Raw genomic sequence first — 57,671 nt, 5'->3', positions numbered from 1 at the left:
TGATTTCCTCCACCGGATGGACGATCTCGCCCTGCTCCACCCAGAATCCGGCCGCGCCACGAGAGTAATCCCCCGTCACGCCGTTGATTCCCTGCCCCATCAGCTCGGTAAGCAGAAGGCCGGTATCCATCTCCCGCAGCATTTCCTCAAAACCGCGGCTGGGCCCGACCAGGGAGAGATTGTGGACGCCGCCGGCATTGCCGGTGCTCTCCAGCCCCAGTTGACGGGCACTGTAGCTGTCCAGCACATAGCGGGACAGGCGCCCGGATTCGACCAGAGGATTATCCTTCAGGGCCACGCCTTCGCCGTCGAAGGGGGAACTGCCGAGAGCCCTCGGCAAATGGGGATACTCCACCAGACCCAGCCACTCCGGCAGGACCTGATTACCCACGGCATCCAGAAGCCAGGAGGCCCGACGATACTGGGAGGGCCCGGAAGCCGCGCCCACCAGAGTGGCGATCAGCCCCCGCGCCAGCGGCGCGGGGAACAGTACCGGCGCCTTGCGGGTGCTGAGTCGACGGGCACCCAGGCGGCGGACGGTTCGCTCCCCGGCCCGGCGTCCCACGGCCTCGGGTGATTCCAGGGCAGAGGAAAGCCGGGCCGAGGAATACCAGAAATCCCGCTGCATGCCCTGCTCGTCCCGAGCGAGAACACTACAGCTGATGCTGTGATTGGTGCCCTCGTAGCTGCCGAGAAAGCCATGACTGTTGCCACAGACCCGGACGCCGTGGTGAGTATCCACGCTGGCACCATCGGAGTTATCGATGCGACGGTCGAAATCCCGGGCGGCCTGCTCACAGCGCTGGGCCAGGTCGATGGCCATTTCCGGGGACAGGGCCCAGGGGTGACAGAGATCCAGATCCGGCCAGTCCCGCGCCAGGCGCTCGGCGGGCGGCAGGCCGGCATGGGGATCGGCCTGGGTAAAACGGGCGATGTCGCAGGCCTTGGCCACCATTTCCCGGATGGCCCGGTCGCTCAGGTCGGAAGTGTTGGCGGCCCCCTTCTGCTGGCCGAAATAGACGGTGATTCCGATCCCCCGGTCCTGACGGTATTCCAGGGTCTCCACCTCACCCAGGCGGACACTCACGCCCAGGCCGGTATCCACACTGGCGCCACTTTCCGCGCCATCGGCACCCCGGCGCCGGGCCTCGGCCAGGGCCTGATCGACGGCGGCCTCGAGGTCCTGGCGACCCAGGGAACTTGTGACCTCGGCGGTCTCGGACATGAATCGACTCCGCTTGCTGGGCTGCAAAGAGTCGGGATTCTAACAGAGCCGGACAGGAATGGATGAATCGGCCCGGGCCTAGGCGGACCGCTCCGCCTCCACGACCTCGTGAATGTAGCGCAGCTTGGCCACCACGCTGTCATTGAGCACATAGGGATAGGCATCCCGCATGCCCATGCTTCGGTTCATGAGGTTAATGTTGATGCTGACCCGACTCCAGACCCGGATCAGCTCATCAAAGTCCCTCGGGAGACTGACCCCCATGTCCAGGGCATGGGCGGTTTCCAGGGCATCGGTGATCTGCAGATAATGCCCCCAGCACTCGGCCCAGTCCTCCCAGGGATGGGCCGCGGCATAGGCACTGATGTAGTGCTGCTGCCAGTTTGCCGGTGGCCCCTGCTGATAATGGCGGCGCAGGGAAGACTGGTAATCCTGACGCTCGTCACCAAAGACCTCGCGAAAACCGGCCAATCGCCCGCCTTCCAGAATCAGTCGATCCCAGAAATAGTGACCGATCTCGTGGCGGAAGTGCCCCAGCAGGGTGCGGGAGGCCTCATTCAATTGCTGACGCAATGCCTCGCGGGCCGCATCATCGGCTTCGATGATATTGATGGTGATCAGGCCCTTTGCATGGCCGGTGAACACCTTGCCGCCGGACCAGGATGAGTCAACGAATTCCTGGGTCGGCTGCTGGTCTTCCATGAAGGCGAAGGCCAGGCCAGTGTGCGGATCATCCCGCTTGGCGAGAAAGGGCAGACCCAGGCGGAGCAGATCGTAAATGACCCGGCGCTTCTCGCGCTCCACATTGAGCCATTTGTCACGGTTACCGGGCCGGTCCAGATTGGGGATGATGCGATTCATGCGGCAGGCCACGCAGTAACGCTCACCATTATCACTGACCACCATCCAGTTGCAGACATTTTGCTCACTGTAGTTGCGGCAGCGGTGATACTCCCCCATCTCGCCCTCGGGAGTGTGGGCCCGCCAGAGATCGTTGCCTCCTGGCAGGGGCTCGAGCGCCGCCTGTGTAAGACGCTCCGGCAGGAAACCCAGGCGCCGGCCACAGGCCAGACATTGGTCATTTTCGAAATAGACCGGGTTGCCGCAAGCGCAACGGTAGATGTTCATGCCGCCCTATCCAGCAGGAAGTAGGTGTTGGCAATCTCAGCATGGAGTCGGCTCAGCTCCACCTGCAAGTCGTCCAGGAATTCATGCAGACCGGACTCCGCCAATTCCGGTACATTGGCTTCCTGGATCCGGCGCTTCATGCGCGTGACGCTGCGCAAGGGTCCATCATTCCGTGGCAGATCATGCAGACAGGCCTCCACCTCGCTCATGCAATGGAGCAGTGCCCGTGGCAATTTCGGGTCCTGAAGCAGATACCGCAAGACGTCCGAACCCCGCACCCTGACCCGTACATTGCGCCGATACATCTGATAGGCGGTCAGGGACTTGAGCACGCTCATCCACTGGATGTTTTCAAAAGGCGTGAGATCCTCCGCCCGGTGGGGCAGGAGATCTTCTGAACGCACGTCCAGGATGCGGGTCCCCATGTCCGCTCGTTCCAGATTACGACCGATGCGGATGAACTCATAGGCTTCGTCATGGCTCATGGTGCCGGCCAACAGGCCGGTGAGTTGCTGGCAGCGCTGAATCACGCCGCGCAGAAAATCGTAGCGCTTGCGCTTGGCAATGCCACCCTTGAGTTCCTGACGGGCATGGAGGTAGAGATCGTTGACCTGCTCCCAGCCTTCCCGGGGGACCAGGTCGCGAGTGGAGCGCAGATTCTCACGGGCCATGAACAAGGCGCTGAGAATGGAGCCCGGGTTACGCCGGTCGGCAATGATGAAGCGAGTGACATTTCGCTCATCCATCTCATCACCGAACAGCTTGGCAAAGGGCGCTTCGCTGCCGGTGATAGCGATCAGGGGCTCCCAGCCCAATTCCACCGACCGGGGCAGGTCCATAATCAAATTGGAATGGACGTTGACCAAACGCGCCAGGTCCTCCGCTCTTTCCATGTAACGGGCAGTCCAGTAAAGGCTTTCGGCCACTCTCGACAACATGACTCAGCCCCCTATCGTCTTCTTGGCGGTATCAACAATCCAGGTATCCTTGCTGCCGCCCCCCTGGGATGAGTTCACCACATAGGAACCTGACTTGAGAGCCACCCGGGTAAGCCCCCCTGTGGTGATATTGGTTTCCTGTCCGCTGAGAATGAAGGGACGCAGATCCACGTGCCGGGGCGCCACCTTGCCATGACCATCGATGGTTGGGGTGGTGGAAAGCTGGATCAAGGGCTGGGCAATGAAGTTGCGAGGGTTGCGGCGGATCTGTTCGGCGAAATCCTCCCGCTCCTTACGACTGGCCTGCGGCCCCATGAGCATGCCGTAGCCACCCGATTCGTTGGCCGGCTTGACCACCAGCTTGTCCAGGTTATCGAGGACATACTCGCACTGCTTTTCATCATGGCAGACATAGGTGGGAACATTGTGCAGGATGGGCTCCTGATCCAGGTAGTAACGGATCATGTCCGGCACATAGGCATAGACCACCTTGTCATCCGCCACACCCGCACCCGGTGCATTGGCCAGGGCCACATTGCCGGCCCGCCAGGCGCGCATCAGCCCGGGCACACCCAATACCGAGTCCGGGTTGAAGACTTCCGGGTCCAGGAAAAGATCATCAATGCGGCGGTAGATCACATCAACCCGGGTCAGCCCCTCCACGGTGCGCATGTAGACACAGTCATCCTCGGTCACCACCAGGTCTCGCCCCTCCACCAGTTCGGCACCCATCTGCTGAGCCAGATAGGCATGCTCGAAATAGGCGGAGTTGTAGATCCCCGGGGTCAGTACGGTAACCACGGGATAGTCCTGGGGACGCGGTGACATGGAAGCCAGCATGTCGAATAGCTGGGCAGGATAATCATCCACCGGGAGAATGTTCTGATGCTCGAAAATCTCGGGGAAGGTGCGTTTCATGACATGCCGGTTCTCCAGCATGTAGGAAACGCCGGAGGGCACTCTCAGATTGTCTTCAAGCACATAGAAACGCCCATCATTGTCCCGGATCAGGTCACTGCCGCAGATGTGGGCCCAGATGCCCAGCGGTGGCTCCACCCCCACGCATTCGGCCCGGAAATTACCGGAGGTCTTGAGGATCTCTTCGGGGAAGACCTTGTCCTTGACGATGCGCTGTTCATGATAAATATCATTGATGAAAAGATTCAGAGCCTGAACGCGCTGGGCCAGGCCGGCCTCGGTCTTTTGCCATTCCCGGGCCGGGATGATGCGCGGGATGATGTCGAAGGGCCAGGCCCGGTCAATGCTGCCACCCTCGGTGTAGACGGTGAAGGTAATCCCCATCACCAGGATGGCCAGCTCCGCGGCATCACGCCGTTCCATCAGCTCTTCATCGCTGAGCTGGCGGAGCCGCTTGCACAGCTCCCGGGCGGCGGCCCGGGGATGACCGGGGGAACTGATCAACTCATCATAGAATTTTCCGGGGTCGTACTGTTTCCAGTCGATTGGCATTGACGGTACTTCCCTTGGCCAGAGACATGAAATGAAAAGCAACGCCTGATATAAGCTACGCCGATTGCCTCCCGGTTGGAACAGCGACTGGTCACCCCATCCCCGCCCAATGCTATGATTCCCCCGTCATCCGTGACGGCCACAGCCTGTCACGGGATCCCCGGACCAGATATTCAGGAGTTCACCATGCGCAAACTGATAGCAAGCATTGCCGTGGTCCTTGCCGCGGGCCTGGCTGCCTGCGAAGCGGAAGAGAGCGGCAATGCCGCACCGGCAGCGGATGCCGAACGCCCCATCGGGCTCGCCGTTCACGGCGGCGCCGGCACCATGGACCGCGACGCCATGAGCGAGGAACAGGAAGCGGAATACCACGCCGCCCTGGAGGCGGCCCTGGAAGCCGGCTACACCATTCTGGACAACGGCGGCGACAGCCTGGATGCAGTCCAGGCGGCCATCCGGGTACTGGAAGACAGCCCCCTGTTCAATGCCGGTCGTGGCTCGGTCTTCACCAGTGACGAGCGCATCGAAATGGATGCTGCCATCATGGACGGTCGCACCCGCAATGCCGGCGCCCTCACCGGCGTACGCACCATCCGCAACCCCATCGACCTGGCACGGGTGATCATGGATGAGTCCCCCCATGTGTTCTTTTCCGGCGAAGGCGCGGAAACCTACGGCCAGGAATTCGGCCTGGCCACCGAGGACCCTGAGTGGTTCGAGACCGAACACCGTCGCGAGGCACTCCATCGGGCCCAGGAACGGGAAGCCGAACAGGGTGAGGAATTCCGCAGTCAGCGCGAGAATGTCGAGTTCAACCTCGGGACCGTGGGTGCGGTCGCCCTGGATCGGCAGGGCAATGTGGCAGCCGGGACTTCGACCGGCGGCATGACCAACAAGCGCTTCGGCCGCATCGGTGACGTGCCCATCATCGGCTCCGGCACCTATGCCAACAACGAGACCGGCGCCTTCTCCGCCACCGGCCATGGCGAATACATCATGCGTGCCGTCACCCTGCATGACATTTCCTCGCTGATGGCCTACCGGGACAAGAGCGTGGAAGAAGCCGCCGATCATGTGGTCAACAGCAAGCTGGTGGAGATGGGCGGCAACGCCGGCGTGATTGCCATTGACGCCAAGGGCAACATCACCATGCCCTTCAACACCAGTGGCATGTACCGGGGCAGCGTGGACAATGAGGGCCGCGTCCACACTGCCATCTTTGCCGACGATGACTGACCCCCGGGGGACGGGCGGTGGCGACCGCCCGTCCCGCTCTCACCGCAAGCGCGAGGCCGAGGAGCGACAGACCCTGGGGATCCGCCTGGCCGAACTTCCGGACAGCACCCTCGACGAGCTGGGCCTGCCGGATGAGCTGCTTGCCGCCATCCGCCGCATCCGCCACATGCGACGTGGCGGTGGACTGCGCCGTGAACGTCAGCGTATCGGTACACTCATGCGCAAGCTGGATCCGGCGTCCATCGAAGCGGCGCTGCGCCAGCGTGAGGCGGATCAGCGAACGGCCGCACGCGCCTTTCATCGCCTGGAACGCCTGCGGGACGGGCTGATGGAGGGCGAGACCGAGGTGGAGGCCGAACTGAAAGGGCTGCTTGAGGCGGACGACTTCGCCGAAGCCAGTCGTCTGGCCCACCATGCCCGCCAGGAGGAGATCCACGGACAGCCGCCGGCGTCGGCTCGCACCCTGTTCCGGCTGCTGCGTGATCGACTCGCTTAAGCCGCATTACTCGCCCTGTTTACCGGATTTGCGTACAATAGACCGTTTTTAGCCCGGCCCGGCCGGCCCCCTTTGCGGGCGCCGCTGCCCGTCGGGCCTTTCGTGGTGATGTCATGGAAACAGGGAAGCAGGCATTGGTCGGGATCATCATGGGCTCCCAGTCGGACTGGGAAACCATGCGGCATGCGGTGGAAACCCTGGAGAAGCTGGGCGTGCCCTGCGAAACCCGGGTGGTCTCCGCCCACCGCACTCCGGATCTGCTGTTCGAATACTGCGCCGAGGCCCGGGATCGCGGCCTGGAAGTCCTGATTGCCGGGGCTGGCGGCGCCGCCCACCTGCCGGGCATGGCCGCCGCCAAGACGCCTCTGCCGGTGCTGGGCGTGCCGGTGCAGTCCAAGGCACTCAATGGCATGGACTCCCTGCTTTCCATAGCCCAGATGCCGGCCGGCGTGCCGGTGGGCACCCTGGCCATCGGCAAAGCGGGCGCCACCAACGCCGCCCTGCTCGCGGCGGCCATGCTGGCCAACCACTACGATGAAGTTCGCGAGGCCCTGGACGATTTCCGCGCCGCCCAGACCCAACGCGTTCTGAGCAATCCCGATCCGCGACCGGAATGACAGCCCGGAGACCACGGCAATCATGAGCATTGGAATCATCGGCGCCGGCCAACTCGGCCGCATGATGGCCCTGGCCGGCTATCCCCTTGGCCTGCGCTTCACTTTTCTCGACAAGAGCGAGGACAGCCCCGGCGCCCAGGTGGGCGACATTGTGCTCGGTGATTTCATGCAGGCCGAGGACATCCGCCGGCTGGCCGGACAGGTGGAACTGCTCACCTACGACGTGGAAAACGTCCCCGTTGAGGCCCTGGAAGCCGCGGCGTCCGGTATCCCCGTCCACCCCGGCCCGGCCATCCTCGGGGCGGCCCAGGATCGGCTGCGGGAAAAGGAATGCTTCGCCCGCCACGGGATTGAAACCGCCCCCTATCGCTCGGTGGACAGCCTGGCGGAACTGGAGTCGGCGGTTAAAGCACTCGGCTTGCCGGCCATGCTCAAGCGTCGACGGATGGGCTATGACGGCCGTGGCCAGCAATTGATCCGAAGCGAGGCGGAGATTGCCAAGGCCTGGGAGGGCCTCTCCGGCGCGCCCCTGATCCTGGAAGGCTTTGTCGACTTCGAACGCGAAGTCTCCCTGATCGGTGTGCGCAACCGCTCCGGCGATACCCGCTTCTACCCCCTGAGCGAGAACCGCCACGAGGACGGCATCCTGCGCCTGTCCATTGCGCCTGCCGCCGACCCGGCGCTGCAGGCCACGGCGGAGAAGCAGCTCGCGGCGCTGATGGAGGCCCATGACTATGCGGGCATCCTGACGGTGGAATATTTCGAGAAGGCCGGCCGCCTGATTGCCAATGAAATGGCCCCGCGGGTGCACAATTCAGGGCACTGGACCATCGAGGGCGCCGCCACCAGCCAGTTCGAGAACCACCTGCGTGGCATCCTCGACCTGCCCCTGGGCTCCACCCGCCCCCGGGGCGTCTCGGCGATGATCAACTGCCTTGGGCGCATGCCGGCCCTGGAAGGGGTGATCCGCCACGAGGACGCTCACTACCACGATTACGGCAAGGCGCCCCGCCCCCGCCGCAAGCTCGGCCACATCACCGTCGTCCGCGACGACCGCGCCAGCCTGGACGCCGTCATCGACGAACTCCTGCCCCTGGTGAAGGCGGCCGAACAGGCATAGCCCGGTACACCCGGGTCAGCGCGGGACTTGTGCACACAGAGGGCGCGGTCAGGCTACCAGCCCCAGGCGGCGACCGGCTTCCACGGAGCTGATGGCCATGACCAGGCGCTGCAGGGCGTCCCAGGGATTGCCGCAGCGAGCACCCTTGGCCATGGCGTCCAATTCCCCGGCTTCGGCCAGCAGGGCCAGCCAGCGGGTCTCGTTGTGACGCTTGAGCGCCTTCTCCACCAGCCCACGGCGACTGGCCCAGACACGACGGGTGACATCGTCCAGGCGCCGGCCCCGGGCCAGGCCCGAGGCCATGTCGGCCATGGCGCGGATCTCGCGGGCCAGGACCCAGACCAGCAGTGGCGGTTCCACGCCTTCACCATGCAGCCCCTCAAGGATCTTGACCGCCCGCGCCGTCTGCCCGGCAAGCGCGGCATCGGCAAGCTGGAAGGGATCGTAGCGAGCGCTATCCACCACCGCGCCACGCACGGTCTCGTCGTCCACCACGCCCTCGCCAAGCAACAGGCGCAACTTCTCGATTTCCTGTGCGGCGGCGAGGAGATTGCCCTCCACCCTTTCAGCAATGAAACGGGCCGCATCCCGGGACACCTGGAGGCCAGCCGCAATCATCCGCTGCTGCACCCACTGGGGCAGCTGATGACGGGGCACCGGCCAGACTTCCACCATCACGCCGGCGGACTCCAGCGCCTTGACCCATTTGGCATTGCGCTGGCTGCGATCCAGCTTGCCGCTGATCACGATCAGGGTATGGTCCTCGGGCGGACGCTCGGCCCAGTCAGTCAGGGCCTTGCTGCCTTCCCGGCCGGGCTTGGCCGACGGCAGGCGGAGTTCCACCAGGCGTTGCTGGGCGAACAGGGAGAGGCTGGCGGCGGAATCACTGAGGGCCTGCCAGTCAAAATCCTTTTCGGCCATGAAGCTCGTGCGTTCCTCCACACCGGCCTCGCGGGCCTTGCGTCGCACGCTGTCAGCAGCTTCATCAACCAGCAAGGGCTCATCACCGGCAATGAGATAGACCGGCGCGAGCTGCTTGTTCAGGTGTTGGCCTAGCTGTTCGGGTCGCAGTTTCATGGTCTTGGGCTACAGGGGATCAGCCACCCATGATAACGCCTATTCACCAGGCGCGCCGGCCACCCGGGCGGCCCGGTGGGCGAACAGCCGGAGCAGGGCCAGGGCGGCCAGACAGAGGGTCAGGGTAGGCCCGAAGGGCTGATCCAGCAACATGGACAGCACGAAGGCGAGCAGATAGCAGCCCACGCCCAGTGCCACGGTCAAGGCCAGGGCCCAGCGCCAGCCCCGGACCAGCACGAAAGCGACCCAGGCTGGAACAAAGAACATGGCAAAGGCGCTCATGGCGCCCATGGCCAGGGTGCCCAGGACGGCAGCCACCACCACCAAGGCCCCGAACAGGAGCCGATGGGGCCAGGCCGGAATGCGATTGGCGGAAAAATGGTCCGGGAAGAAACGCTCGGCCAGCAGCCGTGGCGACAGCCAGCTCAAGGCAAACAGGAGCACCGCCACCAGGGCCAGGGAGCCGATGAGATGCGGCGTGCTGGTGAAATAGAGCTGGCCTCGCAACAAGGCCTCGCCCACCACTTCACCCTGATGGGTGTTGGCCGCCAGTATCATTGCCCCGGCCCAACCCAGCAACAACATGAGTCCGTAATGGCTGTTGCTGGCCTTGGGTAGCAGACCCTTGGCAATCGCCGCCAGGGCGGCTGCCAGCAGTGCCCCGGCGAGGGCTGGGATACCGAGCGGCAAGGCCGCTACCCCGCCGGCTGCCGCCATATGGGACAGACCCATGGCCGCCAGCCATTCCTCCCGCATGCGGAGGTAGGCGCCCAGCAGTGACAGGGCAATGCTCAGCAGCAGGCCAATGACGAAAGGTTGACGAAAAAGAGGGTCAAAAAGAATAAAGTCACTCACGAACCCTGTCCCTCCCCGGGTCGGCCAATCTCAACGATACGGGTGCAGTTTTCTTCCAGGAAGGCCCGCTCATGACTGACCAGCAGGACGGCGCGCGGCGGTCGAGCCGTGCGCAGAATATGGGCAAGGGCTTCGATCGCCTCACCGTCCAGGTTGTTGGTGGGCTCGTCCAGCAGCACCAGCTCCGCGTCACCACCCAGACAGGCCCATGCCTCCAACAACTGGAACTGCCCGCCGCTCATGCGATTGATGGGTCGATACAGGAGCGGCTTGATGATGCCCGGGGCATCGCCGCGATCCGCCCCCATCACCCGCAACAACTCCCGCCCCAGCAAGGGCAATTCCGGTGGCAATTCCGGGCGTTGTTGATGGTGGGTCACGGTCAGGCCATTGCAGCGGACGATCTTACCGGCAAACCGTTTGGCTTCCCCGGTGATGGCCTTGAGCAGGGTGGACTTGCCACAGCCATTGGGCCCCCGCAGGCCAAGCACCTCGCCGGGATAGACGTCAAAAGACACGGGGCCCACGACGGGCCCCGCGTATCCCGCTACCACCTCCTTGACGGCCAGCAGCGCAGTTGTGGCGGTATCAGCGGACACTGGCCAGGGCCTCAACCCAGCGATCAATCATCTCGAAATACTCCTCGGCGTCATCCGCAGTCGTGCTCACCTGGTTGGGCAACTGGCGACTGGGCCAACCCAGTTCACGCTCCAGAAAATCCGCGCCGCGTGAGGGCTGGAAATCCGTATACAGGGTAATCCCGTCCCGGCCATCCAGATCCCGAACCAGGCCTCGCAGATGACGGGCCGTGGGCGGAATCCCCGGCAGGGGTTCCAGATAACCCAGGATGGGGGCATCAATCAGACGCATCAAATAATTGGCGTCCTTATGATACAGCACGGCACCCGGCACATCCTCGGCACGCTCCAACCAGGCCGCGACCCTTTCGTCCGCCATGGCGGCAAATCGTTCCGCATTCTCCAGAAAACGCTCGGCATTGTCCGAATCCAGGCGGCCCAGACGCTCGGCCAGGGCAAAGCCGACCTCGGCCATGCGCTGGGGGTCCATGTAAAAATGCGGGTTGCCGGCCGGGTGCACATCACCACCCGCACGGTCCGCAGCTGCACCAGCCTCGATCAGCTCGATGTGGGCAGCGCCCTCGAAGTAGCCGGTTCGCCCCACCTGCACTCGGGGATTGTTGGCACCCTGGAGGGCGGCCGGCAGCCAGCCTACTTCCAGCTCGGCACCCACGGCCACCACCACATCGGCACGGCGCAGTGCCGCCATCATCGAGGGGCGGGCCTCCAGGTAATGGGCATCCCGATCGGCCGGCGCCATCACCGTCACATCAACGGCATCACCGCCGATCACCCGCGCCAGCATGCCCATGTTGGGCACGGTGGCCGCTACCCGGACTTCGGCACTGGCAGCCACGGCCGCCAGCATCAACAGCATTCCGATAATCACTCGTTTCATGACTCTCTCCTCTACCACCGCCGATCCTGGAACCAGCGGGAGTCTGATTCTTTCTCAATCCATCGGGTAGACAAACCCGGCTTGTTTTCCTCAACAGGCATCAGAATGCGTGGGCACCATGCACACCCAGACTGATGTTGTACTGCAGCATGAACTCCCAGGCCTCATCATCGTGGTGGGCGAAGTCGTTATAGTTGAGCTGCGCTCTGATGCGGGAAAACTCCGTGGGCGCGTAAGTCGTCTGCAGGGCAAAACGCTTGGAGGAACCCAGACTCACCGGCAGGCCACGACCGTCGGGCTGATCTTCATAGGCATCATTGGTCAGACCCAGGGCATCGACCCGCAGGCCCATGTTCCAACGCGGCGCGAAGCCGTAGACCGCCTGGGCATATATACCGTCCTGAACCCATTCCTGATCGACCACGTCGCCATCGGGGTTGCGGGTGGTGGGCTCAAGGGTACCGAAATCAGTGAACTGTCGGCTCTGGTAATGCAGATTCATCTCACGACGAATGTACTCGGTCTGGAACTGAAAGCTCCGATGACCATGGATGCCGCCACCGTCGTACTTGTAGACGAGGTCAAAACCATAGAACTTCGCGTCCCCGTCCCAGGTCTCCAAGCGACCGCTGGAATGGGTCTCTTCCATCTGGTGGGCGTCGCTCACACCGCCGAATACCCCGAGTTGCAAGGCATGGTCATAGCCAAGATTGGGTGCCCACTTGGCGAAGGCGGTGATCAGACGCGGAGAGGAAGTCTGGTGCAGCCCCTTGTCATCACGCCAGCGGTTGCGAACCGGCTCTTCAGCCCCCGGATCATCGGGGCCCACATTGGGATCCACGACGTGCCTTGGCAGGACAGTCACCATTTCATGGCGGCCATCACCCACATAGTTGGCCACACCTTCACTCTCGCCGTGGAGCAATTCCAGACCAAAACGGGTGTAGCTGCGAGTGGCCGGCATCCAGGTGAGCTGGATACCGTTTTCGCGCAAGCCTTCCTCACCAAACAGGTTGTCTATAACCCAGGGGGCATCGACGAACTGCCAGTCATGGATATGCTGCTTGTTGATGTAACCCACATCACTCAGGAAGCGACCGGCCTTGATCTGCAGCCCGGCCGGCAGGGAGCGTGTGGTGACATAGGCCTCTTCCAGCTCCACCCCGTTTTCGAACAGGGCTGCCATCACGAACATGTCGAAGTAAGGGTCCACTGTGCCGGAAAAGGACAGCTCCGCTTCGCGGATCTGGAAACCCGACTCCAGGCCATGGCCATGGCCGCCATGGCCATGGTCATGGCCAAAGTCGAAACCGGGGGCATCTTCAACATGACCGCTGAATTCGTTGTAGTAGACCCCGTCCAGAATGACGGAAATGGCCGGGTTGAAGGCAGTGCCGGAAGTGACCTCCTGATCACCACCACCCACTTGCATGGCCCGCATACGGGCCGGCTGGGGGTCCAGGGGATCACGGGCGGGACCGGCCTGGCGTTGCTGCTCGGCTTCGGGGGTGGTCTCAGCCTGGGCCAGGACCTGATCCATGCGCAAATCGCTGTCGTCGGCCTCGGTTGCATCGCCGGCAAACAGCGGTGAGACGGAAAGGCCGGAGATCAGCATCAGGCCAACAATTGTCTGGCTAAGCTTCATTGCTTGTACTCCTGAATAAGGGATGACTTCACGGGAACTCACCGGCACGGGGACATGCCGATGGTTCCGGGTATAAATTTCGGGGATCGATAGGCAGTCGACAGAGACCCTGAACGACCGCATCGCCGGTTCAGATTCCGGGCGGGGCGCGAACGGCGATAGCGTAGTCCGGTATGGACTGGACACGGCCGGATTCAACGGGGGAATTGAGTCCACTCACCGCCATCTGCGGCATGGCAACTGTGAACTCGGCCACCGGCAAGGGGCCGGACTTGGGGGAAAGCAACTGACAGCTCAGGCAATGCTCAACGGCATGCCCGGGCTCACCCACATGCTCCTGGGCATGAAGGGTTTCAGACAGGGGAAGCAACAGACCGGCGACCAGGGCCAGCAGCCAGGCAGTACGCATCAGACTGTGAGACATCCTGATCGTCATGCGATAAGCCCTCGAAACAGGCTGATTGGGGAAGCGCTTGAACTCAGCAGCGGCTGCCGGGCATTTCCAGTGAAACGACCCGCTTGGCACGGAACAAGTTCCGCAGATTGATCAGGTGTGCCACGGTTAGAATCCCGGCACCCATCAGGGTCAGGGTCTGTTCAAGGCCTGTGCTGTGCCAGGCCATGAACTCGAAGGTGGCCACGACCATCAGCACCAGACCCACGACGCCGATGGCCAGGGGCGCACCGTGGCCAGAACAGCGCCAGGCACGGCCCAGAGCATAGAGACTGACCGGCACCACCACGAACAGCATGGCAATGTGAAACCAGTCATCGACGATAGCCAGATTGGCGATCCAGGGCAGAGCGGCGGCCAAAACCGGCAGTGCCGTGCAGTGAAGCACGCACAGGCCGGACATGCCGATGGCGACATAGTCGAATTGCTTGTCCGCAGCCTGACCTGGCATGGGCTTACCTCGGGTCCGGATAATCGTTATGCAATAATATAACACAAATAACTCGGCCGCAATGGCTTGGCGGCGTCAAAAAACGGCAAAAGGACTCAGCGGGCCAGCAATTCCAGCAGGGTCTCGGAGAAGGCCTCCGGGTGGGTCTCCATGGGATTATGGCCGGCCCCATCGATGATCTCGAGGGGGGCATCCAGGGCGTCCTGCAGGCGCCGCCCGTGGGAAATGGGCACCCATTGATCCCGCTCGCCCCAGATCAGGGCCGTTTGCAGGGAGCCGAGCGAGTCCGGGCTGACCGACTCGCGCGAGGAATGCAGATAACGGATCACCGCTGCCGGCCGGCCACGTGTACGCAGGGGGGCAAGATAGCCGGCCACCGCTGCATCCGAGGGCGGCTTGCCATAGGCCGATTCCAGCGCCCTTGCCATGCCTTCCTCGTTCAGCAGTCGCCGACTGCCGATTACGGTAATCCAGCGCTGAACGGGGGGATAGCGCATGATCACGCCGCCAATCCCCTGCCCCCCCTCACTGCCTGTATCCAGGCTCCCGGACACAAAGGTCACCGTGGCAATGGACCGCTCCAGACGGGTAGCCAGACGAGCGGCGGCAGCCGCCCCCATGGAGTGGCCCACCAGGTGCAGGCGGTCCGTGGCCAAGCCCGCTTCATCCAGCACCGCCTCAAGCAGCGCGGTTTCCCCAAGACCAGCCTGGGCAGGCAGCCGTGGCTCACTGAAGCCGAAGGGTGGCAGGTCCACGCGAATCACACGATAACCGGCACGGGTGAGGGGCTCGACGACCTCGCGCCAGCTGAAACTCGACCCCGCCAGGCCGTGCAGCAATAGCAGATCACCCTGAACGGCACCGGCGTCAGCCGGCTGGGCGGGACTCACGCGATAGTGGACGCGGAATCCATCCAGCTCGGCAAAGCGGCTATCGGCGAAGGGCGCCTCCGGCAAATCCTCTCGGGCACCGTCGGAAATCAGATAGGGCAACAGAGACAGGCCACCGACCACGATCAGGAACATGATCGCACCGGTACGCCAGAAACGGGATCGACTGACTACCATGGTTGTGCTCCCGGGCCCCGGTGTCTAGCCGGTGCCGCCAACAGTCAGCCGGTCCACCTTGAGGGTGGGCTGACCGACACCGACCGGAACGGCCTGCCCGTCCTTGCCGCAGACACCAATGCCGCGATCCAGTTCCAGATCCGTCCCGACCATGCTCACCTGAGTAAGCACATCAGGCCCATTGCCAATCAGGGTCGCACCCTTGACCGGACGGGTGATGCGGCCGTTCTCGATGAGATAGGCCTCGCTGGCCGAAAACACGAACTTGCCGGAGGTGATGTCCACCTGACCGCCGCCGAAGTTGACCGCGTAGAGGCCGCGCTTGACCGAGCGGATGATTTCTTCGGGGTCATGGGGGCCGGGTTGCATGTAGGTATTGGTCATGCGCGGCATGGGAAGATGGGCATAGGATTCCCGGCGACCGTTACCGGTACTGCGCTGCCCCATCAGGCGGGCGTTCATGCGATCCTGCATGTAGGCGGTGAGGATGCCGTCTTCAATCAGGGTGGTGCATTGGGTGGCTTCGCCTTCATCATCGACGTTGAGTGACCCACGGCGCCCGGGCAGGGTGCCGTCATCCACCACGGTGCAATACTCGCTCGCCACCCGCTGGCCAATACGGCCGGCAAAGGCCGAGGTGCCCTTGCGATTGAAATCCCCTTCCAGGCCGTGACCGATGGCCTCGTGCAACAAGACGCCGGGCCAGCCCGGCCCGAGCACCACCGGCATGGTACCGGCAGGCGCCTCCACCGCTTCCAGATTGACCAGGGCGGAACGCGCGGCTTCCCGGGCCAGGCGCAGGGGCTCGTCATCGGCCAGGAAGTCGCGCATGGAAATCCGGCCACCGGCGCCGGCCACACCCTGTTCGTGGCGCCCGTCCTGCTCGGCGATGCAGACCACATTCATGCGAATCAGCGGCCGGACATCGGCCACCAAACGGCCATCATTGCCCGCAACCAGCACGGTTTCATGCACGCCGGCCAGGCCGACGGTGACCTTCTTGATCCGATTGTCCTCGGCGCGGCAGGCGGCATCCACCCGCTGCAGCAGGGCCACCTTCTCGTCCGAGCTCAGGGTTTCGATCGGGTCGATGGGCTGGTAGAGCTGACCCCCCCCACGGGCCTTCCAGGCCTGGAGTCGGCCGGACTGGCCACCGCTGGCGATCGCCCGTGCCATTCCTGAAGCCTTTTCCAGGGCCGGCAGGACAATCTCGTCGGAATAGGCAAAGCCGGATTTTTCACCGGAGACCGCGCGCAATCCCACCCCCTGGTCCACGCCATGTCCGCCTTCCTTGACGATGCCGTCCTCCAGGGACCAGTTCTCACGGCGGGACAACTGAAAGTAGAGGTCCGCCTCATCCACCGAGGCGCTCATCATCTTGCCCAGGATGCGGGACAGGGCGTCCTCGTCCAGGCCGTTGGGTTCCAGCAAGTTGGCTCTGGCAATTTTCAGGGCATCAGTCATGCCTTGTACCTACTCCAAATTGATCAGACAGTCGCCATCTGACGATGGCTCAAGACGGGGAAACGCTTGCGCAGACTGCGCAGCCGTTCCAGCGAGATGGGGGCACTGACCACGCCGGAGCCCTGTTCCTGCTCGGCGAGAATGCCGCCCCAGGGATCGACAATCATGCTGTGGCCCCAGGTCTCGCGGCCACTGACGTGAAAGCCACCCTGGGCGCCGGCCACCACGTAGCAAAGGTTTTCCACCGCCCGCGCCCGCAGCAGCAACTCCCAGTGAGCGCGCCCGGTCTGGGCGGTAAAGGCGGAGGGCACGGCAAAGACCTCGGCCCCCTGATCGGACATTTCCCGGAACAACTCGGGAAAACGCAAATCGTAACAGACTGCGAGCCCCAGGCGGCCGATGGGGGAGTCGAGCACCACCACTTCGCGCCCCGGCCGAGTGGAAGCGGACTCTCGATACTGCTCGCGACCGTCCGGCAGGGTCACATCGAACAGGTGCATCTTGTCGAAGCGGGCACGCCTCTCTCCCGCATGGTCATAAACCAGGCAGGCGGCGCTGATGCGTCCAGCCTCGGCTTCGAGGGGGATGGTGCCACCCACAATCCATATTTCATGACGCCTGGCTTGTTCCTTGAGCCACTGTTGCAGGGGACCATCACCATCGCCCTCGGCATGCTCCACGCGCTCGGCATCATCCTGGCCCAGCATGGCGAAATTCTCGGGCAGGACCGCCAGCGCCGCACCCGAAGCCGCTGCCGCGGCCAGCAGGCGCTCGGCCTCCAGCAGATTGGCGCTGACATGGGGCCCCGAGGCCATCTGGATCGCGGCAGCTCGTGGCGCCTGTTCCTCGCCCGGCCTGTCGTGACTGTCGCTCATTTGCTCAACCCCTTCTGCTCAAAAGTGGAATTACCGGCCTTCACGGCTCAGTTCGCCCGTACCCGCAGCAACAGCTCTTCCTCGCTGGGCGCACCAGGCTGAAGCACAACGGCGGCAGGTTCCATGCCCAGGGCAATCAGCCAGTCGCGCAACTCGGAGGCCCACAGCTCACCCCGCTCACCGCCGGGATAGACCAGCTCAAGGCGAGCCTCGTCCTGCTCATGCCAGTGGCGGACCGCCTGAGCCACTGGCGGCATGGCGATCACCGTCTCGCCGCTGCGCGGTCGACTCCATTCAGCCTGGTCCAGGACCCAGGTCTCGGCGGACAGACTGCCGACCGCCAGAAACAGCAGCAAGCCACTCAGTCGACCCGCCCAAGATCGCCACCGATGTCGGCAATCACTCTTCATCCAACGCCCTCCGCGCTTCTTCATCCAGGGGAATCACCCGCGGGTCCTCCCAGGCGCCCTGCAGACGATATTCGAGATTACCCACTCTGGCCAACGGCCCGCGAAACAGTTCCGAGAGTACCAGCATGGCGGCACCGAGGGTGACACCCCCGGCAATGGCACCCGCCACCGGCAGGGTCGCCCCCACGGGCGAGGAAACGCTGACATGGTGATCATAATCGCGACTGTACAGGCCGGTACGCCCGGCAAGGCGCAGATTCACCGCCGGACCTTCCAGGGCCAGGTCGCCGGTAAACACATCACCGTCGGCGATATGAAAATCCCCGCTGATGCTGTCGAAACGCAGGCCGCGCCCGAAGACATCACGAAAATCCCCGAACAGCCGTCGGGGAAGCGCCTGCAGGCTGAACAGTCCCACGACCCGACCGGCCCCCGGGCTGACCTCGCGAAGCTGACCAGACCCCAGGCGCAGGCGAGTCTCGCCACCCAGTCTGCCCAATACAGTGGCATCCAGCGGGCCGTGCCAGGACAGATTGAGATCGACTTCCGCCTGCCGGGACTCCAGCCCCGGCACAAAATCAAACAAGCGCAGTGCCGCAGCCAGATCACCGCTCTCCATGCGCCCGGTCAAACGCCCCCGCTCACCCAGCAGGGCGTCATCACGCCATTCGCCACCAAGCTCCACCCGCAACAAATCGCCTGCCGTACTGAATTGCTGAAGAATCACCCCATCGGGTGCCGCCTGGAGTTTCAGCGCCAGATCGTTCACTTCCATACCGTTGCGGCTGACACGCTCCACCTGAAAGTCCAGTGAGGGCAGGCTGCGCGGGTCCATGGCCGCCAGCTCGGCAACCTCCGCCTCGGCCAGACGCAATCTCAAATGCTCCAGCCGTCCCTCGACGGTGGAACGCGTTCGGGTCACATCGGCGGGAATCAGCAACTCACCGCTGGCATCATCACCACGCAGCTCGACCCGCCAGCCCAGGGCTTCCCGATCCAGACTGACCCCCTGGGATTCCAGCGACAGCATGCCCAATCGCAACCGATCCACATCCAGGGTCAGGCCTTCCAGCGCCATGCCCCCGTCGGCCTCACCGCGTGTCCAATCCACAGTAAGCCAGGGCAGGAGGGAGAGATAATCAGCGCGACCGGCAACCCGAATGCCGTCCGCCACCGCATCCGGCTCGCGAACCTGGTTGAGATCGGCCCGCAGACCGTGGACGCCGGTCTGGCCGTCGGCATCCTCCCCCACTTGCAGGGTCAGGGCCAGAAAACCGCCGTAATCCAGTTCCACTCGGCTGGCGCCTTGCCCGACCGGGAAACGCACCGACAAAGGCATGCTTTCCTCGGCAGCCTTGGACAAGGGCTCGGGCAGGTCGACTGCCAGGCCCTTCAGCTGGCTGTCAATCGTGACCTGGATGGGCTCACCGTTGGGTCGATTGTCGACGCGCACACGACTTTCCCAATCCACGCCACCATCCAGGCGATCAAGGAAGGCCAGTTCCGGCCGTTCCGCCGCCAGGGCCTCGATACGGGAGTGACCCTGGATGTGGGCGACCGAGTACGGTGGGTCATCCTCATCGGCATGTCGGCCCCGACTGCCGGGGTCCAGCGCCAGCCGGAAGGCGCCACCCAGATGCTGACCGGTAATGGACTCGGCCCAGGCCGCCTGTTCGCTGAAATACAGCTTGCCCTCCAGCGCCGAGATTTCACCCGGCAGCCACTCGGCGCCACCGGACACGGCACTCAGGCTGACCTCTCCATCAAGACGCAGATCCGCCACCTGGCGAACCGGAACACTCAGGCTCAAGTCCAGTTCACTACCGCCTTGCAGACTGACATCGGCCAATGGGCGCCCAAACCACTCTGCCAGGGGGCCATCGCGGAGAAAGCGAAGACCATCGGCCAACTCACCGTGTGCCTGGCCCTCAATCTCCACCTCCGGATTCTGCAGATCGTCGATATGGGCCTGGGCCGAATCCACCTGATAGCCGGCAATCCGCCCCTGCCGAGCCTCGACCGTCATCCCCGGGCCGCGGAAACTGACCCGGGCATCCACATCCCGCATCACCGGCCAATCCTCATCGAAGCGCAGGCCACCATCGACCACGTCGAAATCGATCTCGAAACGGCCTTCGCCGTTGTGATAGGGAAAGGGCCGGGTCGGGCCGTCTACCAGGACCCGCCCATTGCGTGCCTGGCCGGACAGGATGGCGTGATCGAGCCAGTCGACGGCCGTTTCCGGCATGCGCCCCACCGGCAGATAGCGGGACAGATTGTCACTTCGGGCAGTGGGCACTTCGGCCTCAAGGGTGACCCAATGGGGGCCGCCCGGACGGAAGTCCACGCCCAGCTCCGCGGCTACCCGGGCATCCTCGTTGCGCACCTGAATATCGCTGGCCTGAATATCCCAGCCCGCATCCACCCGCTGCCAGTCCACGCGGGACGTGACCCGCTCGGCATGCAGGGGATCACGGAACAGGGTGGGATAGTCGAAGACAACCGGACCGGCATCCAGCTCAAAGTGCCCGCCGGCTTCATCGGCCCGCAACCAGCCGGTGACACCGGCAAAGCCCGGGATATCCTCCCAGCTTTCCATGCCCAGCCCCGTGACCCGGGCTCGGGCCCCGTACTCGGCCGGCTCACCCTCCCGTAGCTGCACTTCGCCAATCACATCACGCAGTTCGCCTTCCGGCTGCAGGCGATCCAGCCACAGCCGGGGTGCCTCCCCGGGGGAAAGAATCTGTCGGGCCACGGCAACCGCATCGCCCAGATCCAGGTAACGCAGATTGGCGGTCACCCGAGCGTTATCCCGGTCGCCCTGCCATTGCAGATCAATACGGGAGTCCGGCCAGCCCAAGCCGCCCAGGGCCAGATCAGCCACGCTGAACCGCCAACCGCGACGCTGGGCCTGCCAGTCAATACCGTGCAGGCGGAGCTCACCCCGAGGCGGTTGTTCCGGCCCCCGCAGTACGGGACCTTCATCAAGGGGGCGCAGCGCGGACACATCCACGTCAGCCTGAACCGATTCCAGCGTCAAACCCTGCCCGGCCAGACGACCGCTCAGGTCCATCTCACCCTCCAGCGGGCGCAACCAGGGTCCGGGGAGGCGTTCCACGGGCCAATTCAATGCCAGTGCCACCACGTCCAGCTCGCCCTGCCACTGCCAATCCCGCAGCGCCCCGACCGGCCCCTCGGCCTCGAGACTCAATTGCAGATCACCGCCCAGGGCCTCGGGCAACTGCAATTGCCCCTGCAGGCGATGGCGACGACCCTCGGAATACAGCGACAGCCTGTCCACACCGATGTCCCAGGGCCCGATGTCCTGCTGTCGATCCGTGTAGGTAAAACGGCTCGCCTCGATCCGGTAATCCGCCCGGGCCAGAATCCGCTCCACCACCGGCTCCACCGCCTCAATACCACCGCCATTGGGCTCGAACCGGGCAATCCCGGGCACAAGGACCGTGCCATCGGCTTCCCGCACGAGACTGAAGTCCCCGCCGCGCAGTACCACCCGCCCGGGGCGCACGGGACCGGGACGCAGGAGATCAAGCAGGGAGGCCTGAACGGCAATTTCCTCGGCGGCAATCGGCTCGACCGCCTCATCGGCGGCGCGCAGCCTCACGTCGCGGAACAGGATTTCCGGCACCAATCCGCGCCAGCGGACATCGATCTCGGCAATCTCCATTTCCGCGCCGATGGCCTCGCCGGCCCAGGCGGCGATGGCCTCGCGATATTCGGCCACCTGCGGCACCAGGAGGCGGAACGCGCCCACCAGCACCGCCATGAGGATGAGCACGGCGGCAAGGCTGCCGGCCAGCCAGCGCAACAGCCGTGTTCGCCATCCAATATCGCTCATCGCATCCACATGATTCAGGTCGGGACCACGTCAAACTGTTCCTGGGAGTACTGGCTTTCCACCTGCAGGCGAATGGGCTTGCCCACCATCTCCTCCACCTCGGCAAGGCTGGCGGATTCCTCGTCCAGCAATATATCCACCACCGCCTGGGAGGCGATCACCAGCAACTCCTGGACTTCATACTGGCCGGCTTCCCTGAGAATCTCGCGAAAAACGTCGAAGCAGACAGTTTCGGCGGTCTTGACCGAAGCCCGACCTTCACAGGTTGGACAAGGCTCGCAGAGCACATGCTCAAGGCTTTCCCGCGTGCGTTTCCGGGTCATCTCCACCAGGCCCAGCGCCGAGACCTCGCAAACCTGATTCTTGGCCGGGTCCTGGGCCAGGGCCCGCTCCAGTGCCTTGAGCACCAGGCCACGGTGCTCCTCATCCTCCATGTCGATGAAGTCGATGATGATGATCCCGCCGAGATTGCGCAATCGCAATTGGCGGGCAATGGCCCGGGCCGCCTCGAGATTGGTCTTGAGGGCGGTTTCCTCCAGATTGCGGCTGCCCACGAAGCCACCGGTATTGACGTCGATGGTGGTCATGGCCTCGGTCTGATCGATAATCAGATAGCCACCCGACTTCAGGTTGACCCGGCGATCCAGGGCGCGATCGATTTCATCATCCACCCCGTAGAGATCAAAGATGGGTCGGCGGCCGGTGTAATGCTGGACACGGGGGCTCAGTTCGGGGGTGAAACGGTCGGCGAAATGTTTCATGCGCTTGTAGGTGGATTCCGAATCCACTCGCACCTGCTCCACCCCCTCGCCCATCATGTCCCGCAGGATTCGCACCGGCAGCGGCAGATCCTCGTGGACCAGATCACCGGGCTGGGCATTCGCGGAACCCTCGCGGACGGACTCCCAGAGACGACTCAGGAAGAGCATGTCGGCGCGCAAGGCATCCACCGGTGCGTCCTCGCCGGCGGTCCGGACGATGTAACCACCCTGGCTGACCTCATCCATGAATTGCCCCACCGCCCCCTGCAGCCGGGACCGCTCGTGCTCGTTCTCGATGCGAGTGGACAGGCCCACGCCCTTGCCGCCGGGTAGATAGACCAGATAGCGGGAGGGGATGCTGATATGGGTGGTAAGCCGCGCCCCTTTCGTGCCCAGGGGGTCCTTGAGCACCTGGACCAGGATTTCCTTACCCTCGTGAACCAGGTCGCGGATGTTGGCGGGCCCGGCCGAGGGGGTTTCGCTCTCGGTGTGGGCGGAGCGGACGATGTCCGAGGCGTGCAGAAAGGCGGTGCGGGCCAGGCCGATGTCGATAAAGGCGGCCTGCATGCCGGGCAGTACCCGCGAGACCCGGCCCTTGTAGAGATTGCCCACCAGGCCCCGGCTGTTGGAGCGCTCGATCATTACTTCCTGGAGCGCGCCGTTTTCCAGCAGGGCCACCCGGGTTTCACGGGGCGTGACGTTGACCAGTATTTCCTCGCTCATGGGCCTGGTTTTTTCCTGGGGCTGTGCCGAATTGCCAGTGTTTGGGCCAAGCCCTGCATTTTGCCACAGCGAGGGACGTCAGAACTGAAAGTCGGAGAGCTAGAACGCGGCAAGTTCGGGTCACCACTCTGGAACCACTGGTCCAGTCCTCGGGTTGGGGGGCTTCGTTCCGGTGGCTCCCGCAGGGGCCTGGCGCACTACTCGACTGAGAGCTAGTGGGCATCTCACAGCAAGAGGAGGGGGGGCACGGCAAGTTCAGCGCTAAATCTGCGGCGTGAGAATCGGCAGGTTGGAAGCCTGCAGCAGCGCTGCCGTTTCAAACAGGGGCAAGCCCATGACGCCGGAATAGCTGCCGGCCAGGTGCTCGACGAAGATCGCGCCCAGACCCTGGATGGCATAGCCGCCGGCCTTGTCGGATGGCTCGCCGGTGTTCCAGTAGGCCTCGGCCTCGGCCGGAGTGATGGGGCGAAAGCGGACTTCATTGATATTGAGCCGGTCTTCGACGCCATTCGGCCCGGCCAGGGCGACGGCGGAGAAGACCTGATGGCTGCGCCCCGACAGCCGCGCCAGCATGGCGGCGCCATCCGCCTGGTCGCGGGGCTTGCCCATGATGTGGTCGTCGAGCACCACGGCCGTGTCGGAACCCAGCACCAGGGCCCCGGGCTCGCGGGCGAGGATGGCGGCGGCCTTTTGCCTCGCCATGCGGCGCACGAACTCGCCAGGCCCCTCGCCCGGGGTCACGGTTTCATCGATATCCGCCGGCATGACCTGAAAGTCGAGGCCGAGCTGCTCAAGCAGTGCCTTGCGGCGGGGTGACTGGGACGCGAGGATGAGTCTGGGCATGGGATCAGGCGCGATGATAGGGATGACCACTGCGCACGGACCAGGCGCGGTAGAGTTGCTCGGCCACGATCACCCGGACCAGACCATGGGGCAGGGTCAATGGTGACAGACTCCAGCGGCGATCAGCCCGTTCCAGCACGCTGGCATCCAGGCCGTCGGCGCCGCCGATGACCAAGGACAGGTCGCGGCCATCCATCAACCAGTCGCCGAGCCAACCCGACAGTTTCAGGGTGTCCACCGACTTGCCTCGCTCGTCCAGGGCGACGAGGCGATCGTCGCCGACGGTCTTGAGGATGCGCTCGGCCTCCTCGGCCCTGGCGCCGTCAGCGGTGCGGCCGCTGCCACGGCGGCCCGGGGTGATTTCCTTGAGCTGCAGGCGGCATTCATGGGGCAGGCGGCGAGCATATTCCCGGAAGCCGTCATTGATCCACGCCGGCTGGCGCTGGCCCACGGCGAGCAAGCGGATGCGCATATTCGGGCCTCAACCGCCGGACATGGAGGGCGGCCGGCCACCGCCGGCAACCCGGGCACGGGCATCGCGGCCGGCCTCGTCCTGGTCATCCAGGCTCCACAGCTTTTCAAGGTTGTAGAAGGCCCGGGATTCCGGGTGCATGACATGCACGACGGCTTCGCCGAGATCCACCAGCACCCAGTCCGAGCCGGGTTCGCCTTCCACCCCCGCGGGTTTCATGCCGGCTTTTTTCACCGCCCGCACCAGGTGCTCGGCCACCGAGGCCACATGGCGGCTGGAGGTACCCGAAGCGATGATGATGGTATCCAGGATGGGGGTGATCTGTCGGACATCCAGCACCGTGATGTCACGGGCCTTGATGTCTTCCAGGGCGTCCACGATCCAGCGATTCAATGCCTCGCCGGTGAGCTTTTCCTGCTTTTCTGCAGTCACGATCTTACATGCCTCCTTCCCGCGTCACGCGGGCAACGGACCGAGCCGGGGTACTGAAGTAATGCGGGCTGCCCTCAACCATTCTCACCACCGGGTCCGGCGTCAGATAACGCACCGATCCCCCCCGGTCCAGGATTTCCCGAATGGTGGTGGAGGAAATCTCCAGTTGGGTGACCTGCTGGCGATAGATCCGCCCGGCCGGCAGGCGATGCAGGTCTTCCGCATTGTCGGTTTCCCGGCGCGCCATGACATCGCCGAGCACCGCGCCGGGCTTCAGGGCCCAGCCCGGCCGATGGGCCACCACGATATGAGCCAGCTCCAGTAGTCCTTCCCAGCGATGCCACTTGGGCAACCCCAGGAAGGCATCGCTGCCGAGAATCAGCAGCAGGGAGCGATGTTCACCAAACTCGGCCCGGAAGGATTCCAGCGTGTCCCGGGTATAGGACGGCCCCGGCCGGCGCATTTCCCGGTCATCCACCACCAGCCCCGGCTGGTCGTGCACCGCCGCCTGGGCCATTTCCAGGCGAAAGGGGGCGGGTGCCAGAGGACGGCCCCGGTGGGGTGGATCGGCGCAGGGCAGCAGGCGCACCTCGGCCAGCCCCAGGATCTCGTAGAGTTCCAGGGCCGGGCGCAAATGACCGTGATGGATGGGATCGAAGGTCCCACCGAACAATCCGATGGGCGCGAGTTCTGAGTGGCCCAGGCTCAAGCAGCCGCTCCCGCACCCGATAAAGTGAAATGACGCTTCATGGCCATATTTTCTCGCAATAAGCCACGGTGGATCAATCGATTTCCCCTCGCCACCTTCGAGACAGACTGTAAAATGGCGCGGTCGGATCAAGGAGACCGCTCATGCAGGATAAGGCAATCGTTCTGGCCAACCGGGAATATCGGACGGCCAATGGCAAGGTAGCCCATGGCCTCATTCGTGGCAGCGACCGATTCCAGGTAACTGCCGTGGTGGACCCGCTGGCGGCGGGTCACGACGCCGGGGAACTGCTTGACGGCCGGCACCGGAACATCCCGGTGGTGGCCTCGGTGGAGGAGGCGCTGTCTGCCGGCAACGACCGCCCCAAGTGGTGCGTACTCGGTGTCGCCCCCCACGGTGGCCGTTTCAACGAGGAATTGCATGCCGCCGCGCTGCGCGCCCTGGAGGCCGGTCTCAATCTGGTCAGCGGCCTGCATGACTGGGCCGGCAGCGACCCGGTGCTGTCGCGGGCTGCGCGGGAGAACCATGTACGCATCATTGACCTGCGCCGCCCACCCCCCACCGAGGAACTGCACTTCTGGAGCGGCGAAGTCGGCAATGTGGCCATTCCCCGCATTGCCGTGCTCGGCATGGACTGCGCCATTGGCAAGCGAACCACCAGCCGGATCCTGGTGCAGGGCCTGCGTGACCGTGGCTATCGGGCCGAGATGATCTACACCGGCCAGACCGGCTGGCTGCAGGGGGGACGCTATGGTTTCATTTTTGATGCCACGCCCAATGACTATGTCAGCGGTGAACTGGAACACGCCATCCTGCGCTGCGCCCATGAACTGGGCCCCGATGTGATGCTGCTGGAAGGTCAATCGTCCCTGCGCAATCCCAGCGGACCCTGCGGGGCGGAGTTCCTGCTGTCGGGGGCTGCCGATGCCGTGGTCCTGCAGCATGACCCGGCCAGAAGCCATTTTGATGGCCTGGAGTCTCGCGGCTATCGCCTGCCGACAGTGGAAGACGAAATCGCCCTGATTCGTCATTACGGTGTGGAAACCATTGCCGTGACCCTGCATGGCTCGCCCGAGAATGCGGTCGTGGCCAATGAGCGCACTCGGCTGCGCGAGACACTGGATATCCCGGTTGTCAGCCCCCTTGATGAGCCTGTCGATCCGGTCCTTGTGGCCATTGAAACCCGGATGGCGAACAAGACCAGCGCATGAAGCAGAGGTGGTCAGCATGAAAATCGCTCGTGTGGAAACCTGGCGGCGGGAGATCGCCCTCACCCGCCCCTATGAAATCGCCTTCCGACGCACCGACAGTGTTGGCAACTGCTTCGTCCGCCTGATCCCGGATCGTGGTCAACCCGGCCTGGGCTGTGCCGCCCCCGAACACCATGTCACCGGCGAAACCCTGGATGATTGCGAAGCCGCCCTGGATCCGGCCGGACTGGACTGGCTGGTGGGACAGCCGGTCGCCGACCTGCCGCGACTGTTGCGGGAACTGCAGGGACATTTCCCGGATACGCCCGCACAGCGGGCGGCGCTGGACATGGCCTTGCATGATCTGCTCGCTCAACAACTGGAGCGACCATTAGTGGATGTCCTTGGCCGGGCCCAGCACTCCCTGCCAACCTCCATCACCATCGGCATCATGGGCGTGGACGAGACGCTCGACGAGGCCCGGGAATACATCGATCGAGGCTTTCGCCACCTCAAGGTCAAGACGGGCCAGGATCTGGAAGAGGACATCGAGCGCATCCGCGCCCTGCGAACCCAGCTCGGTGATGACATTCAGATTCGGGTGGACCCCAATCAGGGCTATACCGCCAAGGCCCTGTGGGAATTCGTTCGAGACACGAAGGACTATGGCCTGGAGTTCGTGGAACAGCCCCTGCCGGTAAGCGAGAACATGCGCTCCCTTTCCAGAACCTTGCGCCAGCGAGTGGCGGCGGATGAGAGCCTGCTGTCGCCGGACGATGCCCTGAATCTGGCGGCTGCTCCACCCGCCTGCGGGGTGTTCAATATCAAGCTGATGAAGTGCGGTGGCCTGGGGCCGGCCCGGCGGATTGCCGATATCGCCGAGCTGGCGGGAGTGGAACTCATGTGGGGCTGCATGGACGAGTCACGGATCAGCATCGCCGCCGCCCTGCATGCCGCCCTGGCCTGTCCGGCAACCCGCTACCTTGACCTGGACGGCCACCTGGACCTGGCCGAGGACCCGGCCGAAGGCGGCTTTGAACTCAAGGATGGCTGGCTTACACCCCTGAGTCTGCCGGGGCTCGGTGTTCAATTGCGCTAGATTTCGGGGGACGGAGCATTCCGGGTCAAGCTGCTAGCTGCTAGCTGCTAGCTGCTCCCAGGCAACCCCGGACACCAGGGACTTTTCAAGGGCCGAGACCGCCAGATTGCTCATGCGCTCCATGGAAGCCGCGCCGACTCCGGCCCACAGACAACCACCCAGGCGCAGGGTCAAGGGCACAGCCTGACCACGCCAATCCGGGTGAAGGGCAGCGGTACCATCCACCAGCTCCCGCGCCCAATCCTCACAGGCCGCCGGCTCGCGGTGCAACAGGGCAATGAAACGGGAGCCGCTGCAACGCCCCAGCAACTCCTCTTCCCGCAGACTCTCGCTGGCCGCGCTGACCACGGTGCCCAGCATGGCATCCGCCGCCATTTCACCGAAGCGGTCCTTGATCTCGGAATAATTCTCAAGCTCGAAGATCACCAATGCCCGGCTGCAACCACCGTTGCGGCATCGCAGCAGTTCCCGTTCCGCCAGTTCGGTGAAGATATCCCGGGAATAAACACCGGTGACCTCATCGCGGATGGCATTACGCCCCAGGGCTTCACGCAGGCCGGTCAGTTCCTCGCGCTTGCGCTCCAGCTCGAAGGCCAGCTCGAAATTGTTCTGGCGCAAGGCCTGTTCTGCGCGGCGCAGACGGGTGATGGCGCGGCTGACACCCAACAGGTGGGTAATCTGGCCTTGCTCGTCTTCGATGGGAGTCAAACTGGTTTCGAATATCTCGCCACCACCAACGGGAGAGCGGCTGCTTTCCTCGTAGCGAAGAATGCTCCGCCGGCGCAGACATTCCCGATAATTGGCGGCGATTTCCCGGGCCACCTCTTCACCATGAATATCTTCCAGCGTACGGCCTTCCAGGGCTTCGGGGTCAAGACCAAAGCGCTCGGACAGTGCTGGATTGACGGCCTCAATCAGAAAACCGCCGGCCGGCACCACACGAATCAGGAAAAGGTTATCGGGGTAATGCTGCCACAGGGCCTGCAGCAGGTAAGACGGATACTGGCTGACGAAAGATCCAGCCCCATGACTGGCCAGGGGCGGTTCAATCTCGCCCGGGCCCGCTTTGCCCCGTCCCTTGAAGCTTTGCGTCGACATTACCATTCCTCGAGTTGCAATCCCTGGCCAGTGGGTTGCCCCACCATCCCTTCAATCCACCCCATGGTTGTCATAGGAAGGGCATCTGGACTTTCACTGTACCACTGTGGCGATAGGGCAGGCGATCGGACAGTCCCATATCCGGCAAGATATGCCCTTCCACCCGATAAGCAATTTCTTCGCCCGGGTCCCTCAACCAATCCAGCAGCCCCCGACTGGTACTGATCAAATCCGTTTCCAGCGACAGGGTAACCGTCTCGGTCGCCCCCGCCGGCAGGCTGATGCCCTCATCCATGACCCCGCTGGCCAGCGGGGTATCCATCAGTTGAAGATCATAGGCTATCTCACGCACCGGCAGGCGGAAGGCATTGGTGTTGGTGACGTCCATGACCACGGCAATGCGCTGCCGGCTGAGGCTCACCGACTCCAGCCGCAGTTCCTTCAGGGCGACTTCCGGCGCCTTCACCACCCGTTCCAGGTGGGCACAGCTCCCCAGCAGCCAAAGCGTCAGAAGCATCAGGCCAAGCAGCTTTCTGTTATTCATCACCGCCCTCTCCTTCCTCCTCCTGCTTGAGTTTAGCGTAGCGGATCAAGGTGTGCTCAACCCGGCCATTGACCGTGCTCGGCGGATAACTGCCATCCCGACGCCGGCGGCCGGGCCGCCGGCCGGTGAGCAGGCCCAGGGCCTGATCCACATGATCCACGGCATAAACTCTGAACAGGCCGTCGCTTACTGCCTTTCTTACTCGATGATCGAGCATCAGATCGCCCATATTGGCACGGGGGATAATGACGCCCTGCTTGCCGTTGAGGCCACGCAGTTGGCAGACCTTGAAAAAACCTTCCACCTTTTCATTGACCCCGCCGATCGCCTGCACCTGACCTTTCTGGTTGACCGCACCGGTCACCGCAAGCGATTGGCGGATGGGCACGCCGGACAGATCGGACAACAGGGCGCACAGCTCGGCCAGGGAAGCCGAGTCGCCATCCACTTCGCCATAGCCCTGCTCGAAAACCAGGGTGGCGTTGACGGAAAGACTCCGCTCACGGGCATAGCTAACTCCCAGATAACCGGACAAAATCAGAACGCCCTTGGAGTGGATGGGGCCGCCCAGTTCCACCTCGCGCTCAATGTCCACCAATTGGCCGGAGCCCAACCGCGTGGTCGCGGTGACCCGGGCCGGACGGCCAAAGGCGAAGCTGCCCAGGTGAGTGACGGTCAGGGCATTGACCTGACCCAGGGCCGTTCCACTGGTGGAGAGCAGCATGGTTTCCCGCTGGATCTCCCGGTCCATGCGCTCTTCCAGGCGGCGGGCCCGGTAATCCTGCTGATCGATGGTGGCCTGTATATCCGCCACTCGAATCTGGTCCGACCCGGCCTGGCGCGCCCAGTGGTCCGCCTCCCGCAGCAGGTCCGCGATTCGCCCGGCGTGGGCAGACATCCGCTCCTTGTCCTCGGCCAGACGGCTGCCGTACTCGATCACCCTGGCGACGGCCGGGGCTTTCAGGGGCAGCAGCTCTTCCCGCTGCACGATGGAGGCAATCAGGCGGGCATGGGCCATGTCCTGGCCCTCTCCCCGGGGCAGATCGTCCTCGAAATCCGCCTGCACCTTGAACAGCTCACAGAATTCCGGGTCATGCTCGGCTAGCAGGTAATAGGTGTATCGGTCGCCGAGGAGCAGAACCTTGATGTCCAGAGGCATGGGCTCGGGCTCCAGGGAGACCGTGCTCACCGAGGAATACATCTGTTCAAGGGATTCGATCCGCACCTGGCGCGCATACAGTGCCCGCTTGAGGCTTTCCCAGGCAAAGGGCTGACTCAGCACTTTCTCCGCATCGAGGATCAGATACCCGCCATTGGCCCGGTGCAGGGCACCAGGCCGAACCAGTGAGAAATCCGTCACCAGGGCACCCTGACGGACCTTGTGTTCCACCCGACCAATGAGATGCTGATAGGTGGGGAAATCGTGATAGACAACCGGCGCGCCTTCCTGCTCACTGTTATCCACCAGCACCATCAGTCGATAGCGGGTGAACAGATGTTCGAAGGCCGCCCGACTGTCCGGGTCCTCTTCATCACCGAGGCGGGCAATGATGGCCTGATGTTCCACCAGATCATCACCCACGGCCTTGAGGTGCTGCCCCAGGGCCTCGTGCTCCGGATAACTGCGTTCCACATCCTCAAGAAAGGCCTCGCTGGCTTCGCGGATGGTCTGCTCATTCAGCTCCCGCACCCGCTCCTGCATTTCGGTACGCCACTTGGGAAACTGGCCGGCGACTACCTGCAGCTTGTCCTGTAATTCCTCGATTCGCTCCTCGAAACGATCCCGCTCGGCCTTGGGCAGACTGTGAAACTGTTCCGGCTCCATGACCTCGCCCTTGCTGCGCGGGGCAAAGGACATTTCGGAGGCGGTCTGGATCAGGGCAATGTCATACTCTTCGGCCTCATCTTCGATGAGCTTGACCGCTTCCTGCTGTCGCTTTTGAAAATCCTGCTTGATTCGCTGCAATCGCCCCTGATAGTCCTCACTCTCGAAGGAGGCCGGCAATACGGTCTTCAGACGCTCCAGGATGCGATCCATGTCCCGACGGCAGGCCGCACCCTGGCCGGGCTCGAACCGCATCAGACGCGGCCGGTTCTCGTCCTTGAAATTATGGGCATGGCACCAGTCCGGCGGGACCAGGGCGGCGGCCGCCTTCTCGGCAAGAAACTTGCGAACCACGGTTTTCTTGCCCACGCCATTGGGTCCGAGTACAAAGATGTTGTAACCCCGGCTGCCGATACCGGCGCCGAAGGACAGGGCATCAATGGCCCGTTTCTGACCAATCACCCCCTCGGGGTTATCCAACTCCTCAGTGCTCTCGAAATCCAGGCTGGCCGGATCGCAGGCACGGTAGAGTTCCTCGGGCGTCAATGCGGTTTCAGACGGCATGGGCTTGGCTTTCCCCCTTGATCCAGAGTGTGCAAATTGAAAGGGACACAAGATAGCACGGGGACAGGCAAGCGCCGGAAGCCACTTCCGCCGATTTGCCCGGGGACTGCCCCACTGGCATACAATTGAGTCAGTGATCGCCATCCGCCATGGACCAGAGGGCCGCCGAGCGAATGAATACCCAACCCGAATTCGTGGATGCCCTGATCGTCGGTCAGGGCCTGGCCGGCAGCCTGCTGGCCTGGGAACTGGTCAGGCGCCACCGTCGCGTGCTCATCATCGACCCCCCGGTCGGCGATGCCGACCGGGGGGCCTCCCGGGTGGCGGGGGGCATTGTCAGCCCCCTTTCCGGGCGGCGGTTTACCCGGCTGGCGGAACTGGAAAGCCTGATCGGCAGCGCCACCGACATCTATGGTGAAATCGAAGAGGCATTCCGTTTCATCGTCTTTCAGGAGTGCGCCATCTGGCGTCTGCTCAATGACGACCTGGAAGTGGCCCAATTGGCCAAGCGTCAGGCGGACCCCGCCTATGCCCCCTATCTGGGCGAACGCCATGCCCCCGGCACCATCGGCCACGGCCTGGCCGACCCCCGTGGCAGTGTTTGCGTCCGGGGCGCCCGGGTGGACCTGCCCCGCCTGCTGGACCGCCTGCGCCAGTTCTTCCAGGACACCGCCCGCCTGCAGGAGGAGGCTCTGGATTATGCGGACCTGCAACTTCGGGGGGACGGGCTGGTTCAGTGGAAACATGTTCGCACCCGCCAGGTGATTTTCTGCGAGGGATTCCGGGTCCGTCAGAATCCCTGGTTCCACTGGGCGCCGGTGCGACCGTCCAAGGGAGAGATTCTGACGGTGGGCATCCGTCGCAGCCTGCCCGAGGGGGTATTGAATGCCGGCAAATGGCTGATTCCGCTGGGCGAAGGCCGCTACCGCCTGGGCGCGACCTACCGTCGCGATGACAATGACCCCAACCCGACCGAGGCCGGCCGCCGGGAGTTGCTGGATGCGTTCCGCAACCTTTTTCTTGATCCCCCGGAGGTCGAGATTCTCAGTCATGAAGCCGGGGTCCGCCCCGGCAAGACCGACCACCATCCGGTGATCGGGCGCCACCCGGCCCATCCTCAGCTCGCCCTGTTCAATGGCCTGGGCTCCCGCGGTGCCTTGCTGGCCCCCCATTACGCCCGGCTATTGGCCGATAACCTGGAGAAAGGCAGCCCCATCCCCCGTCCCGCCGATGCCCAGTACTGGCACGAGCGGCAGCGGACCGCCACCGGCGGCGACTAGGCCGACAGGAATAAAGCCATGCGACAGCCATTGACCCAGCTGGCCCAGACCTTGATCCGGCCTCGTCTGCAGGCCGGGGACTGTGCCGTGGATGCCACCGTGGGCAATGGCCATGACACCCGTTTTCTGGCCGAGTGTGTGGGCGAAACGGGACAGGTGCTGGGGCTGGATATTCAGGAGGCCGCCATCCGCACCACCGAAGGACGGCTGGCACAGGCCGGGCTGAACGGGCGGGTGCAATTACGGCAATGCGGTCACGAACGCCTGGACCAGGTCTTGCCCGACCACATGCGGGGGCGGCTCAAGGTGGTGATGTTCAATCTCGGTTATCTGCCCGGCGGCGACCATGACATTGTCACCCGCCCCGACACCACCCTGACCGCCATCCGTGCGGCCTGGGACAACCTCTGCGCGGATGGCCTCATAAGTCTGATGATCTACCGGGGACATCGGGGCGGCAAGGATGAATACCAGGCCATTCGACAATGGCTGGATGATTCGGCACTGCCCTGGTCCCGGCCCGACCCCGAAGCCGCTCAGCGACCAGCCACTGCCCCGGTGCTGCTCCACCTCGGCCGAGGCTGAACCCCGGCCGAGGCGGACCGACTAGCTGGCCGGACATTCATGGCCGGCTTCCGCCAGGACCTGGTGGATGCCTTCAAACTCTTCCTGCATCAGGTCGGCAAAGACACCGCCGACAAAAAACCTCGCCCAGCGACCAAAGTAGGTGGAAAACTGCTGCTCCATGGTCACCGACGCCGCCGTGTCACTGTCTTGCGCCTGAAGGCTGATATCGGCGGCAACAGAGAGACCGTCGTGGGTAGAGAACTGATAGCGCAGGAACTCCGGTGCCTGGCTGTCCACCACTTCAAGCTGCAGCCAACGCTGATCGTCGGTCAGGCGCAGCCCCGATGCCTCGCCGCTGTCGCCAATCAGCTCGACCTCGTCCGGTTCCACCGAGCCGAAGATGCTGGACCAGGCGGTAATCCGCTCGGGCTGGTGAAAATGGGCAAAGACGGTCTCCCGATCGGCACAGAATCGTGCCTCACCCTCGCGGGCCGCCGTATCCGGCAGCAGGCCGGTCAGCAATACCAGCAGCACGACAATAATGCCGAGCACAATCCCCACCGTGTAACCCAGTTTCACCGCTCCACCTCCAGGCTGATCAGACACCGTTGTCAGTCAAAATCGTCAATGCGCACATCCACCGGGCGCCTTCCCTTTTCGGTCTGCTCCGCGGCAAAGGCCTCGTTTGCCCGCATGACCCGCAGCACATTGAGACCGGCGATTTTCTTCAGCTCTTCCCGCTCATAGCCCCGGCGCAGCAACTCGGCAAACAGATCCGGATAGGTGGAAACATCCTCCAGGCCCTCCGGGAGACTGGTTATGCCGTCATAGTCACCACCGATACCGATGTACTCGACGCCAATGCGGTCGCGAATGTAATCGATATGGTCGGCCACATCGGCGAGGGTGGCGCGAGGCTCGGGATTGGCGTCATCCCAGGCCTCCAGGCCGGCTTCCACCCGCTGCGGCCGGCCAATGTAAAGCGCTTCCAGGCGGGCCCGTTCCGCCGCCCGCTTGGCACCATGCTCGCGGACCGCTTCACTGACGAATGAGGGCACGAAGGTCACCATCACCACACCGCCATTCTCCGGCAGGCGATCCAGTACATCGTCGGGCACATTGCGGGAATGATCGGTCACCCCCATGGCCGAGGAATGGGAAAAGATCACCGGCGCCTCGGTCACATCCAGCACATCATGCATGGTGGAGGGGGCCACATGGGACAGATCCACCAGCATGCCGATGCGATTCATCTCCTCAATGATGGCCTCGCCAAAAGCGCTCAGCCCGTCATGTTCGGGGTCATCGGTGGCGGCATCGGCCCAATCGGTGTTCTGCCAGTGGGTCAGGGTCATGTAGCGGGCACCCAGGGCATAGAAGGTCCGCAAGGTGGCGATGCTGTTGTCGAGAACGTGTCCGCCTTCCATGCCCAGCAGGGAGGCAATATGACCCTCCTCAAAGGCGGCTTCCAGCTCATCCGCCGTCTCCACGAAGCGCAGTTCATCATGGGAGGCGATCAGACGACGGGCCGCGTCAATCTGCTCCAGCTGGGCGCGGGTGCCTTCCGGACCATCCATGGCCGGGGGGACGTAGACCGACCAGAACTGGCCACCCACCCGACCTTCAAGCAGACGCGGGATGTCGGTGTGCATGGGCGGATCGAGCTCACGGGTGTCACCGGCAAAATCGATCTCGCCGAGGCGGTTGTCCGCCCGCTGGCGGTACTGCCAGGGCACATCGTTGTGGCCATCGATCAGGGGGACGGACTCGAGGATGTCAATGGCCTCGGCGCGGTAATCCCGGGGGGCTTTCTCGGCGACCAGGACCGGGGAAATGGCCAGTCCGGCCGCCACGAGCAGGGCTGTCATGCGATGCATTGTCCACTCCAGCAAGAAAAACAGGGGCCTGATTCTATGCCATCCCGCGCCGGAAGGAAAAAATCGCCCCCAGGCACTTGCAAGTAAGCCGACCACCCCCCCCATTTGGGCAGGATAGCCCAGCCAGGGGCAGCGGCAGACCGGACAAATGGGGACTTGCACATGAGAAATTTACTGTTATACTTCGCTACATCACCTACACGGTAAGTCACATCCGGTGACGCAGGAGTACGAATCATGAGCATCACAGAGATCAAGCGACTGAGCCTGCTGGCCCTGGTGGTCCTGGCACTGGCCGCCTGCCAGCAGGAGGCTCCGGCGGATCAAGGCCAGGATGAGGAGGAAAGCAGCCGCACCAGCGTGCAGGCCGAGGAGCCGAGGCGCGACAGCGTGAGCGCCAATCACCGGACCACGGCGACGCTGCAGGCTGTTCACGACGCCCGGGTTCCGTCCCGTGCCGAGGGCCTGGTCCGGGAACTGCGCGTGGAAGAAGGCGATGCGGTCAAGGCCGGCGAGGTGCTGGCGGTACTGGACGATCGCCGTCGCCGTCTGGAAGTGGAACAGCGGCGTGCCGATCTATCCAGCCTGGAACAGGACTACAAGCGCCAGCAACAGCTGCTTCAGGACCAGCTGGTGAGTTCCGACTCGGTGGAAAAACTGGGCTTTCAGGTCGAAGCCCAGCGTGCCGCTCTCTCCCTGGCCGAGGTGGAGCTTGAGGAAACCCGCATCAAGGCTCCGGTGGACGGGGTGGTATCGGAACGCCATATTCGCATGGGCGACAACGTCAATCCCGGCGATGTGCTGTTCCGGGTGACCGACACCCGCAATCTTGAAGCGGAAGTCCATGTCCCCGAGCGCCTGATGAGCCGTCTGGCCGTGGACCAGCTGGTGGAGATCCGCAGCGATGCCTCCCCGGACCGGGTTCACAGCGGCCGCATCGCCCGCATCAGCCCGGTGGTGGATACCGATTCGGGCACGGTTCGGGCCACTGTTCGGGTGGAAGACAGCAGCGGCCTGCTCCGCCCCGGGGCCTTCGCCCGGGTGCGCATCCTTTATGACACCCGTGATGACGCCCTGATGGTGCCGCGTCAGGCACTGCAATTCGAAAACGGTCGCGCCAGCCTGTTTGTGGTGGAAGACGGGGTCGCCAAGCGCCGTCAGGTGGAGACCGGCCTGAGTGAGGAGGGCTGGGTGGAGATCACTGACGGCCTGAGCGGAGACGAGCCGGTGATCACACTGGGCCACGCCACTCTGCGTGACGGCGCCCGTGTGCGCATCAACGGTGGCCAGGAGAGCAGCAAGCGCCTGGCCGAAACGGGCCGCGGCTGATTCCAGACACGCCCTGCACTGCCCCTTTTGACGAGACAGGAAGCCTGACATGCGACGCAAGACCCTTGGCATTGTGGAACTGGCGACACGGCGACGAGTAACCATGGCCATGATCGCCCTGGGCGTGGTGGTCTTCGGCCTGGTCGCCCAGACCCGGTTGGCGGTCAATCTGCTGCCGGAAATGAGCTACCCCAGCCTCACCGTGCGCACCGAATTGCCCGGCGGCGCACCCCAGGAGGTGGAATACCTGCTGACCCGGCCGGTGGAAGAAGTGCTGGCAACGGTCAGCGGCGTGCGTCGGGTGCAGTCCGTCTCCCGCGCCGGGCAGTCCGATGTGACCCTGGAATTCGCCTGGGGTACTGGCATGGACACCGCAGTGGTGGAGGTACGGGAAAAACTCGACCGCATCAATCTGCCGCTGGAAGCCGAGCGCCCGCTGTTGCTGCGCTTTGACCCCAGCACCGACCCCATTCTCCGTCTGAGCCTGGGCGATGGCCAGGACAACAATCTTGACCGCCTGCGCCGCTATGCCGAGGACCAACTGGGCCGGGAACTGGAGACCGTGGAAGGGGTTGCCGCCATTCGGGTCTCCGGCGGTCTGGACAGTGAAGTCCAGGTACTGGTGGACGACGATCGCATGGCCGCCCTGGGCCTGCAGATTGAAGACATCCGCAATCGCCTGGAATCCGAGAACATCAATGTTTCCAGCGGCAGTCTTTATGAAGGCTCCCGCGAGCTGCTGGTCCGCACCCTCAACCGCTTCGAGAACCTGGATGACATCGAACAGACCGTGGTCGGCCGGCGCGAGGGGGCAACCCTCCGACTGGGTGATATCGCCGAAGTCCGCATGGGCTATCGCGATCGGGAAGCCATTACCCGCCTCAACGGCGAAGAGGCGGTGGAGATCGGCGTCTACCGGGAAGGCGATGCCAACACCGTGCGGGTGGCGGAACTGCTCCGCCAGCACTTGTCCCGCCTGGAGCGGGAACTGCCGGCCGGCATGCAGGTGGAGGTCATTGCCGACCAGTCCACCTTCATTCGCCAGGCGGTGCGGGAAGTGATCTCGGCCGGGGTGATCGGGGGCCTGCTGGCTGCCCTGATGCTGTATCTCTTCCTGGGCAGTGCCCGCCCCACCCTGATCATCGGCATCTCCATTCCCCTGTCGGTGATCGGCACTTTCCTGCTCATGCACGGCACCGGCATCAGCCTCAATGTCATGTCCCTGGGCGGCATCGCGCTGGCAGTGGGCCTGCTGGTGGACAGCGCCATCGTGGTGCTGGAAAGCATTGCCCGACGGCGCGAGGCCGGTGACGATCCGCTCACCGCGGCGCGCCGGGGAACCAGCGAAGTGGGCGGTGCCATCACGGCCTCCACCCTGACCACCATTGCCGTCTTCCTGCCGCTGATCTTCGTGGAAGGCCTGGCCGGACAATTGTTCGGTGACCAGGCCCTGACCATTACCTTCTCCCTCTTGCTGGCCCTGCTGATTGCCCTGGCCGTCATTCCCATGCTCTCGGTGCCCGGCCAGCGGCCGGAATCCGACCTGGAAGAGGCCGAGAAGGCAGACCAGCGCGGCTGGCTGCGTCGCCTGCCCGGGCGCATTGTCGGCGGTACCGGCCTTGGCCTGCTGGTCCTGCTGCGGGGCGCGGCACGGCTGGTGGCGGAAGCCATGCGTGCCCTGCTCTGGCCGCTGCGCAAGCTATTCGACTTTGCCTGGCGACGGGTGGAGAGCAGCTACCCTCATGTCCTCCACTGGTCCCTGGGCAATGCCGGCAAGGTCTGGCTGATCACCCTGGCGGTGGTGGCACTGTCACTGGCCCTGCTGCCCCGGATGGGCACCGAACTCATCCCGGAGGTCAGCCAGGGCGAGTACGACATGATCATCGAACTGCCCCCGGGCACTGGCCTGGACCGTACCGATGACACCCTCCAGGCCCTGCGCCAGGAGCTGGCCGATGACCCCCGGGTGGCGGTGACCGCATCGGTTGCGGGCACCGGCAATCGCCTGGATGCCGCACCCGGTGACGCCGGCGAGAACCATGGTCAGCTAACCGTGCGACTGCATCCGGGGCTGGGTGAAGCCGCCGAGGTGGCCACGGCGGAGCGCCTGCGGGCAGCACTGGACGGTCGTGACGACATCCGCCGCCGCATCGAGGCACCGGCCATCATGCGCTTCGAGCAGCCCCTGGAACTGACCCTGCGATCCGACAGTCTGGAGTCCCTGCAGCAGGCGGCCAACCAGGTCTTTGGGCAGCTTTCCCGGGATGAACGCTTCCGCGACGTGCGCTCTTCCATGGCAGAAGGCTATCCCGAGGTTCGCATTCGTTTCGACCGCGACCGTCTCGCCGGCCTCGGCCTTGATGCCGGGATCGTCGCCCGGCGAGTCGCGGATCATGTGCGCGGCCAGGCCAGCAGCCGCTATTCCCTGCCGGAACGGGAACTGGACATCCTGGTCCGTGGCCGCGAGGAGACCCGCCGCTCCCTGGATGCCTTGAAGGCCCTGCCCATCAATCCGGCCGATCCCCGCAGCCTGCCGCTGGAAGCGGTCGCCGATATCCGGATCGAGACCGGCCCGGTGGAAGTACGCCGTCATTCCCAGCAACGGGTCGCGGTGATTTCCGCCAGCCCCGCCAATGGCGATACCGGCCGCGCCAGCCAGGCACTGGAGCGACTGAGCGCCGAGATGGAGCTGCCCCAGGGCGTGACTGCCCGGGTCTCGGGCCAGAGCGATGAAATGCAGGACGCCTTCACTGCCATGCAACTGGCGCTGCTGCTGTCCATCTTCCTGGTCTATCTGGTCATGGCCTCGCAGTTCGAGTCACTGCTGCACCCCTTCGTCATTCTGTTCACCGTGCCCATGGCGCTGGCCGGGGCGATCATCGGTCTCTGGCTGACCGGCTCCACCATCAGCGTGGTGGTGTTCATCGGCCTGATGATGCTGGGGGGCATCATCGTCAATAACGCCATCGTGCTGGTGGATCGAATCAACCGGAACCGGGCGGATGGTCTGGTCCTGCGCGAAGCCATCAGCGAGGCCGGTCAGACCCGCCTGCGGCCGATTCTGATGACCATGCTCACCACCCTGCTGGGCCTGTTACCCATGGCACTTGGCATGGGCGAAGGGGGCGAATTGCGTGCCCCCATGGCCATTACCGTCATCGGTGGGCTGCTGGTGGGCACCCTGCTCACCCTGATCGTGATCCCGGTCACCTATGAGCGTGTCGAAACCTGGCTACAGGCGAGTCGTCGCCAGGAGGCGCGGGCATGAACCTGACCCGACTGGCACTCAGCCGCCCGGTAACCACCCTCATGCTCTGCCTGTCGGTGGTGGCAGCCGGCCTGGCTGCCACCCGGATGCTGCCCCTGGCCCTACTGCCCGACCTGGATTTTCCGGGTGTTTTCATCCAGGTCCAGGCCCCCGGCATGGGCCCGGAGGAGATGGAACGGGAGGTCCTGCGTCCCATTGAGGAATCCGTGGCCACGCTCAGAGGCATCGACCGCCTGGACAGCACCGCCAACCCCGACCAGGGGGAGGTACGCATCTTCTTCCAGTGGGGCGACGAGATGGGCCCCCGCAACCTGGAGGTCCAGGCCAGAATCGACGCCATCCGGCACGAGCTGCCGGACACCGTGCAAAGAACACGGGTATTCACCGGTTCCACCTCGGATCAGCCCATGCTCACCTTGCGCCTGTCCTCGGACCGGGATCTGTCGCGGGAGTACACCCTGCTGGACCGACACCTGAGGGCCCGCCTGGAACGCATTGAAGGCGTCTCCCAGGTCCAGCTCTACGGCATTCAGCAACCGCGTATCGAAGTACAGCTGGATCCCGACCGACTGGCCAGCCATGGATTCACTGACCGCCAGGTGACTGACATTATCGAGCGCAATCACCAGACGGTGGCCGGTGGCTTGCTGTTCGAGGAGCCAAGGCGCTTACGGGTCCGACCGGATGCCGAGTTTCACAGCCTGGAAGAGATGGCGGCATTGCCCCTGGGCCGGGGTGTGCGGCTGGCTGACGTGGCGGAACTCAAGGAGACCACCGCCGACCTCCGCCTGGTCCGCCTGCTCGACCGGGAACCCTCGGTGGGCCTGAACATCCTGCGGGAATCCGGCGCCAATCTGGTGGATGTGGCCCGACGGGTGAAAAGCGAACTGGAGGATGTTCGCCAGGACCCGGAGTTTGAGGGTATCCGAATATTCGAAATGAACGACGAATCGGTGGCGGTCACCGAATCACTGCGCCAGCTGCTACGGGCCGGTCTCGTCGGTGCCTTGCTGGCACTGGCAGTGCTCTGGTTCTTCCTGCGCTCTTTCCGCACCACGCTGATCGTGGTGGCCACCATTCCCGCCGCCATCGCCTCCAGTCTCGCGGCGATGTATCTGCTCGGCCTGTCACTGAACATTCTTTCCATGATGGGCTTGATGCTGGCCGTGGGCATGCTGGTGGACAATGCCGTGGTGGTCAGCGAGAACATCTTTCGCCACCGCCAGGAAAAGGCACGCAAACCCCTCTCTGCCAGTCTGCGGGGCAGCAGGGAAGTGGGTGTCGCCGTGCTGGCGGGAACGCTGACCACCATCATTGTCTTCCTGCCGCTGATGTTTGGTGGCAACAATGAGATCACCATTTTCCTGCAGCATGTCGCCGCGGCCATCGTGGTGACCCTGCTGGCTTCGCTACTGATTTCCCTGACCCTGATCCCCTTGCTGCTCTCCCGCCTGTCAGCGGGGAAGTCGGCAGAGGATCGGCCCAATCCGGTGGCCGGCCTCGCCCGCCGCTACGGCAAGGCACTCAACTGGAGCCTTCACCGGCCCCGAATGACCCTGGCCATTGGCGCATTGGCCATGGCCTCCATTCTGGTCCCCCTCAATGCGGTACAGACAGAGATGTTCCCCCAGCAGGACAGTCGAACCTTGTGGCTGAACTATCACATTGAGGGCAGCCACCCCCTGGATGACATGCGACGTGCCGTGGAGAAGATCGAAGACCACCTGTACGCCAATCAGGAAGAACTTGACCTGGAGTCGGTTTATTCATGGTACGACAGCGGTCGCGCCCAATCCGGTCTGATCCTCAATACCGGCGACGCGGCCCGTCTGTCAGCCGCGGAAGTCAGGGAACGGGTCATGGAAGATCTGCCCGACATCACGATTGGCAATCCCAGTTTTGATTGGCAGCGCAGTGGCGGTGCCGAAACCCTGACCCTGAGGGTGGAAGGTGAACGCTATGAGGAGATGATGCCCATCGCACGGAACCTTGCCGAACAACTCAGTGGTCTCGAGGGCATCGTTCGCGCCCGCCCGGTCATGGAGAACCGCTCCCAGGAGCTTCAGGTTCGGGTCCGGCCCGAGGCGGCTGAACAACATGAGATCCGTGCCAGGGAGATTGCCGACTCGGTGTCACTGGCCTTGCAGGGACGAAACCTGCGGGCACTTCGCGGTGACGTGGAGGACACTGAACTGAGAGTGATCTACCGGGATGCGGAGCGCCGCTCACTCAATCAACTGGCGGCCTTGCCCATTGCACTGCCCAACGGAGGCAGCGCCCGCCTCGACAGCCTGGCGGAACTGTCTGTGGCCGAGCAGGCCGCGGCCATCCAGCGACAGGACCGGCGCACCGCCGTTCAGATCGAATTTGATCTGGCGCCCGGCATCAACACGGCCACCGCCCAGGAGCGGATCAGAACCGCCATGGATGACGTTCAGTTACCGGCCGGTTATCGCTGGCGTTTCGGTCGCGGATTCGAGCAGGACCAGGAAGCCGTGCAGCAGATGATGCAGAACTTCCTGCTGGCCATCTTTCTGATCTTCATCGTCATGGCGGCGCTGTTCGAGGCCCTGCTGAAACCATTGGCCATTCTCAGCACCATCGCCTTTTCCATCACGGGCGTGTTCTGGTTCTTCCTGTTCACCGGCACCAGCTTCACCTTCATGGCCATGATCGGAATCCTGATTCTCATGGGCGTGGTGGTGAACAATGGCATTGTCCTGGTGAACCATGTCAATCAGCTTCGCTGGAAAGGCATGAGCATGCATGATGCCCTCTACCATGGCAGCCTGCATCGCTTCCGGCCCATCCTCATGACCGTGGCCACAACCATCCTCGCCCTGCTGCCCCTGGCCATCGGTGATGCCGCCCTGGCCGGCGACGGGCCTTCCTACCAGCCCATGGCGCGAGCGGTCATTGGCGGCCTGGCCTTCTCCACCGTGGTCAGCCTGTTCCTGCTGCCGGCCCTCTACATACTGTTGGACCGCAGTGGCCACAGAGCCAGCCGCGCCTGGAAGCGTGCTGGTAACATGGTTGGCGTCAATCGGACTGCATGAATGGGGATAGCGGGTATGAAAGCGGCATATTACATTGTGGGGATCGTGCTGATATTGCTTGGGATCTGGATAGTCGGTGGGCAGTTCCTGCCTGATCGCCATGAAGCGGAAGTGAGTGAACGGTACTGCCATGACCAGGACCAGCTCGAGCAGGCCCTCTCGGACCCGGAGCACCTGGCCCAATGGCTATTGCCCAATGGCCCTGAAGCGACCATCAAGAGCAGCCAGGGCATTCACAGCATTCGCTGGGTGGAAAATGATGAACGAGCCCTGGAAGTGACGGTACGTGAAGAAGAATCAGCCGGTGACTATCGCTATGAGTACGGCGTGGCGCCCTATTTCCAGGTTGAGGCCAGGTCACGAATCGGCCCGACCGAAGATGGCGGTGAGCACATTGTCACCCTTCAGGCTTTTACTGAACTGGAAACGATCAGCGGCCGCTGGTTCATGATCACTCCCGAGGTACGGCGCTGGATGGAGCTGCCCCATCAGACATTTGAAGAAGCAGTGGAACTCCATCACGGGCTGCTTCAAGATCATCTGGAGAGCCATTTCGGGCAATGCCCAGGCCAGGAAAGCTCCGACTGATTCCCGGCGGCATGAACCGGGGCGTTACTGAATTCAACAAATAAAGGAACCTTTGATTAGAGGTTCCTAAACACAAAAGGGATCCATCAATGCGACTGTTTCGACTCTGCCTTGCCTTTCTTGCCCTCTCGATGACGGGCAACCTCCATGCCTTCGATAAGGCGCAGAGCCATCTGGATGAGTGGCGGCCGGATCTGGCCCTGGAACATCTTGAGACCATTCGGGATGAAGACAGCGCCCATTGGCATCGCATGAAGGGCATTACCCTGTTGGCGCTGGAGGAAAACGAACGCGGTCTGGAAAATCTGGAAAAGGCTGTCAGCCTGGAACCCGAGGACGGCAGCAACCACTGGTATCTGGTGGGTGGCTTGCTCGCGCAACTGGATGACAGCGGCATCATGAGCCAGGTGCGCCTTGCCCGGCAGATCCGCAACAGCATGGAGGCAGCGGTGGAACAGTCCCCGGACAATCCCGAGTACCGTTTCGGCCTGATGCAGTTTCACCTGGGTGCTCCGCGCATCATCGGCGGCAGCAATCGACGGCCCCGTCAGGGACGGGATGCGCTGAAGGAGATGGATGAGTACTGGGGCCTTGCCGCCGAGGCCATTTTCCTGCTGGACGATGACCAGGGTGAAGCCGGGCTGGAAATGATGCGGGCTGCCTGGAACAACGGTGAAGGCGTGGAAATGATGGGAATGAGCATCGCCTTCAATGCCATCACCCACGAACACTGGGAGCTGGCCTACGAGACCCTTAGCCGCATCCTCGAGCTAGAGCCCGAGCAATACTCGGCGGCTTATCAAATGGGTCGTCTGGCTGCCCTGTCAGGCAAATGGCTGGACGAGGGCCAGCAGGCTCTGGAGGTCTACAGCAATCTGCCCTTCATCACTCCGGGCAGCCCCAGCCGGGCAGCGGCCTTCTGGCGCCTTGGGGAGATTGATCAGCACCGAGGCGAGATGGATGCGGCCAAGCATAACTTCAGGATGGCCCTGGAACTGGACCCGGATCATGACGATGCCCGCGAGGCAATGGAGAAGCTGGAGGCATCACTCCAGGCGGGGGATGATGAAACCGGCGGCGAGGAGTACGGCAAGGATGCCGAAGAGAATGCCGAGGCGGATGAACAGTTGCTTGTTTGAGATATTCCGATTGCTCATGCTCAAAACTCCGGTCGGGTTTCGCGGACCTGACGTGGCGTCATCCGCGGTTCGCGAAGCTCACTGACTTCTTCGGGTTTGATGGACTGAAAATCCTGGGGCAGGGCATCTTCCCCGCCCCAGGCATGAATACTGTGGTTGATGATGGCGGCAACGTTCTCGTCCGACAGGCGCGCGAAGCCCGGCATGACGCCGCCGTAACGCTCACCCCGAATTTCGATCTCGCCACCCAGACCCCAGAGGATCACGCGGATGAAATACTCTCGCCCGCCCTCGGCCTGAACCAGTTCAGGGGCATGGCCAGCCAGGGGAGGGAAAGTGCCGGCCAGGCCCTGGCCATCGCTCTGGTGGCAGGCCCGGCACTGACGTTCATAAAGTGCCGCGCCCTCGGGATAGGCCGAAGCCATGATCCGTGCCTCACGCTCCTCGGCATCCCCCGCAGGCCCTTCACAGGCGATTGGAATAAACGCCAGGGGCAGCGACAGCAGAGCAAGTTTTCTAGCGTTCATCCACCATCTCCTTTACGGCCTCAACGGGAATCGCCTCCATGTGATGGCCGTCTCGCCCCGTCATGCTTTCCGCCTTCAGAAGGCTGTTGAGAATGGCCTCCTCGGTGGCTTCCACCACGGCCATGAACAGCGGATCCATGGCCCGATCCGGCAACACCTCGCGGCTGCGACCGCTGGCCGGGCTGTCATGATCAATGCGCTGGGCGTTGGAAAAGGCGACGACGAAATCACCCGATCCGTTGCTCATGAAACCGCCCACGCGGCCAATCCCCAGGGGGGCCCGCTTGGCCATGCGTTCCAGATTGCGCTCACTGACCGGCGCATCCGTGGCGATGATGATCATGATGGAACCGGCCTCGGCTTCGGGGGCCAGGTCCAGCTCGAGCCCGGTTTCCAGTTCGTCCCGAAAACGGTAATTACCCAGGCGCTCTCCTACCCGCAGGCCGTCCATGGTCAATACGCCGCCGAAATTCGACTGCACCAGAATGCCCACCGTGTGACCGCCCAGGGTCGCCGGCAGGGTGCGGGAGGCCGTGCCAATGCCCGCCTTCCAGCCCAGGGCGCGGGTGCCCGTGCCGGCACCCACATTGCCTTCCGCCACTAATCCCCCCTCAGCGGACTCTATGGCCGAAAACACATGCTGGGGGCGTATGGACTGATCCCGGATCTCATTGAGATAGCCGTCATTGGTCTCGCCCACGACCACATTCACCGAGCGCACATCCTCATTGTCTTCCTGGTCCAGGGTCCAGCGGACCCCGGCCTGAACCGCGGTGCCCACGCTGAGGGTGTTGGTGAGCAGTATGGGAGACTCCAGCGCACCCAGTTCCCGGACCTGCTCGAAGCCGGCCGCCTTGCCGAAGCCGTTGGCCGTGTAGACAGCGGCGGGGACCTTCGCACGAAAGAGATTGCCCTCATGGGGCAGCACGGCGGTGACTCCGGTGCGGATGTCTTCACCGGACACCAGAGAGACATGCCCGACACGAACGCCCTCCACATCGGTGATCGCATTCAACTCACCCGTCGGCAGCACACCCGGTGCCAGGCCGATATCCCGGGCCCGAGGCCGGTCATCGGCCAGCAGCGGTTGGCAGATCGCCAGACCCAAAGCAATTGCGATAAAAAACAGTAACTTCCTGTTCACACGACCCCCGAAAGAAAACAGTCATTGCATACAGGGGGACAGAGTCTAACGCAGATCAGGTCCCCACCGCCTCCCGCCGGTCGGCGGACTTGCGTGGCAGCGATGGGCGGGGAATAGTGTCTTTATGGAAATAGCGATTCTTTATCAAGACGAGCAGTTGGTGGCGGTGCACAAACCATCGGGGCTCCTGGTCCACCGAAGCCCCCTCTCCCGGGACCGGGTCTACTTGCTGCAAACGTTGCGCGACCAGTTGGGGCGGCGGCTTTACCCGGTCCATCGCCTGGACCGGGCCACCTCCGGCGTGCTGGTCTTCGCCTTCGACGCCGAGACCGCCCATGCCCTCAACCAGGCATTCACCGAGCAGCGGGTGGAGAAAACGTATCTGGCCATCGTCCGTGGTTGGCCAGAGCCGCCCGAGGGGCATATCGACCGCCCGGTGCGGGACGATGACCGCGAGGCGCACCGGGAGGCCGCCAGCGATTATCGTCGTTTGGCCACCGCCACCCTGCCGGTGGCCAACCGTCGCTACCCCACCTCCCGCTACGCCCTGGTGGGCCTGTGGCCGAAAACCGGCCGCCGCCATCAGTTGCGCATCCACATGGAAAGAATCAGCTACCCCATCATCGGCGACACCACCCATGGCGACGGCGAACACAACCGTATCTTCCGGGAACATCTTGGCCTTGACCGTCTCATGCTCCACGCCCTCTCCCTGCGCCTGCCCCATCCGGCCGAGCCCGACCAGATCCTTGACTTACGTGCCCAACCGGGCGACCAGTTCGCCCTCGCCCTGGAACGGCTGGGCATGGCGGAGATCTCGGAGATTTTTTGTGGCAAAATTTTGGAGTGGGAATCAGCCTCGGGCGCGAAGCAGGCAAATCATATAAGGGAGGGGAGAACATGATCGGCCATGGGTTTGGTTTGGTAGTATCCTTGCTTGCCGCAATATTTTTCTGGTTTGCCAACAATAACCCTGGCTTTGCCATGGCTTTTGCCCTGGTCGCCGCTGGGACTTCCCTTGACTTGATCCGTATTCGTCGACGGAAGCTATTCGAAGAGAGAGACACTGATGTTTCGGCTTCTGAAATCCCACTCGAACGAATACTCCTCTGGAGCCGTCACACCTTGATGGGGCTGGGTCTGGCTATCGCGGTTACAGCATTCGTGTTGATGGACTGACCGCCGCGACTCGCCAATCGAAAGGCCCTCTGTGCTCTCTGCGAATCCTCTGCGCCCTCTGTGTCAAAAATCCAGAGCCAGAACCTGGCAACCGTCTCTCAGCGATCAACACGGCCCACCCAATACAACTCTCTTTATAAACAAAAAAGGCCCCGGCAGAACCGGGGCCTTTGACGCTCTGACAGAGCCTGCTTATTCGGCGACGAATTCACGCAGCCATTCCAGTTGTTCGTGGAGCATGTGCAGGACGGATTCCCGGGCGCGATAGCCGTGGGATTCTTCCGGCAGCATGACCAGGCGGGCGGTGCCACCCAGACCACGCAGGGCTTCGAACAGGCGCTCGGACTGCATGGGGAAGGTCCCCGAGTTGTTGTCTTCGGCACCGTGGATCAGCAGGATCGGATGGCTGAGCTGATCGGCGGCGAAGAAGGGTGACATGCGGATGTAGAGATCCGTGTCATCCCAGATGGTGCGCTGTTCGCGCTGAAAGCCGAAGGGTGTGAGCGTACGGTTGAAAGCACCGCTGCGGGCAATGCCGGCCTGGAAGGTATCCGAATGGGCCAGCACATTGGCGGTCATGAAAGCGCCATAGGAATGCCCGCCGATGGCCACCCGCTCCGGGTCGGTAATGCCACGCTCGACACCGGCTTCAACCGCCGCCTTGCCGTTCATCACCAACTGCTCGATGAAGGTGTCATTGGGTTCCTTGTCATCCTCCCCCACCACCGGCATGGTGGCCCGATCCAGCACCGCCCAGCCCTGGGTCAGGGCGAAATGCGGCCCCCAGTAGCTGAGACGATTGAACTGATAGGGCGAGCCCTGTATCTGACCGGCGGCATCGGCACTGCGATATTCCCGAGGATAGGCCCAGACCAGCGTGGGCAGGGGGCCGTCCGTTTCCGGATCATAGCCATCCGGCAGATACATTTGTGCCGACATGGGCAAGCCATCTTCCCGTTCATAGGTAATGAGCTCGCGGCTCACGCCCTTGAGTTCCGGCAGCGGGTGCTCGAAATCGGTAATCCGGCTCTTGCTGTCAGTGGCCAGATCGCGCCAGTAGAAGTTGGGGGGAACGTCCACTGACTCTCGGCGGGTCAATACCACCGGCGTGTCAGGGTCCAGCACGGCAGTGACCTGCTCATACCAGGGCGAGGTCGACCGCCACAGTCGTTCGCTTTCCAGCGCCTCGAGATTGAAGCGATCCAGAAAGGGGCGATCCCCTTCATCCGAGGCACCGTCACCGGCCAGCAGCAGATCCCCTTCGGCCATCACCAGAACCCGGTGGCCGCTTTCATTGCTGCGGGTCTTGGGGCTGCCGGGATCGTTGTAACGGTCTTCCCAGGAGCGGGTCCAGAGCCGTTCGGCCTCCCGCTCGGGCGCATCCGGGGCGACCCGCCACATGTTTTCGTCACGGTTGTTGTACCACCGCTCCAGCACAAGGGCGGTGTCGCCATCACCAAAATGAACCGAGCGGAAACGGTCGGACAGAGTGGCAAGCTTCACCGCTTCGCCATCAAACGGTGCTTCCAGCAGATAGAGGTGCTCACGCACATCCACATCCTTGCGGGGATTGCCTTCATCCTGGGCTTCGGCCCAGAACAGCGTGGCCGGGGCATCACTGCGCCAGCTCACGCTTCGCGGTCCGGTCACGGTGGCATCGAAGGCAATGACCAGATCATCGGCCAGGTCCCGATCAACGACCTGGTACACGGGCTCTCCCTGTCGATCCAGCACTTCGATGGTGCGGGCGAAACGGAAGAAGGGAACGGAATAGGACCAGGGCTCACGCAGGGTTTCCACCAGCAGATAGTTGCCATCAGGCGAGGGCGAGAAGTCGGACAGAATCCCCTCGGCCAGTACCTCCTGATCGCCATCCAGGCGGGCCCGTACCAGTTCACCATGGAAGTAGTGCTCGAACAGGCGCTCGTCGTGACGATCCTCGAGCAGATCCTGATAGGTGCGGGCGGGGGCGGCACGGCCGCGGTTCTCCTGGATGATCGGTCCATCGGGCACCGGATCCCGATCAGGGGCAGCGCCCTGTTCCGGGCTGACCCGGCGTACCAGCAGACTCTCGCTGTCCACCGACCAGACATAGGGCGTGCCCGGATAGGTGGCATTCACGTCGAGGCCTTCAAGCTCTCGGGCTTCGGCACTTTCAACATCCACCACCCAGAGGGCCAAGCGCTCGGGTTCGACCTGCACAAAGGCGAGCTGCGTGCCATCGGGGGAAAAGCTCACGTTCCGGATCCGTGGCCGCTCGGGCAGTCCTTCCACTTCACGCAACCGGCCCTCATCAATGGACTGCAAGCTCAAGCCAGTAAAGTAGCTTGGGCGACTGGGACCGCGGTTCTCGGGATTGAAGCGGATACCGGCGAGGCGTTTTTCCGGTTCGGCCAAATCACGGATGGTTCTCAGTGGCGGGCGTTCCATCAGCAGCAACTGATCACCCCGGGGGCTGAGGCTGACCAGCGGTGTCAGGGGGGCATCCACCAGATCGATGATTTCCTGGGGCGGCTCCTGGTAGCTCCCCACCTCGGCCTCCTGGGCCAGGGCGTTGACGGGCAGGAGCAATGCGGCGGCAATGCCGGCAAGCAGCCCCAGGGGCTTGCGTTGTCGTGCAGTCATTGGCTTTCTCCTTTTGAGACCACTGATATCAGAGGTTTCCTGGTTAGACACGATGATCCAGAGTCAGGCTGGGCCACTTTACGCGAATACGGCTTATTCGGTAGCTGCGTGGTTCACAAGTTCAGTTTTTCACCTTGCTGCCATCCGGTAGCTTTTAATCGCGGCTAAAGCCGCTCCTACGGTGCCTGTAGCGGACGCCAAATCCGCCGTAGGAGCGGCTTTAGCCGCGATTAAAAGCCTCCAGATAGCACTAGGACATAAGACTGAACCAAACTCTCCGCCAGCACGGCCCAGGTGACCACCACCAAAGGTAGGCCTAGGTGGCGACAGGCCTTTCCAAGACTGTGTGAGCCAGGATGGCGAACCCAGAGCCCCCAGGGAGGCCCTTCCCTGCGCCCCGAACGAACCCGCGACCGACCGTATTTCGTCTCTCGCGCGGCGCGCCGAGCGTGGTGTAGCCGCTGTGCTACATGAGCGAGGCGCAACAAAGCGAGAGGCGAAATACGGTCGGTCCCTCCGGGTTCACAGTGAGATCCGCCGCTCCGGCGTTGCAGTGTTTGCCCGTAGTGCTACTACTGTGCGGCGCACTGCGCCTTGGAGCGACGAATCTCACTGTGAACGCGGGCTCGTTGGGGGTGCAGGGAAGGGCCCGTTTACGGCGTTCTTGGAAAGGCCTGTCGCCACCTAGGCCGGGACCCAACCCGTCACCGTCATCAAAGGGGACTAACTCAATAGAAGCCGACTCTAGCGAAACAACCTCACCCCGGGCCGCTTGAAGAACAGCACCAGAACCACACCGGCCACGAAGCCACCGGCATGAGCGGCAAAGGCAACACCAGCCTGATCAGCGGGGGTCATCATGGACTGAAAAAGCTGGAAGGCAAACCACAGGCCCAGCATCAGCCAGGCCGGCAGCCACAGGAAGAAGATCACGAAATACGGAACCAGCAGCTTGATCCAGGCAAAGGGATGAAGCATGAGATAAGCCCCCAGCACACCCGAGATGGCGCCACTGGCACCCACCATGGGCACGGTGGAATCCGGCGCCATCAATGCCTGGGTCAATGCGGCAGCCAGTCCGCAGAGGAGATAGAAAACGATAAATCGCCCATGCCCCATGCTGTCCTCAATGTTATTGGCGAACACATAGAGAAACAGCATGTTGCCAAGCAGATGCAGCAGCCCACCATGGAGAAACATGGAGGTAAAGAGTGTGAGTAGCGGCGGGATCAGCAGATCGGGATGCCCCAGGGGGACTTCGAAGAGGGCCCGGGGCACCACCCCGAGATGAAAGACCATTGCCCGAAAAGCCTGTTCCGACAGCGTAATCTGCCAGAGAAACACCACAATGCAAGCAAGCAGAATCACCCAGGTGACCACAGGAGTACGGTGGGTCGGATTGTTATCCGCAATGGGTATCACTGAGACAGTTTTCCCTATTTCTGCTGCGCATCGCTTACCGGGTATCTGACCCCCGGGAACGAAAAACGATCCCCACCAAAGCCAAAGGACAAGGCCACGAGCCAATGACATCACGGTTGGGTGGAGCGAGCCGGCAGCAGTCGCTTGATCCCCAGCAACAGCCAATGACCCGGGAAATACAGAACCAGCGGATAGGCCACGATCAAAACGAGCACCCAGAGAGGATCCGGCATCCAGGTCTGCTCCACCCCGAAGGGGGACCAGACCCAGTTCACATTGCGATAAGGCTCGGTAAACAGCCAGGCGCCCACCACACCCAGTGCACCGATCAGGCATTGCAACCAGGGCCCGCGCCGGTCATAACCCAGCCGCCAGACCAGCCAGATCATCAGCGGCGGCAAGGCCACATGATAGAGCGAGACCGCCCGGGCGACCGGGGCCAGCTCGTCACCGAACATGTAATCGGTGAAACCGGTGGGACTGCCGCCAAGCAGAAGGCCCAAGAATAGATCCAATGTCCAGCCAATGCCCACCAGGGTCATGACTCCGGCCTGACTGGAAATCAGCAGGCGATCGCCCCGCCAGATGGCGAACAGGACAATGAACTTGGCCATGTTGCAGAGCCAGAAGAAGTTCTGGGGGCCCTGATTGTTCAGCACCACTGTTACCCAGAGGATGATCCAGGCAGTGGAGGCCAGACGAACTGTCAGGGGAATGGCAGTCATGTGAACATCGCTGCTCCATCGTCGCCTGAGCGGTATAATCCCGCCCATTTGCACACGGGAGAGCATCAGGATGCAATCAAAAATCGCCGTTGTCACCGGGGCCAACCGCGGCCTGGGCCAGGCCACTGCCCGCGCCCTGGCCGAGCAGGGCTATCACGTGATCGCCTGTGCCCGGGATTCCGAATCCGGCACCCGCGCGGTGGAATCCATGCAGGCCGACAAACTGTCGGTGGAGCTGCGGGTGGTGGACGTGACCAGTGCTGACCAGGTCCGGGATCTGGGCCGTTATATCCGCGAGACCTACAAGCGGGTGGATGTGCTGGTCAACAATGCCGGGCTGATCCTGGAAACCCGTCAGGCAGGGGGCGAGCGCTCGGCCAACCCCCTTTTGGTCTCACCCATGACCATCATGGAAACGGTCAACACCAATACCCTGGGCGCCCTGCGCATGATCCAGGCCCTGGCCCTGTTGATGCCCGAGGGCGGGCGCATCGTCAATGTCTCTTCCGGAATGGGGCAGTTGAGCGACATGGACGGGGGCTGGCTGGGCTATCGCCTGTCCAAGACCGCTCTTAACAGCATCACCCGGGTGTTCGCGACAGAACTGGCCGAACGCGGGATTCTGGTCAACTCGGTCTGCCCTGGCTGGGTGCGCACCGACCTGGGCGGCGGGGATGCCAGCCGCTCAATCGAGGAAGGCATCGACACCATCGTCTGGCTGGCCAGCGATCCGGAGGCCACCGAGAGCGGCGGATTCTGGCGGGACCGGGCCCGAATTGAATGGTAAGCCGCCGTCAAGTATTAGATTGATCTAAATCAAGCTGGTATCATTGCCGCTCGCGTAGCATCCGCGCTTGATTTCCGACTTGAAGGTGAAAAATGGATCAGTTTGGCGACGTGCAGCAGAGCTTCGGCCGCTGCCTGCGAGAAAACCCGGACTTCGTGGCGGACTTCTATCAACGTCTGCTGGCAAGCAATGAGCGCTTCCCGGCCATGTTTGCGCATACCGATTGGCCCAAACAGAACAAGCTTATCCGGCGCGGCATCAGCATGGTCATCACTTACGCCGGCAGCCCCGGCGTCGCCCGGCGCCAGATCGAGGATATCGCCAAGGTACACAGCCGCAAGGGGCATGCCCCGGTAGAACCGCACATGTACGACCATTGGATCGAAAGTCTGCTACTGACCGTTCAGAACAGCGACCCCCGCTATGACACCACGCTGGGCAAGCGCTGGCGGGAGGCGCTGATCCCGGCCATTGACTTCATGCGGGGCAGTTACTGAGCAAGCTCTGGTCAATCCATTCGCAGCCACTGCTGGCGCGAATGGATTGACTGCAGGCTCCTGGACACCGTCTTTCCCCGCCCCTCGGGATCGGGCAAACTGCCTGTATGCTCTCCGCCCGACACCGCCTTTTCAGCTACCTCAATCTGGAACGCTGGCAAGTCCTGCCGCTGACCCTGGCCGCGCTTGCCGGCCTGGCGGTCGCCCAATGGCAGCCGGAAGCAGTCTCCGGCTGGTCCATCATGCTCTGGCCCCTGTTGGCCCTGCTGATGTTCGTCAGTTTCCTGCACCTGGATCTGCGGCGTTGGCGGCGCAGTCTGGCGGACCGGGACTTTCTGCTCACCATTCTGGCGCTGAACTTCCTGCTGCTGCCCCTGGCAACCGCGCTGGTGCTGTTCCTGCTGCCGGCGGATCCGGTCATCCGGCTGGCGGTGGCACTCGTATTGCTGGCGCCCTGCACTGACTGGTTTCTTGCCTTCAATCTGATCGGCCGTGGCAATCCCGAACGGGCCACGACGGCCGTTCCGCTGTTGCTGCTCGGGCAGGTGGTCGCGGTACCCATCTGGCTGATGATTCTGCTGGGGAGTGGGCAGCTGCAGAGCTTCGAACCACTGCGCTTCCTGGTGGTATTCATTGGCCTGTTTGCCATTCCCCTGGCGCTCGCCCTGGGCATTCGCTATCTGAGCGTCGGGCGACCACTGCTGCAGTCCACCCTGGGAGCCGCGCAGCGGGCACCCTTGCTGTTTCTGCTACCCGTGGTCTTTCTGGTCGCCGCAACCCAACTGGCGGATCTGCCATCAGACAGTTTCAGTCAACTGCTCCCGGTCACGGCAGTGTTCCTGCTCTGGGCATTGCTGGCCCTGAGCCTGGCACTGCTCGCCGGTCGATTGACAGGCCTGTCGATACCCGGTCAGCGCACACTGCTGTTCAGTGCCGGCAGCCGAAACTCCTTTGTGGTCCTTCCCTTTGCCCTCGCCCTGCCCTTTGGCGCGGAGCTGGCGGCGGGGGTGATCATGATCCAGGCAATGGTGGAACTGTGTCTGCTGATCCTGCTGACCGGGCTGGTACCACGCCTGATCCGCTGATGGGCTATTCGGCGTCGCCACCCTCGATACGGACCATCACCCGATTGCGCCCCTGATGCTTGCCGGCATACATGGCCCGGTCAGCGACCCGCACGGCCGACTTGAAGTCGTCACCGCGGACACTGGCCACACCGAAGGTAATGGTGACTTCCACTGGACCGGCGTCCGTTTCGAAAGGCTTCGCCGCCACCGCGGCACAGACCTTCTCCATCGCCAGGCGGGCTTCCTCGGCATCTGTCTCCGGCATCAGGATCAGGAACTCCTCGCCTCCCCAGCGACAGAGCAAGTCACTCTCCCGCAGGCAACTGCGCATCCGTTTCGCCAGCCCCATCAGTATCTGGTCCCCCACCTGATGACCGTATTGGTCATTGAGCTGCTTGAAGTAATCGATGTCGCCCAGAGCCAGGGTAAGAGGGGCACCGGTCCGATGGCGGCGGGACAATTCGGACTTGAGCACCTCCATCAGACGACGCCGATTGGCAAGCCCGGTGAGCGGGTCTTGTCGGGCCAGACGACTGATGGTCTTGAGTGCTTCATTGAGCTCGCGATTCTTCTCCTCAATGCGCCGACTGCTGCGACGCCGGAGCATATAGCCACGCCAAAGCAGCAGTGCCACGATGGCGGTCGCGACAAACAGGCTGAAGGCCACCAGCATCAGGGTCTGGCGCTCACGCAGACTCGCTTCCTTCAGCTCCGACTCCAGTTCCAGTCGGGAAATTTCAGCCTCCCTGGCCGTAATCTCCTGGCGCCTCAGCTCGGCCTCATAGGACTGCTCTAGTTCGACGATACGCTGCTGGCGTTCACTGTCCATTACCTCGTGATGAGCCTCGAACTGGGCCCGGGCGTGCTCCAGGGCGGCTTGATAATCGCCGAGGGTCTCGTACAGGGAAGACAGATCTCCATGACTGGCCTCGCGCAGGCGGGGCGAATCCATTTCCCGGGCAATCTCAAGGGCACGCAAGAGATAACTCAAGGCAGCCTCGGGATCACCCTCGGCAACCCGCAAATCCCCCATGAGATTGAGCGCGAAATGGAGGGCTCGATAGTGGCCCGCATCTTCCAGTAGCGGGATGCCCTCCCGGCAATAGCCCCTGGCATCCTCCATGCGCTCGAGCAGCCATAATGTATTGCAGAGATTGATCAGTTGATAAGCAGCACCAATCTCCCGCCCCTCTTGCCGGGCAATGCGCAGAGACTGACGCTGATAGGGCAAGGCCTCCTGATAACGACCTTCGCTATTATAGGTATTGCCGATATTGCCCAGCAGGCTCCCCAGCCGCTCCCGGGAGTCCAGTTCCTCATAAATCTCCGCCGCCGCGCGGTAGAAACGGCGGGCCCGTTCAGGCTGCTCAAGGCTGAAATAGATGTTGCCGATGGCATTGCGAGCGGCCGCCTCAAGCTCGGCATGCGCCAGAGCCTGGGCCTGGTTGAGAACGGCCATGTTGATCTCAAGGGCACGATCGAAATCGGCGCGGTCCAGATAGATCGTCCCGCGCATCTGCTGAACCTGCACTGCGGGAACGGGATCATCCAGTTGAACAGCCAAGTCCTCTGCCAGTTCCAGCGCCAGCAGGGCTTGCTCGGTTTCCCCTTGATCCCGCAATAATTCCGCCCGCCGATTGAGCAGTTTGACTGCCGCTTCCGGCTGCTCATCCAGCTCCAGTTCAGCCAATGCGCTCTCAAGGGTGGCCAGGGCCTTTTGGGGATCTTGCTGTGCCTGGGCCTCCACCGCGGAGAGGAGCTCATCAAGGGATTCGTGACCGAACACCCCATCCGGCGCAGCAGCCACCATCCCGGTCAGCAACAGGAAACAGATTGGCAGGAACAACAGGGCCGAGGTGGACCGGCGATGTTGATTCGGAATGGTCATATCCGTGACAGATCTCCTGGGAGGGTGAGCCGGCAACTTTGACCAGCATTTCAGCCCTCCGTTCAGAACCGGTCATCCCCTCCGGTTCACTGCCGATGATTCTGCAACAGGTTGCGGTAGGGGTCAAAACACAAGCAGCCATGGATTTCAATCTTGCACCCCCATCCCTGGGCGGGTTTAATGCGCCTCCTTTAATCCCACAATCAGCAAGACCGGATATCCCCATGAGTGACGCAAGCAGCAGTCAGCCCCTCTCCCGCCACAACATCAGCCAGCGCATTGCCGATGAACTGAAGGTCGGCCGCTCCCAGGTGGACGCCGCCGTGGGCCTCCTGGATGACGGCGCCACCGTCCCCTTCATCGCCCGCTACCGCAAGGAGGCCACCGGCAGCCTGGATGACAGCCAGTTGCGGGAACTGGAACAGCGCCTGGGCTACCTGCGGGAACTGGAGGACCGCCGCGAATCCATTCTTGAGGCGATTGAAGAACAGGACAAACTGACGCCGGAGCTGCGCCAGGCCCTTCTGACCGCGGACAACAAGACGCGGCTGGAGGATCTTTACCTGCCCTACAAGAAAAAGCG

General features: G+C 63.2%; 51 protein-coding genes (1 of these 51 running past the window's edge). 19 read left to right on the top strand and 32 right to left on the bottom strand.

Annotated elements, in window-relative coordinates:
- The 4 genes from pmbA to VCB98_RS07605 all read right to left on the bottom strand — a co-directional run.
- Positions 1-1,225, bottom strand: the 5' portion of a protein-coding gene (gene pmbA, locus VCB98_RS07620; protein ID WP_346051368.1) for a metalloprotease PmbA. The gene continues 125 nt to the left of window position 1, outside the view; the window shows 1,225 of its 1,350 coding nt (coding positions 1-1,225); its start codon is at positions 1,223-1,225; its stop codon lies beyond the left edge, outside the window.
- 78 nt (positions 1,226-1,303) lie between these two features.
- Positions 1,304-2,353, bottom strand: a complete 1,050-nt coding sequence (locus tag VCB98_RS07615) for a zinc-binding metallopeptidase family protein (protein ID WP_346051366.1) — start codon at positions 2,351-2,353, stop codon at positions 1,304-1,306.
- Positions 2,350-3,291 carry an alpha-E domain-containing protein gene (locus VCB98_RS07610; RefSeq protein ID WP_346051364.1) on the bottom strand — a complete coding sequence of 314 codons (942 nt, stop codon included), beginning with the start codon at positions 3,289-3,291 and terminating at the stop codon, positions 2,350-2,352. Before VCB98_RS07610 ends, VCB98_RS07615 begins: the two co-directional genes overlap by 4 nt.
- Before the next feature lie 3 nt (positions 3,292-3,294).
- Positions 3,295-4,761: a circularly permuted type 2 ATP-grasp protein gene (locus VCB98_RS07605; protein ID WP_346051362.1), complete on the bottom strand. Its 1,467-nt coding sequence runs from the start codon at positions 4,759-4,761 to the stop codon at positions 3,295-3,297.
- A 186-nt stretch (positions 4,762-4,947) separates the two neighbouring features.
- Between VCB98_RS07605 and VCB98_RS07600 the strand changes: the two genes are divergently transcribed.
- The 4 genes from VCB98_RS07600 to VCB98_RS07585 all read left to right on the top strand — a co-directional run bounded on the left by VCB98_RS07600 (position 4,948) and on the right by VCB98_RS07585 (position 8,230).
- Complete coding sequence (locus VCB98_RS07600) at positions 4,948-5,997, top strand: isoaspartyl peptidase/L-asparaginase family protein (RefSeq protein WP_346051360.1); 1,050 nt, start codon at positions 4,948-4,950, stop codon at positions 5,995-5,997.
- Positions 5,990-6,493: a ribosome biogenesis factor YjgA gene (gene yjgA / locus VCB98_RS07595; RefSeq protein ID WP_346051358.1), complete on the top strand. Its 504-nt coding sequence runs from the start codon at positions 5,990-5,992 to the stop codon at positions 6,491-6,493. Before VCB98_RS07600 ends, yjgA begins: the two co-directional genes overlap by 8 nt.
- Before the next feature lie 113 nt (positions 6,494-6,606).
- Positions 6,607-7,110: a 5-(carboxyamino)imidazole ribonucleotide mutase gene (purE, locus tag VCB98_RS07590; protein ID WP_406672285.1), complete on the top strand. Its 504-nt coding sequence runs from the start codon at positions 6,607-6,609 to the stop codon at positions 7,108-7,110.
- A gap of 22 nt (positions 7,111-7,132) precedes the next feature.
- Positions 7,133-8,230: a 5-(carboxyamino)imidazole ribonucleotide synthase gene (locus VCB98_RS07585; RefSeq protein ID WP_346051356.1), complete on the top strand. Its 1,098-nt coding sequence runs from the start codon at positions 7,133-7,135 to the stop codon at positions 8,228-8,230.
- A gap of 48 nt (positions 8,231-8,278) precedes the next feature.
- Here VCB98_RS07585 and holA read toward each other — a convergent pair whose 3' ends face one another.
- From holA to nadD, 17 genes are all read right to left on the bottom strand, one after another.
- Positions 8,279-9,307, bottom strand: a complete 1,029-nt coding sequence (gene holA / locus VCB98_RS07580) for a DNA polymerase III subunit delta (RefSeq protein WP_346051354.1) — start codon at positions 9,305-9,307, stop codon at positions 8,279-8,281.
- 39 nt (positions 9,308-9,346) lie between these two features.
- Positions 9,347-10,162, bottom strand: coding sequence for a metal ABC transporter permease (locus tag VCB98_RS07575; RefSeq protein WP_346051352.1), 816 nt, complete (start codon positions 10,160-10,162; stop codon positions 9,347-9,349).
- Entirely contained in the window at positions 10,159-10,761 is a 603-nt protein-coding gene (locus tag VCB98_RS07570) for an ATP-binding cassette domain-containing protein (protein WP_346051350.1), read from the bottom strand. Before VCB98_RS07570 ends, VCB98_RS07575 begins: the two co-directional genes overlap by 4 nt.
- Positions 10,751-11,638: a metal ABC transporter substrate-binding protein gene (locus VCB98_RS07565; protein ID WP_346051348.1), complete on the bottom strand. Its 888-nt coding sequence runs from the start codon at positions 11,636-11,638 to the stop codon at positions 10,751-10,753. Before VCB98_RS07565 ends, VCB98_RS07570 begins: the two co-directional genes overlap by 11 nt.
- Positions 11,639-11,738: 100 nt before the next feature.
- Positions 11,739-13,283 (bottom strand): TonB-dependent receptor, encoded by a 1,545-nt coding sequence (locus tag VCB98_RS07560; protein WP_346051347.1) that lies wholly within the window; start codon positions 13,281-13,283, stop codon positions 11,739-11,741.
- A gap of 130 nt (positions 13,284-13,413) precedes the next feature.
- Positions 13,414-13,719, bottom strand: a complete 306-nt coding sequence (locus VCB98_RS07555; RefSeq protein ID WP_346051345.1) for a hypothetical protein — start codon at positions 13,717-13,719, stop codon at positions 13,414-13,416.
- Between the two features lie 43 nt (positions 13,720-13,762).
- Complete coding sequence (locus VCB98_RS07550) at positions 13,763-14,188, bottom strand: MerC domain-containing protein (RefSeq protein WP_346051343.1); 426 nt, start codon at positions 14,186-14,188, stop codon at positions 13,763-13,765.
- A gap of 95 nt (positions 14,189-14,283) precedes the next feature.
- Positions 14,284-15,255, bottom strand: coding sequence for an alpha/beta fold hydrolase (locus VCB98_RS07545; protein ID WP_346051341.1), 972 nt, complete (start codon positions 15,253-15,255; stop codon positions 14,284-14,286).
- Positions 15,256-15,279: 24 nt separating this feature from the next.
- Entirely contained in the window at positions 15,280-16,719 is a 1,440-nt protein-coding gene (gene tldD / locus VCB98_RS07540) for a metalloprotease TldD (protein WP_346051339.1), read from the bottom strand.
- A 23-nt stretch (positions 16,720-16,742) separates the two neighbouring features.
- Positions 16,743-17,594 (bottom strand): carbon-nitrogen hydrolase family protein, encoded by an 852-nt coding sequence (locus VCB98_RS07535; protein ID WP_346051337.1) that lies wholly within the window; start codon positions 17,592-17,594, stop codon positions 16,743-16,745.
- Positions 17,595-17,641: 47 nt separating this feature from the next.
- Positions 17,642-18,004 carry a hypothetical protein gene (locus VCB98_RS07530; RefSeq protein ID WP_346051335.1) on the bottom strand — a complete coding sequence of 121 codons (363 nt, stop codon included), beginning with the start codon at positions 18,002-18,004 and terminating at the stop codon, positions 17,642-17,644.
- Positions 17,994-21,863 (bottom strand): YhdP family protein, encoded by a 3,870-nt coding sequence (locus VCB98_RS07525; RefSeq protein WP_346051333.1) that lies wholly within the window; start codon positions 21,861-21,863, stop codon positions 17,994-17,996. The genes VCB98_RS07530 and VCB98_RS07525 overlap by 11 nt, the downstream gene beginning before the upstream one ends.
- A gap of 14 nt (positions 21,864-21,877) precedes the next feature.
- The gene (rng, locus tag VCB98_RS07520; RefSeq protein ID WP_346051331.1) at positions 21,878-23,347 is read right to left on the bottom strand and encodes a ribonuclease G; all 1,470 of its coding nucleotides are present in this window, start codon (positions 23,345-23,347) and stop codon (positions 21,878-21,880) included.
- Between the two features lie 261 nt (positions 23,348-23,608).
- A complete protein-coding gene (locus VCB98_RS07515) occupies positions 23,609-24,190 on the bottom strand; it encodes a Maf family protein (protein WP_346051329.1) in 582 nt (193 codons plus the stop codon).
- A gap of 4 nt (positions 24,191-24,194) precedes the next feature.
- Complete coding sequence (gene rlmH, locus VCB98_RS07510; protein WP_346051327.1) at positions 24,195-24,662, bottom strand: 23S rRNA (pseudouridine(1915)-N(3))-methyltransferase RlmH; 468 nt, start codon at positions 24,660-24,662, stop codon at positions 24,195-24,197.
- Positions 24,663-24,671: 9 nt separating this feature from the next.
- Positions 24,672-25,094: a ribosome silencing factor gene (gene rsfS, locus VCB98_RS07505; protein WP_346051325.1), complete on the bottom strand. Its 423-nt coding sequence runs from the start codon at positions 25,092-25,094 to the stop codon at positions 24,672-24,674.
- Positions 25,095-25,098: 4 nt separating this feature from the next.
- Complete coding sequence (nadD, locus tag VCB98_RS07500) at positions 25,099-25,803, bottom strand: nicotinate-nucleotide adenylyltransferase (RefSeq protein ID WP_346051323.1); 705 nt, start codon at positions 25,801-25,803, stop codon at positions 25,099-25,101.
- Between the two features lie 143 nt (positions 25,804-25,946).
- Between nadD and VCB98_RS07495 the strand changes: the two genes are divergently transcribed.
- Together VCB98_RS07495 and VCB98_RS07490 are read left to right on the top strand one after the other, a co-directional pair.
- The gene (locus tag VCB98_RS07495; protein ID WP_346051321.1) at positions 25,947-27,014 is read left to right on the top strand and encodes an N-acetyltransferase DgcN family protein; all 1,068 of its coding nucleotides are present in this window, start codon (positions 25,947-25,949) and stop codon (positions 27,012-27,014) included.
- Between the two features lie 16 nt (positions 27,015-27,030).
- A complete protein-coding gene (locus VCB98_RS07490) occupies positions 27,031-28,092 on the top strand; it encodes a mandelate racemase/muconate lactonizing enzyme family protein (protein WP_346051318.1) in 1,062 nt (353 codons plus the stop codon).
- A gap of 33 nt (positions 28,093-28,125) precedes the next feature.
- Here the strand turns inward: VCB98_RS07490 and VCB98_RS07485 are convergent, their stop codons facing one another.
- The 3 genes from VCB98_RS07485 to VCB98_RS07475 all read right to left on the bottom strand — a co-directional run bounded on the left by VCB98_RS07485 (position 28,126) and on the right by VCB98_RS07475 (position 32,123).
- Complete coding sequence (locus VCB98_RS07485; RefSeq protein ID WP_346051316.1) at positions 28,126-29,190, bottom strand: diguanylate cyclase domain-containing protein; 1,065 nt, start codon at positions 29,188-29,190, stop codon at positions 28,126-28,128.
- Between the two features lie 70 nt (positions 29,191-29,260).
- Positions 29,261-29,734 (bottom strand): LEA/WHy family protein, encoded by a 474-nt coding sequence (locus VCB98_RS07480; protein WP_346051314.1) that lies wholly within the window; start codon positions 29,732-29,734, stop codon positions 29,261-29,263.
- Complete coding sequence (locus tag VCB98_RS07475) at positions 29,727-32,123, bottom strand: Lon protease family protein (protein WP_346051312.1); 2,397 nt, start codon at positions 32,121-32,123, stop codon at positions 29,727-29,729. Before VCB98_RS07475 ends, VCB98_RS07480 begins: the two co-directional genes overlap by 8 nt.
- Positions 32,124-32,296: 173 nt before the next feature.
- On the opposite strand from VCB98_RS07475, the gene VCB98_RS07470 reads away from it, so the two are divergent.
- Entirely contained in the window at positions 32,297-33,403 is a 1,107-nt protein-coding gene (locus tag VCB98_RS07470) for an NAD(P)/FAD-dependent oxidoreductase (protein ID WP_346051310.1), read from the top strand.
- An 18-nt stretch (positions 33,404-33,421) separates the two neighbouring features.
- Positions 33,422-33,988, top strand: a complete 567-nt coding sequence (gene mnmM / locus VCB98_RS07465) for a tRNA 5-(aminomethyl)-2-thiouridylate-methyltransferase MnmM (RefSeq protein WP_346051308.1) — start codon at positions 33,422-33,424, stop codon at positions 33,986-33,988.
- A gap of 21 nt (positions 33,989-34,009) precedes the next feature.
- Here mnmM and VCB98_RS07460 read toward each other — a convergent pair whose 3' ends face one another.
- A complete protein-coding gene (locus VCB98_RS07460) occupies positions 34,010-34,549 on the bottom strand; it encodes an SRPBCC family protein (protein ID WP_346051306.1) in 540 nt (179 codons plus the stop codon).
- A 32-nt stretch (positions 34,550-34,581) separates the two neighbouring features.
- Entirely contained in the window at positions 34,582-35,847 is a 1,266-nt protein-coding gene (locus VCB98_RS07455; protein ID WP_346051304.1) for a dipeptidase, read from the bottom strand.
- A 237-nt stretch (positions 35,848-36,084) separates the two neighbouring features.
- On the opposite strand from VCB98_RS07455, the gene VCB98_RS07450 reads away from it, so the two are divergent.
- The 5 genes from VCB98_RS07450 to VCB98_RS07430 all read left to right on the top strand — a co-directional run bounded on the left by VCB98_RS07450 (position 36,085) and on the right by VCB98_RS07430 (position 45,227).
- Positions 36,085-37,176: an efflux RND transporter periplasmic adaptor subunit gene (locus VCB98_RS07450; RefSeq protein ID WP_346051302.1), complete on the top strand. Its 1,092-nt coding sequence runs from the start codon at positions 36,085-36,087 to the stop codon at positions 37,174-37,176.
- A gap of 49 nt (positions 37,177-37,225) precedes the next feature.
- The gene (locus tag VCB98_RS07445; RefSeq protein WP_346051300.1) at positions 37,226-40,444 is read left to right on the top strand and encodes an efflux RND transporter permease subunit; all 3,219 of its coding nucleotides are present in this window, start codon (positions 37,226-37,228) and stop codon (positions 40,442-40,444) included.
- The gene (locus VCB98_RS07440; RefSeq protein ID WP_346051299.1) at positions 40,441-43,500 is read left to right on the top strand and encodes an efflux RND transporter permease subunit; all 3,060 of its coding nucleotides are present in this window, start codon (positions 40,441-40,443) and stop codon (positions 43,498-43,500) included. Before VCB98_RS07445 ends, VCB98_RS07440 begins: the two co-directional genes overlap by 4 nt.
- A 15-nt stretch (positions 43,501-43,515) precedes the next feature.
- Positions 43,516-44,088 carry a hypothetical protein gene (locus tag VCB98_RS07435; protein WP_346051297.1) on the top strand — a complete coding sequence of 191 codons (573 nt, stop codon included), beginning with the start codon at positions 43,516-43,518 and terminating at the stop codon, positions 44,086-44,088.
- 89 nt (positions 44,089-44,177) lie between these two features.
- Positions 44,178-45,227 carry a tetratricopeptide repeat protein gene (locus VCB98_RS07430; RefSeq protein WP_346051296.1) on the top strand — a complete coding sequence of 350 codons (1,050 nt, stop codon included), beginning with the start codon at positions 44,178-44,180 and terminating at the stop codon, positions 45,225-45,227.
- A gap of 20 nt (positions 45,228-45,247) precedes the next feature.
- Here the strand turns inward: VCB98_RS07430 and VCB98_RS07425 are convergent, their stop codons facing one another.
- Both VCB98_RS07425 and VCB98_RS07420 read right to left on the bottom strand, forming a co-directional pair.
- Positions 45,248-45,754, bottom strand: coding sequence for a c-type cytochrome (locus VCB98_RS07425; protein ID WP_346051294.1), 507 nt, complete (start codon positions 45,752-45,754; stop codon positions 45,248-45,250).
- Positions 45,744-46,898, bottom strand: coding sequence for a DmpA family aminopeptidase (locus VCB98_RS07420; protein ID WP_346051292.1), 1,155 nt, complete (start codon positions 46,896-46,898; stop codon positions 45,744-45,746). Before VCB98_RS07420 ends, VCB98_RS07425 begins: the two co-directional genes overlap by 11 nt.
- A gap of 124 nt (positions 46,899-47,022) precedes the next feature.
- Here VCB98_RS07420 and VCB98_RS07415 point away from each other — a divergent pair, with 124 nt between their 5' ends.
- Together VCB98_RS07415 and VCB98_RS07410 are read left to right on the top strand one after the other, a co-directional pair.
- The gene (locus VCB98_RS07415) at positions 47,023-47,802 is read left to right on the top strand and encodes a pseudouridine synthase (protein ID WP_346051290.1); all 780 of its coding nucleotides are present in this window, start codon (positions 47,023-47,025) and stop codon (positions 47,800-47,802) included.
- Complete coding sequence (locus VCB98_RS07410; RefSeq protein ID WP_346051288.1) at positions 47,799-48,077, top strand: hypothetical protein; 279 nt, start codon at positions 47,799-47,801, stop codon at positions 48,075-48,077. The genes VCB98_RS07415 and VCB98_RS07410 overlap by 4 nt, the downstream gene beginning before the upstream one ends.
- 192 nt (positions 48,078-48,269) lie before the next feature.
- On the opposite strand, the gene VCB98_RS07405 is transcribed toward VCB98_RS07410, so the two are convergent.
- From VCB98_RS07405 to VCB98_RS07395, 3 genes are all read right to left on the bottom strand, one after another.
- Positions 48,270-50,702, bottom strand: coding sequence for a S9 family peptidase (locus VCB98_RS07405; RefSeq protein ID WP_346051287.1), 2,433 nt, complete (start codon positions 50,700-50,702; stop codon positions 48,270-48,272).
- A 744-nt stretch (positions 50,703-51,446) separates the two neighbouring features.
- Entirely contained in the window at positions 51,447-52,124 is a 678-nt protein-coding gene (locus tag VCB98_RS07400; RefSeq protein WP_346051284.1) for a rhomboid family intramembrane serine protease, read from the bottom strand.
- 110 nt (positions 52,125-52,234) lie between these two features.
- Positions 52,235-52,849 carry a hypothetical protein gene (locus VCB98_RS07395; RefSeq protein ID WP_346051283.1) on the bottom strand — a complete coding sequence of 205 codons (615 nt, stop codon included), beginning with the start codon at positions 52,847-52,849 and terminating at the stop codon, positions 52,235-52,237.
- A gap of 70 nt (positions 52,850-52,919) precedes the next feature.
- On the opposite strand from VCB98_RS07395, the gene VCB98_RS07390 reads away from it, so the two are divergent.
- The 3 genes from VCB98_RS07390 (at position 52,920) to VCB98_RS07380 (ending at position 55,218) form a co-directional block, all read left to right on the top strand.
- Complete coding sequence (locus tag VCB98_RS07390; RefSeq protein WP_346051281.1) at positions 52,920-53,636, top strand: SDR family NAD(P)-dependent oxidoreductase; 717 nt, start codon at positions 52,920-52,922, stop codon at positions 53,634-53,636.
- Positions 53,637-53,728: 92 nt separating this feature from the next.
- Entirely contained in the window at positions 53,729-54,133 is a 405-nt protein-coding gene (locus tag VCB98_RS07385) for a globin (protein ID WP_346051279.1), read from the top strand.
- A 107-nt stretch (positions 54,134-54,240) separates the two neighbouring features.
- Entirely contained in the window at positions 54,241-55,218 is a 978-nt protein-coding gene (locus tag VCB98_RS07380) for a bile acid:sodium symporter family protein (RefSeq protein ID WP_346051278.1), read from the top strand.
- Between the two features lie 4 nt (positions 55,219-55,222).
- Here the strand turns inward: VCB98_RS07380 and VCB98_RS07375 are convergent, their stop codons facing one another.
- Positions 55,223-57,088: a tetratricopeptide repeat-containing diguanylate cyclase gene (locus VCB98_RS07375; RefSeq protein ID WP_346051276.1), complete on the bottom strand. Its 1,866-nt coding sequence runs from the start codon at positions 57,086-57,088 to the stop codon at positions 55,223-55,225.
- 224 nt (positions 57,089-57,312) lie between these two features.
- On the opposite strand from VCB98_RS07375, the gene VCB98_RS07370 reads away from it, so the two are divergent.
- Positions 57,313-57,671, top strand: a 359-nt coding sequence (locus tag VCB98_RS07370) for a Tex-like N-terminal domain-containing protein (protein WP_346051274.1), incomplete at its 3' end; no start/stop codon positions are given.

This window comes from Natronospira elongata (assembly GCF_034931365.1).
Lineage (GTDB): Bacteria > Pseudomonadota > Gammaproteobacteria > Natronospirales > Natronospiraceae > Natronospira > Natronospira elongata.
The sequence above is the reverse complement of the archived record's forward strand: the minus strand, read 5'-3'. Positions and strand labels throughout refer to the sequence as shown.

Bases quoted from the DNA above. Each gene is read 5' to 3' on its own strand.
- VCB98_RS07615 (WP_346051366.1), bottom strand. From the start codon at position 2,353: ATGAACATCTACCGTTGCGCTTGCGGCAACCCGGTCTATTTCGAAAAT.
- VCB98_RS07610 (WP_346051364.1), bottom strand. From the start codon at position 3,291: ATGTTGTCGAGAGTGGCCGAAAGCCTTTACTGGACTGCCCGTTACATG.
- VCB98_RS07605 (WP_346051362.1), bottom strand. From the start codon at position 4,761: ATGCCAATCGACTGGAAACAGTACGACCCCGGAAAATTCTATGATGAG.
- VCB98_RS07600 (WP_346051360.1), top strand. From the start codon at position 4,948: ATGCGCAAACTGATAGCAAGCATTGCCGTGGTCCTTGCCGCGGGCCTG.
- yjgA (WP_346051358.1), top strand. From the start codon at position 5,990: ATGACTGACCCCCGGGGGACGGGCGGTGGCGACCGCCCGTCCCGCTCT.
- purE (WP_406672285.1), top strand. From the start codon at position 6,607: ATGGAAACAGGGAAGCAGGCATTGGTCGGGATCATCATGGGCTCCCAG.
- VCB98_RS07585 (WP_346051356.1), top strand. From the start codon at position 7,133: ATGAGCATTGGAATCATCGGCGCCGGCCAACTCGGCCGCATGATGGCC.
- holA (WP_346051354.1), bottom strand. From the start codon at position 9,307: ATGAAACTGCGACCCGAACAGCTAGGCCAACACCTGAACAAGCAGCTC.
- VCB98_RS07565 (WP_346051348.1), bottom strand. From the start codon at position 11,638: ATGAAACGAGTGATTATCGGAATGCTGTTGATGCTGGCGGCCGTGGCT.
- VCB98_RS07560 (WP_346051347.1), bottom strand. From the start codon at position 13,283: ATGAAGCTTAGCCAGACAATTGTTGGCCTGATGCTGATCTCCGGCCTT.
- VCB98_RS07555 (WP_346051345.1), bottom strand. From the start codon at position 13,719: ATGACGATCAGGATGTCTCACAGTCTGATGCGTACTGCCTGGCTGCTG.
- VCB98_RS07550 (WP_346051343.1), bottom strand. From the start codon at position 14,188: ATGCCAGGTCAGGCTGCGGACAAGCAATTCGACTATGTCGCCATCGGC.
- VCB98_RS07545 (WP_346051341.1), bottom strand. From the start codon at position 15,255: ATGGTAGTCAGTCGATCCCGTTTCTGGCGTACCGGTGCGATCATGTTC.
- tldD (WP_346051339.1), bottom strand. From the start codon at position 16,719: ATGACTGATGCCCTGAAAATTGCCAGAGCCAACTTGCTGGAACCCAAC.
- VCB98_RS07535 (WP_346051337.1), bottom strand. From the start codon at position 17,594: ATGAGCGACAGTCACGACAGGCCGGGCGAGGAACAGGCGCCACGAGCT.
- VCB98_RS07530 (WP_346051335.1), bottom strand. From the start codon at position 18,004: ATGAAGAGTGATTGCCGACATCGGTGGCGATCTTGGGCGGGTCGACTG.
- VCB98_RS07525 (WP_346051333.1), bottom strand. From the start codon at position 21,863: ATGAGCGATATTGGATGGCGAACACGGCTGTTGCGCTGGCTGGCCGGC.
- rng (WP_346051331.1), bottom strand. From the start codon at position 23,347: ATGAGCGAGGAAATACTGGTCAACGTCACGCCCCGTGAAACCCGGGTG.
- VCB98_RS07515 (WP_346051329.1), bottom strand. From the start codon at position 24,190: ATGCCCAGACTCATCCTCGCGTCCCAGTCACCCCGCCGCAAGGCACTG.
- rlmH (WP_346051327.1), bottom strand. From the start codon at position 24,662: ATGCGCATCCGCTTGCTCGCCGTGGGCCAGCGCCAGCCGGCGTGGATC.
- VCB98_RS07495 (WP_346051321.1), top strand. From the start codon at position 25,947: ATGCAGGATAAGGCAATCGTTCTGGCCAACCGGGAATATCGGACGGCC.
- VCB98_RS07490 (WP_346051318.1), top strand. From the start codon at position 27,031: ATGAAAATCGCTCGTGTGGAAACCTGGCGGCGGGAGATCGCCCTCACC.
- VCB98_RS07485 (WP_346051316.1), bottom strand. From the start codon at position 29,190: ATGTCGACGCAAAGCTTCAAGGGACGGGGCAAAGCGGGCCCGGGCGAG.
- VCB98_RS07480 (WP_346051314.1), bottom strand. From the start codon at position 29,734: ATGAATAACAGAAAGCTGCTTGGCCTGATGCTTCTGACGCTTTGGCTG.
- VCB98_RS07475 (WP_346051312.1), bottom strand. From the start codon at position 32,123: ATGCCGTCTGAAACCGCATTGACGCCCGAGGAACTCTACCGTGCCTGC.
- VCB98_RS07470 (WP_346051310.1), top strand. From the start codon at position 32,297: ATGAATACCCAACCCGAATTCGTGGATGCCCTGATCGTCGGTCAGGGC.
- mnmM (WP_346051308.1), top strand. From the start codon at position 33,422: ATGCGACAGCCATTGACCCAGCTGGCCCAGACCTTGATCCGGCCTCGT.
- VCB98_RS07455 (WP_346051304.1), bottom strand. From the start codon at position 35,847: ATGCATCGCATGACAGCCCTGCTCGTGGCGGCCGGACTGGCCATTTCC.
- VCB98_RS07450 (WP_346051302.1), top strand. From the start codon at position 36,085: ATGAGCATCACAGAGATCAAGCGACTGAGCCTGCTGGCCCTGGTGGTC.
- VCB98_RS07445 (WP_346051300.1), top strand. From the start codon at position 37,226: ATGCGACGCAAGACCCTTGGCATTGTGGAACTGGCGACACGGCGACGA.
- VCB98_RS07440 (WP_346051299.1), top strand. From the start codon at position 40,441: ATGAACCTGACCCGACTGGCACTCAGCCGCCCGGTAACCACCCTCATG.
- VCB98_RS07435 (WP_346051297.1), top strand. From the start codon at position 43,516: ATGAAAGCGGCATATTACATTGTGGGGATCGTGCTGATATTGCTTGGG.
- VCB98_RS07430 (WP_346051296.1), top strand. From the start codon at position 44,178: ATGCGACTGTTTCGACTCTGCCTTGCCTTTCTTGCCCTCTCGATGACG.
- VCB98_RS07425 (WP_346051294.1), bottom strand. From the start codon at position 45,754: ATGAACGCTAGAAAACTTGCTCTGCTGTCGCTGCCCCTGGCGTTTATT.
- VCB98_RS07415 (WP_346051290.1), top strand. From the start codon at position 47,023: ATGGAAATAGCGATTCTTTATCAAGACGAGCAGTTGGTGGCGGTGCAC.
- VCB98_RS07410 (WP_346051288.1), top strand. From the start codon at position 47,799: ATGATCGGCCATGGGTTTGGTTTGGTAGTATCCTTGCTTGCCGCAATA.
- VCB98_RS07405 (WP_346051287.1), bottom strand. From the start codon at position 50,702: ATGACTGCACGACAACGCAAGCCCCTGGGGCTGCTTGCCGGCATTGCC.
- VCB98_RS07395 (WP_346051283.1), bottom strand. From the start codon at position 52,849: ATGACTGCCATTCCCCTGACAGTTCGTCTGGCCTCCACTGCCTGGATC.
- VCB98_RS07390 (WP_346051281.1), top strand. From the start codon at position 52,920: ATGCAATCAAAAATCGCCGTTGTCACCGGGGCCAACCGCGGCCTGGGC.
- VCB98_RS07385 (WP_346051279.1), top strand. From the start codon at position 53,729: ATGGATCAGTTTGGCGACGTGCAGCAGAGCTTCGGCCGCTGCCTGCGA.
- VCB98_RS07380 (WP_346051278.1), top strand. From the start codon at position 54,241: ATGCTCTCCGCCCGACACCGCCTTTTCAGCTACCTCAATCTGGAACGC.
- VCB98_RS07375 (WP_346051276.1), bottom strand. From the start codon at position 57,088: ATGACCATTCCGAATCAACATCGCCGGTCCACCTCGGCCCTGTTGTTC.